General features: G+C 50.8%; 57 protein-coding genes and 1 tRNA gene. 37 read left to right on the top strand and 21 right to left on the bottom strand.

Going from position 1 to position 43,602, the window contains the following annotated elements; genetic code table 11:
* The first annotated feature begins 175 nt into the window (after positions 1 to 175).
* Positions 176 to 688, top strand: coding sequence for a hypothetical protein (locus F7B33_RS08845; protein ID WP_297074187.1), 513 nt, complete (start codon positions 176 to 178; stop codon positions 686 to 688).
* A 10-nt stretch (positions 689 to 698) separates the two neighbouring features.
* On the opposite strand, the gene F7B33_RS08840 is transcribed toward F7B33_RS08845, so the two are convergent.
* Positions 699 to 1,094: a hypothetical protein gene (locus F7B33_RS08840; protein WP_297074185.1), complete on the bottom strand. Its 396-nt coding sequence runs from the start codon at positions 1,092 to 1,094 to the stop codon at positions 699 to 701.
* 152 nt (positions 1,095 to 1,246) lie between these two features.
* Here F7B33_RS08840 and F7B33_RS08835 point away from each other — a divergent pair, with 152 nt between their 5' ends.
* Positions 1,247 to 1,435: a hypothetical protein gene (locus F7B33_RS08835; protein ID WP_297074184.1), complete on the top strand. Its 189-nt coding sequence runs from the start codon at positions 1,247 to 1,249 to the stop codon at positions 1,433 to 1,435.
* A gap of 38 nt (positions 1,436 to 1,473) precedes the next feature.
* Positions 1,474 to 4,131, top strand: a complete 2,658-nt coding sequence (locus F7B33_RS08830) for a hypothetical protein (protein ID WP_297074182.1) — start codon at positions 1,474 to 1,476, stop codon at positions 4,129 to 4,131.
* A gap of 12 nt (positions 4,132 to 4,143) precedes the next feature.
* Here F7B33_RS08830 and F7B33_RS08825 read toward each other — a convergent pair whose 3' ends face one another.
* From F7B33_RS08825 to F7B33_RS08815, 3 genes are read right to left on the bottom strand one after another with little or no spacing between them, the layout of a single operon-like run.
* Positions 4,144 to 4,533 (bottom strand): PIN domain-containing protein, encoded by a 390-nt coding sequence (locus tag F7B33_RS08825; RefSeq protein ID WP_297074181.1) that lies wholly within the window; start codon positions 4,531 to 4,533, stop codon positions 4,144 to 4,146.
* Complete coding sequence (locus tag F7B33_RS08820; protein ID WP_297074180.1) at positions 4,502 to 4,687, bottom strand: hypothetical protein; 186 nt, start codon at positions 4,685 to 4,687, stop codon at positions 4,502 to 4,504. Before F7B33_RS08820 ends, F7B33_RS08825 begins: the two co-directional genes overlap by 32 nt.
* Positions 4,684 to 4,830 (bottom strand): hypothetical protein, encoded by a 147-nt coding sequence (locus F7B33_RS08815; protein ID WP_297074179.1) that lies wholly within the window; start codon positions 4,828 to 4,830, stop codon positions 4,684 to 4,686. Before F7B33_RS08815 ends, F7B33_RS08820 begins: the two co-directional genes overlap by 4 nt.
* A gap of 166 nt (positions 4,831 to 4,996) precedes the next feature.
* On the opposite strand from F7B33_RS08815, the gene F7B33_RS08810 reads away from it, so the two are divergent.
* From F7B33_RS08810 to F7B33_RS08715, 20 genes are all read left to right on the top strand, one after another.
* On the top strand, positions 4,997 to 5,602 hold the full coding sequence (locus F7B33_RS08810; RefSeq protein ID WP_297074178.1) for a hypothetical protein: 606 nt from the start codon (positions 4,997 to 4,999) through the stop codon (positions 5,600 to 5,602).
* A 2-nt stretch (positions 5,603 to 5,604) separates the two neighbouring features.
* On the top strand, positions 5,605 to 5,880 hold the full coding sequence (locus F7B33_RS08805) for a hypothetical protein (protein ID WP_297074189.1): 276 nt from the start codon (positions 5,605 to 5,607) through the stop codon (positions 5,878 to 5,880).
* Positions 5,873 to 6,520, top strand: a complete 648-nt coding sequence (locus F7B33_RS08800; protein ID WP_297074177.1) for a hypothetical protein — start codon at positions 5,873 to 5,875, stop codon at positions 6,518 to 6,520. The genes F7B33_RS08805 and F7B33_RS08800 overlap by 8 nt, the downstream gene beginning before the upstream one ends.
* A gap of 23 nt (positions 6,521 to 6,543) precedes the next feature.
* Entirely contained in the window at positions 6,544 to 7,245 is a 702-nt protein-coding gene (locus F7B33_RS08795; RefSeq protein ID WP_297074175.1) for an ATPase, read from the top strand.
* Positions 7,245 to 7,487, top strand: a complete 243-nt coding sequence (locus F7B33_RS08790; RefSeq protein WP_297074174.1) for a hypothetical protein — start codon at positions 7,245 to 7,247, stop codon at positions 7,485 to 7,487. Before F7B33_RS08795 ends, F7B33_RS08790 begins: the two co-directional genes overlap by 1 nt.
* A gap of 200 nt (positions 7,488 to 7,687) precedes the next feature.
* The gene (locus F7B33_RS08785; protein ID WP_297074172.1) at positions 7,688 to 7,879 is read left to right on the top strand and encodes a hypothetical protein; all 192 of its coding nucleotides are present in this window, start codon (positions 7,688 to 7,690) and stop codon (positions 7,877 to 7,879) included.
* Positions 7,872 to 8,228: a type II toxin-antitoxin system VapC family toxin gene (locus F7B33_RS08780; protein ID WP_297074171.1), complete on the top strand. Its 357-nt coding sequence runs from the start codon at positions 7,872 to 7,874 to the stop codon at positions 8,226 to 8,228. Before F7B33_RS08785 ends, F7B33_RS08780 begins: the two co-directional genes overlap by 8 nt.
* 51 nt (positions 8,229 to 8,279) lie before the next feature.
* On the top strand, positions 8,280 to 8,618 hold the full coding sequence (locus F7B33_RS08775) for a hypothetical protein (RefSeq protein ID WP_297074168.1): 339 nt from the start codon (positions 8,280 to 8,282) through the stop codon (positions 8,616 to 8,618).
* A gap of 1 nt (position 8,619) precedes the next feature.
* Positions 8,620 to 9,099, top strand: coding sequence for a putative toxin-antitoxin system toxin component, PIN family (locus F7B33_RS08770; RefSeq protein WP_297074167.1), 480 nt, complete (start codon positions 8,620 to 8,622; stop codon positions 9,097 to 9,099).
* A gap of 5 nt (positions 9,100 to 9,104) precedes the next feature.
* The gene (locus tag F7B33_RS08765) at positions 9,105 to 9,254 is read left to right on the top strand and encodes a hypothetical protein (RefSeq protein ID WP_297074165.1); all 150 of its coding nucleotides are present in this window, start codon (positions 9,105 to 9,107) and stop codon (positions 9,252 to 9,254) included.
* A 263-nt stretch (positions 9,255 to 9,517) separates the two neighbouring features.
* A complete protein-coding gene (locus tag F7B33_RS08760) occupies positions 9,518 to 10,465 on the top strand; it encodes a hypothetical protein (protein ID WP_297074164.1) in 948 nt (315 codons plus the stop codon).
* Positions 10,466 to 10,629: 164 nt separating this feature from the next.
* Positions 10,630 to 11,292, top strand: coding sequence for a hypothetical protein (locus F7B33_RS08755; RefSeq protein WP_297065644.1), 663 nt, complete (start codon positions 10,630 to 10,632; stop codon positions 11,290 to 11,292).
* 2 nt (positions 11,293 to 11,294) lie between these two features.
* On the top strand, positions 11,295 to 12,272 hold the full coding sequence (locus tag F7B33_RS08750; protein ID WP_297065647.1) for a hypothetical protein: 978 nt from the start codon (positions 11,295 to 11,297) through the stop codon (positions 12,270 to 12,272).
* 6 nt (positions 12,273 to 12,278) lie between these two features.
* Positions 12,279 to 13,031: a hypothetical protein gene (locus tag F7B33_RS08745; RefSeq protein WP_297065648.1), complete on the top strand. Its 753-nt coding sequence runs from the start codon at positions 12,279 to 12,281 to the stop codon at positions 13,029 to 13,031.
* Between the two features lie 55 nt (positions 13,032 to 13,086).
* Positions 13,087 to 13,344 (top strand): hypothetical protein, encoded by a 258-nt coding sequence (locus F7B33_RS08740; RefSeq protein WP_297074163.1) that lies wholly within the window; start codon positions 13,087 to 13,089, stop codon positions 13,342 to 13,344.
* Positions 13,341 to 13,613 carry a hypothetical protein gene (locus tag F7B33_RS08735; RefSeq protein WP_297065654.1) on the top strand — a complete coding sequence of 91 codons (273 nt, stop codon included), beginning with the start codon at positions 13,341 to 13,343 and terminating at the stop codon, positions 13,611 to 13,613. The genes F7B33_RS08740 and F7B33_RS08735 overlap by 4 nt, the downstream gene beginning before the upstream one ends.
* Positions 13,610 to 13,831, top strand: coding sequence for a hypothetical protein (locus F7B33_RS08730; protein WP_297065657.1), 222 nt, complete (start codon positions 13,610 to 13,612; stop codon positions 13,829 to 13,831). Before F7B33_RS08735 ends, F7B33_RS08730 begins: the two co-directional genes overlap by 4 nt.
* A gap of 4 nt (positions 13,832 to 13,835) precedes the next feature.
* Entirely contained in the window at positions 13,836 to 14,186 is a 351-nt protein-coding gene (locus F7B33_RS08725) for a hypothetical protein (RefSeq protein WP_297074162.1), read from the top strand.
* A 4-nt stretch (positions 14,187 to 14,190) separates the two neighbouring features.
* Entirely contained in the window at positions 14,191 to 14,433 is a 243-nt protein-coding gene (locus tag F7B33_RS08720; RefSeq protein WP_297074161.1) for a hypothetical protein, read from the top strand.
* Position 14,434: 1 nt separating this feature from the next.
* Positions 14,435 to 15,307 (top strand): hypothetical protein, encoded by an 873-nt coding sequence (locus F7B33_RS08715; RefSeq protein ID WP_297074160.1) that lies wholly within the window; start codon positions 14,435 to 14,437, stop codon positions 15,305 to 15,307.
* Between the two features lie 53 nt (positions 15,308 to 15,360).
* Here the strand turns inward: F7B33_RS08715 and F7B33_RS08710 are convergent, their stop codons facing one another.
* The 6 genes from F7B33_RS08710 to psmB all read right to left on the bottom strand — a co-directional run bounded on the left by F7B33_RS08710 (position 15,361) and on the right by psmB (position 20,199).
* Positions 15,361 to 16,239, bottom strand: a complete 879-nt coding sequence (locus F7B33_RS08710) for an integrase (protein WP_297065669.1) — start codon at positions 16,237 to 16,239, stop codon at positions 15,361 to 15,363.
* Positions 16,214 to 16,449, bottom strand: a tRNA-Leu gene (locus F7B33_RS08705). Before F7B33_RS08705 ends, F7B33_RS08710 begins: the two co-directional genes overlap by 26 nt.
* Positions 16,450 to 16,496: 47 nt before the next feature.
* Positions 16,497 to 17,186, bottom strand: a complete 690-nt coding sequence (gene rpiA / locus F7B33_RS08700; protein ID WP_297065672.1) for a ribose-5-phosphate isomerase RpiA — start codon at positions 17,184 to 17,186, stop codon at positions 16,497 to 16,499.
* A gap of 4 nt (positions 17,187 to 17,190) precedes the next feature.
* Complete coding sequence (locus F7B33_RS08695) at positions 17,191 to 17,559, bottom strand: hypothetical protein (RefSeq protein WP_297074159.1); 369 nt, start codon at positions 17,557 to 17,559, stop codon at positions 17,191 to 17,193.
* Positions 17,560 to 17,633: 74 nt separating this feature from the next.
* Positions 17,634 to 19,580 carry a beta-CASP ribonuclease aCPSF1 gene (locus F7B33_RS08690; protein WP_297065681.1) on the bottom strand — a complete coding sequence of 649 codons (1,947 nt, stop codon included), beginning with the start codon at positions 19,578 to 19,580 and terminating at the stop codon, positions 17,634 to 17,636.
* A gap of 10 nt (positions 19,581 to 19,590) precedes the next feature.
* Positions 19,591 to 20,199 (bottom strand): archaeal proteasome endopeptidase complex subunit beta, encoded by a 609-nt coding sequence (psmB, locus tag F7B33_RS08685; protein ID WP_297074157.1) that lies wholly within the window; start codon positions 20,197 to 20,199, stop codon positions 19,591 to 19,593.
* A gap of 102 nt (positions 20,200 to 20,301) precedes the next feature.
* Here psmB and F7B33_RS08680 point away from each other — a divergent pair, with 102 nt between their 5' ends.
* Positions 20,302 to 21,468 carry a hypothetical protein gene (locus tag F7B33_RS08680; protein ID WP_297065733.1) on the top strand — a complete coding sequence of 389 codons (1,167 nt, stop codon included), beginning with the start codon at positions 20,302 to 20,304 and terminating at the stop codon, positions 21,466 to 21,468.
* A gap of 56 nt (positions 21,469 to 21,524) precedes the next feature.
* Here F7B33_RS08680 and gdhA read toward each other — a convergent pair whose 3' ends face one another.
* Positions 21,525 to 22,790 carry a glutamate dehydrogenase gene (gene gdhA / locus F7B33_RS08675; RefSeq protein ID WP_297074156.1) on the bottom strand — a complete coding sequence of 422 codons (1,266 nt, stop codon included), beginning with the start codon at positions 22,788 to 22,790 and terminating at the stop codon, positions 21,525 to 21,527.
* A gap of 594 nt (positions 22,791 to 23,384) precedes the next feature.
* Between gdhA and F7B33_RS08670 the strand changes: the two genes are divergently transcribed.
* Together F7B33_RS08670 and F7B33_RS08665 are read left to right on the top strand one after the other, a co-directional pair.
* Positions 23,385 to 24,950, top strand: coding sequence for a sodium-dependent transporter (locus F7B33_RS08670; protein ID WP_297065690.1), 1,566 nt, complete (start codon positions 23,385 to 23,387; stop codon positions 24,948 to 24,950).
* A 155-nt stretch (positions 24,951 to 25,105) separates the two neighbouring features.
* A complete protein-coding gene (locus tag F7B33_RS08665) occupies positions 25,106 to 25,840 on the top strand; it encodes an alpha-glucosidase (protein ID WP_297065693.1) in 735 nt (244 codons plus the stop codon).
* Here the strand turns inward: F7B33_RS08665 and F7B33_RS08660 are convergent.
* The gene (locus tag F7B33_RS08660) at positions 25,837 to 27,882 is read right to left on the bottom strand and encodes a 1,4-alpha-glucan branching protein (RefSeq protein ID WP_297065696.1); all 2,046 of its coding nucleotides are present in this window, start codon (positions 27,880 to 27,882) and stop codon (positions 25,837 to 25,839) included. The genes F7B33_RS08665 and F7B33_RS08660 overlap by 4 nt on opposite strands.
* A gap of 125 nt (positions 27,883 to 28,007) precedes the next feature.
* Between F7B33_RS08660 and F7B33_RS08655 the strand changes: the two genes are divergently transcribed.
* Both F7B33_RS08655 and rqcH read left to right on the top strand, forming a co-directional pair.
* Positions 28,008 to 28,262, top strand: a complete 255-nt coding sequence (locus tag F7B33_RS08655; protein WP_297065699.1) for a hypothetical protein — start codon at positions 28,008 to 28,010, stop codon at positions 28,260 to 28,262.
* Positions 28,263 to 28,301: 39 nt separating this feature from the next.
* Entirely contained in the window at positions 28,302 to 30,254 is a 1,953-nt protein-coding gene (gene rqcH / locus F7B33_RS08650; RefSeq protein ID WP_297074155.1) for a ribosome rescue protein RqcH, read from the top strand.
* Here rqcH and nikR read toward each other — a convergent pair.
* Positions 30,251 to 30,667 (bottom strand): nickel-responsive transcriptional regulator NikR, encoded by a 417-nt coding sequence (nikR, locus tag F7B33_RS08645; RefSeq protein WP_297065704.1) that lies wholly within the window; start codon positions 30,665 to 30,667, stop codon positions 30,251 to 30,253. The genes rqcH and nikR overlap by 4 nt on opposite strands.
* Before the next feature lie 81 nt (positions 30,668 to 30,748).
* On the opposite strand from nikR, the gene F7B33_RS08640 reads away from it, so the two are divergent.
* From F7B33_RS08640 to F7B33_RS08620, 5 genes are all read left to right on the top strand, one after another.
* Positions 30,749 to 31,192, top strand: coding sequence for a hypothetical protein (locus F7B33_RS08640; RefSeq protein WP_297074154.1), 444 nt, complete (start codon positions 30,749 to 30,751; stop codon positions 31,190 to 31,192).
* 9 nt (positions 31,193 to 31,201) lie between these two features.
* Positions 31,202 to 31,981 (top strand): hypothetical protein, encoded by a 780-nt coding sequence (locus tag F7B33_RS08635; protein WP_297074153.1) that lies wholly within the window; start codon positions 31,202 to 31,204, stop codon positions 31,979 to 31,981.
* Entirely contained in the window at positions 31,981 to 32,757 is a 777-nt protein-coding gene (locus F7B33_RS08630; RefSeq protein WP_297065712.1) for a hypothetical protein, read from the top strand. Before F7B33_RS08635 ends, F7B33_RS08630 begins: the two co-directional genes overlap by 1 nt.
* A gap of 86 nt (positions 32,758 to 32,843) precedes the next feature.
* A complete protein-coding gene (locus tag F7B33_RS08625) occupies positions 32,844 to 34,163 on the top strand; it encodes a hypothetical protein (RefSeq protein WP_297074152.1) in 1,320 nt (439 codons plus the stop codon).
* 278 nt (positions 34,164 to 34,441) lie between these two features.
* Positions 34,442 to 35,767: a TrpB-like pyridoxal phosphate-dependent enzyme gene (locus tag F7B33_RS08620; RefSeq protein ID WP_297074151.1), complete on the top strand. Its 1,326-nt coding sequence runs from the start codon at positions 34,442 to 34,444 to the stop codon at positions 35,765 to 35,767.
* Positions 35,768 to 35,773: 6 nt separating this feature from the next.
* Here F7B33_RS08620 and F7B33_RS08615 read toward each other — a convergent pair whose 3' ends face one another.
* A complete protein-coding gene (locus F7B33_RS08615; protein ID WP_297074188.1) occupies positions 35,774 to 36,448 on the bottom strand; it encodes a Ribonuclease P protein component 3 in 675 nt (224 codons plus the stop codon).
* The gene (locus tag F7B33_RS08610) at positions 36,445 to 36,900 is read right to left on the bottom strand and encodes an RNA-binding protein (protein ID WP_297074149.1); all 456 of its coding nucleotides are present in this window, start codon (positions 36,898 to 36,900) and stop codon (positions 36,445 to 36,447) included. The genes F7B33_RS08615 and F7B33_RS08610 overlap by 4 nt, the downstream gene beginning before the upstream one ends.
* A 103-nt stretch (positions 36,901 to 37,003) precedes the next feature.
* Between F7B33_RS08610 and F7B33_RS08605 the strand changes: the two genes are divergently transcribed.
* Together F7B33_RS08605 and F7B33_RS08600 are read left to right on the top strand one after the other, a co-directional pair.
* The gene (locus F7B33_RS08605; protein WP_297065740.1) at positions 37,004 to 37,240 is read left to right on the top strand and encodes an AbrB family transcriptional regulator; all 237 of its coding nucleotides are present in this window, start codon (positions 37,004 to 37,006) and stop codon (positions 37,238 to 37,240) included.
* Complete coding sequence (locus F7B33_RS08600) at positions 37,237 to 37,611, top strand: PIN domain-containing protein (RefSeq protein WP_297065723.1); 375 nt, start codon at positions 37,237 to 37,239, stop codon at positions 37,609 to 37,611. The genes F7B33_RS08605 and F7B33_RS08600 overlap by 4 nt, the downstream gene beginning before the upstream one ends.
* A gap of 13 nt (positions 37,612 to 37,624) precedes the next feature.
* On the opposite strand, the gene F7B33_RS08595 is transcribed toward F7B33_RS08600, so the two are convergent.
* Entirely contained in the window at positions 37,625 to 38,209 is a 585-nt protein-coding gene (locus F7B33_RS08595) for a 50S ribosomal protein L15e (protein WP_297065726.1), read from the bottom strand.
* Positions 38,210 to 38,324: 115 nt separating this feature from the next.
* On the opposite strand from F7B33_RS08595, the gene F7B33_RS08590 reads away from it, so the two are divergent.
* Positions 38,325 to 38,954: a phosphatase PAP2 family protein gene (locus F7B33_RS08590; RefSeq protein WP_297074147.1), complete on the top strand. Its 630-nt coding sequence runs from the start codon at positions 38,325 to 38,327 to the stop codon at positions 38,952 to 38,954.
* 31 nt (positions 38,955 to 38,985) lie between these two features.
* Entirely contained in the window at positions 38,986 to 40,053 is a 1,068-nt protein-coding gene (locus F7B33_RS08585) for an aminopeptidase P family protein (RefSeq protein WP_297074146.1), read from the top strand.
* Here F7B33_RS08585 and F7B33_RS08580 read toward each other — a convergent pair.
* The 5 genes from F7B33_RS08580 to F7B33_RS08560 are packed head-to-tail and all read right to left on the bottom strand — an operon-like array spanning position 40,039 to position 43,291.
* Complete coding sequence (locus F7B33_RS08580; protein WP_297074144.1) at positions 40,039 to 40,719, bottom strand: ABC transporter ATP-binding protein; 681 nt, start codon at positions 40,717 to 40,719, stop codon at positions 40,039 to 40,041. The genes F7B33_RS08585 and F7B33_RS08580 overlap by 15 nt on opposite strands.
* Positions 40,716 to 41,165 carry a hypothetical protein gene (locus F7B33_RS08575; protein ID WP_297074143.1) on the bottom strand — a complete coding sequence of 150 codons (450 nt, stop codon included), beginning with the start codon at positions 41,163 to 41,165 and terminating at the stop codon, positions 40,716 to 40,718. Before F7B33_RS08575 ends, F7B33_RS08580 begins: the two co-directional genes overlap by 4 nt.
* On the bottom strand, positions 41,162 to 41,911 hold the full coding sequence (locus F7B33_RS08570) for a hypothetical protein (RefSeq protein ID WP_297074142.1): 750 nt from the start codon (positions 41,909 to 41,911) through the stop codon (positions 41,162 to 41,164). Before F7B33_RS08570 ends, F7B33_RS08575 begins: the two co-directional genes overlap by 4 nt.
* Positions 41,912 to 41,915: 4 nt before the next feature.
* A complete protein-coding gene (locus tag F7B33_RS08565; RefSeq protein ID WP_297074140.1) occupies positions 41,916 to 42,878 on the bottom strand; it encodes a hypothetical protein in 963 nt (320 codons plus the stop codon).
* A complete protein-coding gene (locus F7B33_RS08560; protein WP_297074139.1) occupies positions 42,875 to 43,291 on the bottom strand; it encodes a hypothetical protein in 417 nt (138 codons plus the stop codon). The genes F7B33_RS08565 and F7B33_RS08560 overlap by 4 nt, the downstream gene beginning before the upstream one ends.
* Between the last annotated feature and the right edge of the window lie 311 nt (positions 43,292 to 43,602).

Raw genomic sequence — 43,602 nt, 5'->3', positions numbered from 1 at the left:
ATTCTTTCGACTGGGAGGATTTTGGGGAAGTTGACGAGTACTTCGCCGACCCTCAGGAACTCAGGGAATTCCTTGGGGATCTGCCTGAAGACGAAGATTCTTTCGCCGAGGACCTGAGCGAAGAAATCTTCGACTCTCAAGGAGAAAATTCCTTCGACAGTGAGGAGGGAGACGCATGAGCGACGGCGACAGGCGGAACCTCATCACCACCAGCCACGAAATACGGAGGCTCAGGCGCAGGACGGTTTCGGCAATAATCAACCAGCTCCACGGCTTCGACGCTCACGAAGAATTCTCAGACCTCCTCGAGGAGGCCAAGGAAGAATACGGCCTCACAAGGCTCGGCCTCTTCGACGTTGACCTCATTCTTTGGGACTTCAAGGCCGGCCTGCCATCGGCCATCCTCGAGGTAAAGAGCAGGTACCAGCTCCAGGAGAGCGACGGCTACGCAATGTTTGACGAGCCTCAATACACATTCCTTGAGGACCTTAGCAACTTCATCGGTGTTCCCGCTTACTACATTGTGAAGACCAGGACAAAATGGCTCGTCTGGAAGGTTGAGAAAGGCCTCGCCATAAGGCGCGAGCTCTCGGATGGAAGAAAAGTGGTTCTCCTTCCACTGGAGAAGGCGAAACGCTACTCTCCGAGGGGAATGGTGAAGTTCATCCGCGAGCTGGTGGGAAGGTGAGGTTCATGAATCATCCCTCTTGCTTATCAGGCTTCAGCAGGCCGTTTATCACCATCGTGAGCGTGCTGAAGAGGTATCCCACAATCGTACCAAGGAGAAATGACACCCCCTCACTGCTCATAATCCGCTTGGTAGAGAGAAAAAATATCATTATCAAGACCACGGTAACAAGTGCAGTTACCCCCAGTGTAACCACCATCCAGTACCGGTACTTCATCCGCTCAAGGTCCTTCTCCTGCGGAAACATAGACTTCTTGTACTCCAAATACTTGTCCAACAGCCTCTCAACACCATCAAAGAAGACCTGGATCTGCCTAAGCTCGTACTCGGGGTTCGTCTTGGACTCCTCCTCCATCAGTTTGTCGATCTCCTCCAGGTCCTTCTTCAGCTCCTCGGCCTCCGACATCACACCACCAGCCGAGCTTTCGATTTTTGACAACTTAACCCTTTCGGAGGTGATAGCATGGACCCAATCTTCTTCCTGATCGGCTTCCTCTTTGGTATCTTCCTCGGCCTGCCGATCGGAATACTCCTCAGGGAGGCAGGGAGGGGGAAGAAGTGACGGAATGGCTTGTGGTGAGGTACAGGTTCAACGAGAACACTCTCCTTTGGGAATACGACAGCACAATGGTGTTCGGGAGCGACGAGCTGTTGTTGAAGTACCTGCGCGAGCAGTCCCATACCGCGAACAGGTACCGCCACGAGATCACCCGTCTGCTCAGATCTACACAGGTTGAGGACTCGTGAATCTTTCTTTTCTTCCCCGCGAGACGGAGGTGGTTGAGATGAGCGAGATTAACGTCCAGTTCGCTTTGGGAATAATCCACATGCTGAAGGAGAAGGGGAAGACCGAGGTAGAAGTGAAGACCCTGCCGAACTCACTCATCAATGTTGCTAAAGCACTCGGGTATGATGAAGACGACACAGTCCCCATCGCAGAGCTAGAGGAGTATATACACACATTGGGAACGGGAACGGAAAATTCCCAAGTTCCCAAGAGTTCCCAAAATGGGTTGGGAACTCTAACATCCGAAATTCCCACGTTCCCAAACGCTGGGAATCATGAAAACTCGGATGAAAACGCTGGAAAAGAAAACATTTCATTGCTTCTTAAGGCAATCAGAGAAACTATAGACACGATAGACAGGCCGTATAAGGTCGTTCCATTCTACGTCCTTCTGACTCATGATGAGTTATCAGCACAGGAACTGAAAGAGCTGACACTCCAGTGGTCGGAGAAACTGCTCGGCCAGCAACTCTCTCACAGTTCACTAAAGAAAGCAATGGTCGCGGTGAACAACTCTTCTATGGTCTATAAGAGGAAGGATTCGATTACTGGAGTCAGGTACTACCGCTTGATGGAGAAGACGAAGGAGCTGATTTGGAACAAATACTTAGTTCTGGCTAAGGAGCGTGAGGTCCTCCAAAAACAGGAGGAGCTTAGGGAGGCTGATAAGGAGAGGCTGGTTGAGGCTGTCATTGATTTCTACTCGAACGTTTACAAGCAGAAGGTCATTGACTTGGCTACGTTTACACACAAGGATTATCTCCTGATTGACTGGCAGGAACTGCGTTCTTACAACCCTGAGCTGGCGGAGGTCGTTGTGGATGACCCCGAGATGGCGGTGGAGGTTTTTGAGACTGCGCTGAGGGTTTTCCGTAGGGATTATCTCATGCTTGAGCCGGGGGATTATGGTGTTCGCTTCACGAATGTTGGTGAGGCTGTTCGGGTGAAGGACCTCCGTGATAGGGAGCTGGGGAAGATGGTTACTGTCAGGGCTATGGTCTCGGGGGTCACGAGCAGGAAGAAGTTGTTCTATGAGAAGATGGTTTTCGTGTGCAGGGATTGCGGGCATGAGATGGTTCGTGTGCAGGACCCTGTGGCGAAGGTGGAGTGGCCGGCGAAGTGTGAGGCGTGTGGTTCGAGGAATTTGTTCGTGGACCCGCGGAAGAGTGTGGTTAAGGACATCATCTTCTTCTCGCTTCAGGACATGGTTGAGGACCTTGGGAATAAGGAGCAACCGTCGAAGGTCTCGGCCTACATGCTTCGGCCTGATGTTTCTCTTTCGCCGGGTGACCGTGTCCTGGTCACGGGGGTGTTGAGGGATACGGTGCATAAGAACAGGAGGCAGAATAATGATATGGTTCTGGAGGTCCTGCATGTGGAGTTCCTTGATGCTGAACCTGTTGAGCTGTCGGAGGAGGACATTGCCGAGGTCAGGAAGCTGAGGGAGAGGTACGGGGATGGTCTTCCTGATGCGGTGGCTCGGTCTCTGGCTCCGCAGATTTTTGCGGATAAGGACCTTTTGCTGGAGCTGTGGTTTTTCAAGAAGGCTGTGGTTTACGCGATTGCGAGTCCGAAGGAGTTGGGTCCCGGTGATGAGAGGCTGTGGATTAACGTCTTGGCGGTTGGCGATAAGGGGACGGGGAAGAGCAGGATTATCAGGGATATTCAGAACATCACGGTGGCGGTTTATGGGGATGGAGCTAATTTGAGTGGTGCTGGCCTTATTGGCATGCCTGAGCGGGAGGAACTCACGGGTGAGTGGGTCTTCCGCGGTGGCCTGATGGTTCGCGCCAATGGCTTTGTCCTTGCGCTCGATGAGTTCGAGAAGGCGAAGGCTGAGGATTATGCTAGGATGCACAGTGGCATGAGTTATGGCTTGGTGCCGTTTTCTAAGGCCTCAATCTCGACAACGCTCAAGACTATGGAGAGCGTTGTTGCTGTGGCGAACCCGATTGGTGGTTACTTCAATGACTACAAGGGGGTGTTTGAGCAGATTACTTTACCTTCTTCGCTCTTGGATAGGTTTGATGTGATTTTTGTCCTGCGTCAGCCGAGGGATGAGCGGGTTATTGAGGCCATCTATGAGCACCAGGACAGGTTTGAGGCTGGTGAGGTTCAGAGGGAGATTCCGGAGGAGCTGTTGAGGAAGCTGTTTCTCTACGTTCGCGAGCTTAGGCCTGTGTTTACGGATGAGGCTCGGCAGGAGATTAAGCGGTTTGGTATGGCGGTGAACAGGGCGTTGGCGAATGCTGGGTTCAAGTATTCGATGAGACTTCGTGGGATTCTTAAGAGGCTGGCGTTGGCGAACGCTCTGCTGAGGCTTTCCGATAGGGTGGAGTTGAAGGATGTTTTAGCTGCTGAGGAGGTGTTCACGGCGGCCATTAGGTCGTGGGGTGATGGTGATGTGGACTGGTCAGTGTTTGGGGAGATTGAGGCGCAGGCGAGTAAAGAAGAGCTTGAGCTTTTGAGGAAGGTTGAGGAGGTTATGGAGAAGCTTCATAGGTATTATTCAAAGGTCCCTCTCGGCGAGGTGCTGGATTTCTTGGAGAGCCTTGGCGTCGAGAAGGAGAAGGCGAGGTATGCTGTTGAGCTGGCGCGTGAGAGGGGGTTGGTTGTTGAGCGTGAGGATGGGTTAATTCTTTCGTCGAAGGCGTGAGGTGGCTTTAGTTTATTCTTTCCATGTTTTGATTTTGAGGCCGAGGCTTTGGAGGGGTTTGAAGTGTTTTTCGTTTGCGGTCCAGAGGGTGTAGTTCCTTGCTATGGCCGTTGCTCCGATGAGGAGGTCGTTGTCCTCTATGGACCTCCTTACTTTTCTAAAGGCTTCCCAGTAAACGAGGGTTATGTGGTCGTCTATGGGTTCTATGTGGTATAACTCCTGAAGGAGTTTGAGGAATTGGACGGCTTCTTTTTGGGTTCTTGCTCCCCTAACGAATTCGAGGACGGTGATTATGGAGATGTTGAAGTAGTGCTTGTGAAGTTGTCGTTTTCTCGCGAGTTTTATGAGGACGCTCGTGTCGGCGAGGATTTTACTTTTTGGCCTTCTTGTCTTCGATGGCATCCCAATCAAACCTCTCCAGGAGCTTGTAGAGTTTCTCGGCGGTCTTTTTCCTTTGGAGGTATTCTTTGAGAGCCTCGGTTATCATGTCTTTTGGGACTTTCTCGGGGGTTTCTATGAGCAGGGTTACCTCTGTCGTGTTCTTTTTGCTGGTCATTTCGTCGTCACCTTTCTTACTTTCAGGCCTTTCGTTGAGTAGCCTGCGGCTTCGAGGTATTCTTTGAGGAAGGTCTTGAAGTCCCGGGTGAAGTCTTTGCTCCATTCGGAGGGGATTTTGACTTTGACCTTTACAGTCGTCATGTTTTCTCACCATATATGAGTGTGAGCTGGTGATAGATTAACTTTTCCGTTGTAGAAGGTGTGGAGAAATCTCCCGGTTTCTCCAGTTTTTTGCTACACTGCTTAAATGGTGGAGGGTGAAAATTGGTGATTGAGGGAGTTCTCTCGCGAGACTGGTTGAAGGGTGGTGAGACTGGTGGAGGATGCGAACGGGAGGAAGCTTTACGTGTGTTTGAGATGTGGGAACAAGTTCTGGAGCAAGGCCAAGAAGCCTCAGTGTTCTGTGTGCAAGTCTAAGAGAGTCGTTCCCTACGAGGAGTTTCTGAAGCTTCCTGAGGAGGAGCGCGAGAAGATTCTGGGGAAGCGTGAGGCGAAGAAGGAGAGCGAGGCAAAGGGTGAGGAAGGTGAGGCCGAAAAGAAGGCCGAGGAGACGGCCAAGGTGGTGAACCTCGAGGTTGAAGAGGGAAAACAGGAGGTGAAGCGCGAGGATAAACCGGTGAAATCTGGTGATTCACCCAAAACCACCCGGGTGAAGAAAGGTGAAAAGCCGGAGGAGAAGGTGAAGGGTGAAAAGGTGAAACGGTTCAAAATCCCCAAGCTGAGCTGGAAGGCCGGTGCCGTCCTGGTCGGCCTGGCGTTTGCTTACTACCTGTACAAGGTTGGCTGGTTCGATGAAATGTTCAGGCATTTGAAAAGGCTTGGTTCTGTGAAGGACCTTCCGGATGATGGGGAGAAACCGGTCGTGAGGAGTCCTGTTCTCGGGAAGATTGAGAGAAACCTCGGGAGGAGTTGAGGATGTTTGACAAGGCGAAGTTAGCCATGGCGATGGCGAACCCTGTTACGGCTGTGAAGGTGAAGAGGCTCAGCGAGTGGGTTGATTCCCTGCTGGAGGCTTTGAACGAGACGGATGTTGAGCCTCCTGAGAGCGGAGACTTTCAGGATGCCATCATGACTCTCCTCGGCAAGGCGAAGGTGAAGCACGTGGCGGAGAGGAATTCGCTGGTCATCGAGCTGGGGAAGGAGAGGAAGCTTAGGCTTATCGCGAGCTTTAGGGTGGTTGGCGATGAGTGAGGAGGTTGTAACTCAGGAGGTCGTCCTGGACGAGAAGGACATTACTTCCCTGGTCGAGGACGTGGATAAGGACCTCGAGGAGGTCGAGGAGCTACTCAATGAGGAGGAGGCCGAGGTCGAGGAGGTTGCCGAGCGTCCTGGCCTGATGAGCGAGGAGGAGTTTAACGCGAGGTTGGATGAGTTCGCCGAGAAGGACCACCAGCTTACGGTTTTAGCCAACTACTACGTGAGGACGCTGGAGAGGAAGGCGAAAGAAGCAGGGGTTGATGTGGACTTCTCCATCTGGTGGGAGATTGGAAGGCCGAGCCTTAACTCCGGTCTCTGGTACATGGAGAAGGTTGAGGGTCAGGTTCTGCAGGTAAGCGGGAAGTTCGGCCTGCTGGTCGGTGCTGGGTCCCTGCTGTTCCTGACGTGGATGTATAAGAGTGCGGTGAAGAAGGCCAAGGCTGGCGGGAAAGGCCAGGAGTCGAAGGTTTCCTCGTCTAGGACCTCGGCGAAGGAAGTTTCGAGCGAGACCAGGAAAGAAGAAAGGCCGGTGAAGACTGAGATGGAGGTTTTGCGTGAGAGCGCCAAACCGAAGGAGCCTGAGGAACCTGAGAGTGAGCTTCTGGCGAAGATTCGGAAGAACCTCGGCTCTTAATCTCTTTTTCTGGAGGTGATACCTTGGCGATTCTGGACGTTGATATTCCGCCGTGGAGCATTGATTTAATCTACGGGAATACTGGGAGCGGGAAGAGTTACTTTGCGGGATGGCTGGTGGAGCAGGCGTGGGAACGGAACCGGAGGTTTATCGTTCTGGACACGAAGGTGAAGAATCACCTCGGCCTGGTGCAGTTGAAGGGTGTTAAGCTGCTCAAGATAATGGTGGGGAAGCGGTATAATTGGCGTAAGCTCCTCGACTTTGACCAGGTGCTGGTGGTTCCGACGAGGGGGACTATCAACAGGATTGGTGTGGAAGGCCTGGTCGAGCAGTACTACAAGCCTCTGCTGGACGAGATCTTCAGGAGGGACAGGGACAGGGTTATCGTGGTGGAGGAGGCGCATCGTTATAATCCTTCTTCGAGGAGGCCGGGGAAGGAGTTGGAACAGCTCTTCCGAGAAGGCCGTGACGGGAGGCTTTACACTGTGGCCATAACTCAGTCCATCGCGGACTTTCCGAAGTTGCTTTTTAGGCAGGCGCAGAGGCATTTTATTTTCCAGCACTACGTGCCGAATGACATTGTCTACCTGAACCGTATGGTTCCCGGGTTCTCGGAGTTGAATGATAGGTTGAGGGAGCATGATTTGATTGAGTTTATCCCGCCGAACAAGACGCGGATTATTAAGAGGGAGCTGGTGATCAGGCGGACGAGGCATTTTGGGTGATGCTTATGGCGAGAGTTTACCTTTTTGACGATCGGAATTCCCTTTTCCATGCGGTTCTCGGTTTTTTCAGTGCGTTCCTGTTGGGTTGGAGCCTGCTGGTCCTGGTAATCTTCACGGCCTATGAGGTTCGCGAGCCTGAGGACCCGACGGCCACGGTGGGGGATGTTGTGGAGTTCCTGCTCGGTTACATTTACGGCCTAGCCGTCCTGGTCTGGCTGGCGTTAGGGTTTTATACGGGATAAGACAAACCTACTCCGGGGTGGGGGAGATTTGGCCACTACAAAGAGAGAAGTGAGCGAGGTTGTCGTTACTGTTCCGCGAGACATGGATATTAAGGAGTTTCGAAAGTTGGTGAGACTGGCCGTTTTGAGGTACTTGCGGGAGAAAGGGGTCAGTGAGGAAGAATTAAAGAATATTCGGGTGAGAGTGGAGGTGGCTTCGGGTGAGAGTTAAGGTTAAGATTTATGGAGCTTCAATACCCGAGAAGGAGCTTAAAAGCGAGATTAAGCGTGTTCTTGAGGTTAGGAAAGTCGCGAGAGAGTTGTATGAGCTCCTTTCGGAGGAGGAGTTAAATGAAATCGAGAAGGAGTCAAAAAAGAGGGTCTCATTCAGGGACTTCGGGGATATTGATTGACACGAGCGTTCTAATTGACCTTTACAAGAAGAGAAAGTTGGAGGAATACGCAGGCTCAGGGATTTCAGTTATAACTCTCTTCGAGTTCACCAGGGGAATTAGGGGAGAGAAGAAGCGAGTGGCAGTTCTTAAGCGTCTGGAAAAGATTTTCAAGGTTGAAGGCCTTGATAATCTCACTCTTCTCATGGCTTCAAAGATGTACAGGAAATTGAAAGAGAAAGGGGAGCTTTTGGAAGATGCAGACCTTCTGATTGGTGCGACGGCAGTTGTTAAAGGTTACGTTGTGTGGACGAAGAACGTTAAGCACTTTAAGAGGCTTGAGAAGTTTGGTGTGAAACTAAAGACTTAGTTTTAGGTTAATGTTTTATATTTCGCCGTAGAGTTTAATTTGGGATGCACTATGGCGTCCGATGTAGAGAGGGTGATAAAGCTTTTTCAGAGGCGGGAGACGCAGGAGGCGTTTAGTGAGTGGATTGTCCAGCTCGCGAGGAAGATTCACGAGAGGCCAGAAGACATAGTGTGGTTTTTTGAGATGCATCAGCGTATGCGGGAAATAGAGAAAAAGGCTAAGAGGATAAGTGATGATGAGCTGGAGCGCTGGGAGCGAGAGATAGAAAAGGAGCTGGAGGATTCTGAACCTGTTAGGCAGAGCCTTGAAACGCTAATGAAGGTTGGAGAAAGGAGTTTTAGGAAGTTTAAACGCATTGAGGTGAAGCTGAGAGAGTTAGGGGTTGTCTAAGATGGCCGGTAAAATCAGGGTTGTTTTGGACACTTCTGTTTTGATTAGTGCGCTGAAGACTAAAAATCCCAGACGTTCTCCGGCGTGGCAGGTTTTAAAGGCATTGCGAAGAGGGGAGATTATTAATTTTATTTCAAAAGAAATCGCCGAAGAAATGCAGGCAAAGGTGCTTGGAATCAGTGGTGAGATTGGAAGGCCAAACGTTGCTGAGTACATTCTCACTCTTGTATTAAGCAAGAGCATCATGGTTCGTCCCCGGCGGAAGTTTTCCAATGACCCTGAGTTCCTCGGGAAGTTGAAGGACCCTAGCGATGCCAAGTTCTTTGACGTTGCTTATGCCAAGAAGGTGGATTACATCATCTCAGAAAACACGAAGCACATTGTCCAAATGAGGGATGAAGCAACTAAAACTTATCGTTTTGACGGGAGAAAGGTTAAAATTCTGAGAGCTAGAGAGTTTGTGAGAGAGGTCTTGAGGTGAGTGGGATGGGTGTTTACCTCGACCGCGAGGCGAGGGAGATTGTTGAGAGAGTTAGGAGCGAGCTGGTGAGGAAGCTCGGCGTGAGCGAGAAGGACGTTTCGGTGAGCATGGTTATCAAGCATCTGTATCATCAGGCCAGGAAAAACGCGAGTTAGGCCTTTTTCTCCAGTTTCTCCACTTTTCTTCAGTTTTTAGTTACATCGCTTAAATATCCTGGGAGCTTATTCTATGGCGAGGCCTTACGGCCTCAGCGAGAAAAAACTGCGAGGTGAGCGAGATGGACTGGAAGGAAATCTTTACGGGAGACTTTCTGGTAAACATGCTGAGTGTTCTGGCAGCACTCTTCGTCTGGGAGAAGTGGCTTAAGAAGATGCTGAAGGCCTGAACGCGCGGGAGCGAGTAACAGGGGGTGAAAAAAGTGTATAAGGTGAAGGAAACTCTGGATGACGTTCTCACCATGCAGGTGAAGAGCGTTGACATCCCGCGCAACGGGGTTATTGATAGCATTGCGCTTCTCGCGAACCTGACCCTCAGCAACTCGGACACGGCTAATGCCGCCACCGTTAGCATGGAGGACGTTCTTAAGGCCATCAATGAGATAAGGGTCGTTAGCAACGGTAATGTCGTCCACTACGCGCTGAGAGGTTCGGACATCGCTTACCTGAATGTTTATGACACTCACGGGAAGGCGCTTAACCTCGACGACACGGTTTCCGTTCCTGCGGGTGGGACGACTAACGTTCAGTTTCTCATAATGCTAGACGCTGGGAAGATTCATGCACTCATAAAGGACCAGCTTCAACTGAAAGTCGAGTGGAACACTAACGTGGCCGATAAAGTAACCCTCAGCGACGCGAGCATAAAGATAACTCTGGATAAAGAGGTTTATGAGAGCGGGGAAGAGTACGTTATGGCCTACGCGGGTCCTGAATATGGTGAGATTTTCATCGAGGAGCCGAAGGTTTACGCTATCGAGAAGAGCTTCAATGCGCTCGGAGAACTTACTGAGATATTTGAGCTTCCGGTCGGTTCAGTTCTTAAGCGCGCGCTTCTCGTCTTCTACGACGAGAACGGTAACCGTGCCGACATAGTTGACAAGTACGCGCTTGTCAGGACGAGGCCGGCGAGGATTGAGCTTTACAAGATTGACTACGCCACCAGCCGCGAGCTGGACAAGATTCAGTATAAGCTTTCGAGTGTTCCGACAGGAATGACGATGTTTGACTACGACCAGGAGGTTATACCTGGAGGCCTCGACCTTAGAGAGGAGGCCAGCGGAACGTTCAAGATTGCGCTTAAGACCAGTGCCGCGGGTAAGATTCGCTACATAAGCCACGAGATGAACCCGCAGGTTATCAGTCTCTGAGGTGGTGGGTATGGCGAGGAAGAAAAGAACCCACCGCAGGAGTCGCTGTTCCAGAAGGACTCGCAGAAAAAGGACTCGCAGGAGAAGGTGAACTTCTCTTTCTTTTTTAATCAGCTGGCTTGAATCAGAGGCTTAAATCAGTTCTCGGGGTGATTAAATTGGTCGTGACTCGAATTTATAAGCAGAGTGATTTAGAAGCCTTGAAGAAAAAAGAGGAGATTAAGAGAAAGCTTGGCGTTCCCGCAGACCCTAAACAGTGGAGTCATGAAGACCTTATGAAAGTTGACCGCTATTTTAGGAGCATTGGCTGGGACATGGCTATGTCCGGGTGTAATCCTGAGAGCTTCTTCTGGAAGAAGGATCCAGTGACAAACAAGGCGCTTTGTATGCTGTACAATGAGCTAATGATTGCAAGAGCAGGCGAGTCACTTCGCTCGGCAAGGAGGGATTTGGCGTATTTCGGGAGCATTTATCAGAAGCATTATGAAGAAGTCGAAAAAAGAGTTCAGAGCAGAGTATCCCACCTATCCGAGTACAACCAAATCATCAAAGTTAGAGTTGAAAAAAACACTGGGAAGAAGACATCAACCACGCCACCCACTCCTAAACCTGTCCTTGAAAAGCTTGAGCGGAATACTGGAATTAAGAGCGTTCCAAAGCCTGAACCAAAGCCGACCATTGTGGCGACGAGAGTTCCAACCAACGCTGAGCCTCACACCGTCCACGTTACCAGCGTCCGAGAGCAGAAACCGAAGAAGATTGACCTCAAGAAGGTCGGCCTCGCTATCGCGGCCTTGGCGGTTCTTTACTTCGTAAGGAGGCGGTGAGAATGAATGCTATTTCCAAGGACTATACGGGACTACTGGAGCTCCTGATGTATCTGGCAGGATTTCTCGCGATAATTTACGTGCTCTACAAACTCTTCGGTCTCTTCAAGGACCTAGGGGGTGACCTTGAGAAGAAGCTAAGCGAGGCAAAAGAGGACCTTCAAAATATGCTCAATGACCTCAACCCTTCTGATGCTCCAGAGAAGTTCAAGAAAACTGCTAAGGACATTGAAACGATAGTGGAAGGAACCCTGACCGGCAAGCAGAACACTCCAGAGTACAACAAGGCCATGACTGACCTCCACTACGGTGGAGCTCAGTGGGGTCCCGGAACCGGTGTGGACACCTCAAAAATCAAACAGGGGATTTTGAGAAAGCATGGCCAGGACATCATGCCGGGAGAGACTAAAGTCTTCCACGGCGGGACCTACACCGAGACGGTAGTGAACAACATGGTCAAATGTCAGTACGCTAGTGGAGAGGTCCTTACGAGGGAGGACTGTCTTGCGAGAAAGTATGGTTTCTCGACTTACGCGCAGTTCAACGCCTGGCTTGAGGGGGTTAAAGCGGCTTTGAAAGCAGAAGGTAAGGACCCGAGCCAGATGAGTCTCGACCAGATTGTCAAGTATGGTATGGAGCTCGAAAGGAAGAAAGAAGAATGGAAAAAGCAGAATCCCGACAAGGCAACGCCTGTTTTTGATGCCTACAATTCAGGACCTTCTTGGTTAAAGTCTTACCAGCTACCCCTCAAGAAATCTGAGGAGTTAATAAAGAAGGTTTATCCGAAGACTCCAGGAGGAATCAGCATCGAATACACTCCCGTAATTGGAGGTTCCTCAGCTGCAAGGGGATTATTACCAGTAGAGAATGGAGAGTATTTTGATATTAAAACTAGAAGAGTTTTGCCGATGCCTAAACCTATCTGGAATAGAGATATCTCTATTCAACCTATCTGGAAGAGAGATATCTTTGTGAGGTGATTACATATGGCTAGAGACCCCAAACTTGAGTTATTGCTACTAGAGGCAATAAAGAAAAAACTGAAAAAGAACGTTGTGAAAGTTCCACGCAGGTTTGATAGGGTAAAGTGTAAGTGGGAATACTTCGACCCCGATTCATTTGACTGGAGTTTAGACGTTACAAAGTTCCTTACAATAAACGTAGGTATGGACGTAGGCAAAGCGTATTTAATTGGTTGGTACAAAATACTTGATAAAAAGGTAGTCATCAGCAGGATACCAATTCATGGTTGGGTGAGATTTAACACTCAACCACCTTCTCTGCTTCCAGTTGTGATACTTGAAGCGTGGCAAAAAGGAGTTCACATTGAGACAGTTCACTTAACCTACCCAGGATACGAAGGATGGTATCTTGTGGCTATTCCCTGTAAGCTAATAAGATTCCAGGATGACATCCTTAGTTTATACGAAGCATGGGAAAAGAACCACTGTGGGAGAGCTAACAAAGAAATATCTCCTCCTCAAAAGCAACAGCATCAACTTAAAAGCCAGCCGAGTAAACCAGCAGAACATGAATCTATAGAAACCAATAAATCCATCGTCCTTAGAAGATATAATCCCACTCATATCATTCCCCACCCTCAGTTTATCTCACAACAGGGTTCAGTAATTGCTAATGGGATTTTACCTCAAGAAAACAAAACTCACGAAACAAACTTGAAAAAAGGTATCTTGGCAGTTTTGGGAATTGCAATCCTCTACTCACTTTTAAGGAAGTGAAAAACATGAAGCTAGATACAGAGGCCATCATTGATGCTTTCATTCTCTTCATTTTATGGATAGCCTTCATGATTTACCAGGAGAAGTTCAGGAGGAGGCTGAGGGTATGACTCCAGAGGACATCAACCTACTGTTCATGATAATAACCCCCATTGTCACGGCGGTCACCACGGCGTCAATAACTGCCAAGGCAAATGAGAGAGTCTTGAAAGATATCATCGCGCGCATTGACGACCTGGAAGAGCGTCTCTTCAACCATGAGAAGCGCCTGAGCCGGATTGAAGGGAGTCTCTCAAAGGAGGCGAGAGCATGAGCAGAAAGAACAGAAACATTTACCTCGGAAAGCGCGTTAAGGACACAGGAAAGAAGGGTCTTGACAACCTTAGGGAAGTCCGGGACATCTGCAAGGCCATTCTCGCGGATTTCAAACGGGGAAGAATTCCCTACAGTACTGCGATGAGGCGCTTAGTCTTCCTCAGAACAACTGTCATCAAGAGGAGCGAGAAGCTGGCCGGAAAGAAGAGGAAGGCGTACGCGATAGTGAGAGAGTATGAGAAGAGACTGAGGAGGATGAAGAAATGAATGGCGTGAACCTCATTGACTTCACCATGCCGACAGCCGTGCCTGCATCGGCCGGCGGAAAGGCTGGAATCACACTTCCGAAAAAGGAGCGGGAACAAACCGAGAAGGGGAAGAGGGAACAGACAAAGAAGGCCGACTGGTGGAAAGCACTCCTTCCCCTTCTCGGCATCGTCTTCGTGATTAAGCTCGCAACCTGGTTGGGGAGACGAAAGAGGTGATAGTATGAGCGAGATGAACGTGAATGCCTACTTCGAGCCGGCTGATAATGCCGTCGTCGAGCTGGCCGACGGCGAGAGGAGTCATGAAGTGGATTTTGGAACGCTGAGCTACATAACCGCAATAAGTGTCAGCCACGGAAACGACGATTACGTGATCGTCAAGGTAAGGAGGAAAGAAGACCCTAAACCGTTCTGGAGCGCGAAGTTCTACAAGGGACTGAACGGCCAAATCTTCATCCAGCCAATCCCAGCGAACCCGTTGAGAGAGGTTATCATCGAGGTCGAGCCTGGAGGCTCGTTGACTTCAATCAGCGACAGCGTCATCGTGAACGTGAGCTACATTCCGGGGAGGTGAGAGTATGCTGTTGATTAAAGGCGTTGGTGGTGGAGTAGTTCTTCCCAAAGTCGCTGAAATTGGGGGAATAAGTTCAGGAAGCATAATGGGTAAAGCAGTGATGTCTTACCCTCATACGCTCGCATTCAAAACAGATGGTAAAACTGTTCGGAGTTTCCCACATGCAGTCGCCTTTAGTGTTAATGGAAACGCCATTAGGAGTTTCCCGCATGTTAACACTTTTGGATTGGCTTTGGAGGTGAGCTAACATGGTCACGTATAATGTGATTACTGGGACGGCTAAGTTCAACGCTGAAAACAACTTAACTCAGCTTTCAGCCGGGGTGAAACTGAACATAGCGAGCATATGGAACGCAACACTTTATTACAAGATTACGATTGCCAATCAGGGGAGTCTTGGATGGACTTTTGATGATGGGACGACGGAAAAGAGCGGAACACTGAACGCTGGAGCTAACGTCTTAGAAACCCTCACTTTGGTAACCTCAAATATTCCAACTGAAACTACCAAAGACTCGCTACAGCTGAAGATAACTTATTATAAAAACTCTGATTTTACTGGACAGGTATCAGAGGATACAGTGAACGTCACGGCCTATGTGTTCATACAACAAAGCGATGGAACGTGGGGAAGTGCTGATTACCCGGAAGATGTCGTGCTTTTTGATAAGTTAGACAGGGATAAGACTACAATATCAAACTTGTGGGGTTTTGACTTTGATCTAGGAAGAGTGAACCTATCAACATCTCGTAGTGGCTATGTATATGTATCCTTAGACGAAGGCGTTCTACACCAAAACTCGATTGAATACTATAAGTCATCTACATGCAGTGGAAGCGGTAATATTTCAATGTACTTTAAGGACAAGTCTGATAACTCTAACATCACGGATAAGATCCTTTTAGTAGTAACCAAATCGTCTGGCGATGGTTCTCACAGATTCGAAGTGTGGGAGAACTCTCAACACTTACCCAATGCGGATTACACCCCACCCAGCAGTTGGAACAAAGCAATAATTAGTCTAAATTCGGCAGACTGGGTTAAGATATACATCTCCAATGGTGCATGTCATGCATCGTATTTATGGATTGATGCAGTTTACATTTTTAACAAGTTCTAAACCTCTTCTTTTTTCCTTGGGGAGGTGGTTCTCATGCTGGACGAACATGCCTTTCAGAGCTCTAAAATTCCAAGCTCTTCTTTCAGCTTGTCTACCATGTAATAATAGATCCTCACCGCATTCTTCACGTTCCAGCGGTAGTTCCTGCCACCAACGTTCTTCGGAGCGCGTCCCTGGAGGAACTCGATCAGGTGGAACGCATCGGCCGGCGGGTTTGGAACAGTCGTCATCACGTTATCGTTCATAAAGTTCTGCCAGAACTTCCTCAGCAAGGCAAGATCCTTCACCTTCTTGTAATCCCTGAAAAGCTTGTGTTTATCGGAGTTATCAGCCGTCAGCTTATACCCCGTGGTTCTAAACCACTCCAGCTCCGGAAGCAACTCCACCGGAAACATAGCCACGTATCCCCTCTTTGTCCCATGCTTCCTGGTCGGCAGTTTGACTCTTTCCATATCGTAAACCGCTATCTTCTCCCGCCACTCCTCTGGCAGGCCAAAGGCCTTGAAGGTTTCATCTACAACCCTCGGATCAAACTGGTTCAGCAGTTCTCTAACTTCATCGCCACGGAGACCGGTGAAGGCGAGAAGCTTGAGGTAGAGCCTGCGAGCTCTTAGAATCGTCTCGTTCTTACCCTTTAACTGCTTGAACATCTCCCTAATGTCCTCGGGGGTTATCACCTTGGCTGACTCGGCTCTCGCGTTGGTCTTGATGTTCGGGATGACAGCCTTGAAGTCAATGGCCTCGCTCTTTCTGATTCTTCCAGTATCAACCAAGAAGTTGATGTAACTCCGTATCGCGAGGTAGGCGTGGCGGTTGGGGTTGCCTCTCTTTGTCGGCGGGATTGACTCAACAATCCTCCTTAGCTCCTCGGGAGTGTTGGCCTTCTTTCCCCAGAGGTACTTGTCCAGCAGGGGGATGTATTTCTTGGCCATGCTCGGCGTGCGCCTCTTCACCCATTCTGCGTATTTCTGCCTGTCACGACCATAATGGATTTTGGCCGTTGAGTCTATCAAAGCCTTTCCTGTAAAAACGTTATCGGTGCTCGGCTCTTCTTTGTTGTCATCCTGACTGGAGAGGCCTTTATTGGGGGAAAGAAGAGTATCTTGAGTCCACCGCCTTTGACCAGGCTCGGCAACCCCCGCACCCTCGAAGGATTGGAGAGGATTTAATGTTTATAAACCTTGCTTCCTCAGCGCTCCATTCTCCTAACCCCTTCCTTTGTGCCGACCAGAACGAGGTCCGCTATGTCAGCGAAGATACCGTTCTCCACGACTCCTGGAATGTTGTTGAGCTCTATCTCAAGGTCGAGGGGGTCATCAATGCGGTGGAACCTCGCGTCAAGTATGAAGTTGCCGTTGTCCGTAACTACCGGCCCGTCCTTCTTCTCCGCCATTCTAAGCTCAGCAGTAGCATTAAAGACCTCTATCTCCTCCGCTATGGCCCTCCAGGCGGAAGGAATGACCTCAATTGGAACCGGCATTTTTTGCCCGAGCCACTCAACGAGCTTGCTCTCGTCAACAAGGACAACGAACATTCCCGCCCGGTATTCGATGATTTTCTCCATTGTCAGGGCACCACCGCGCCCCTTGATGAGGTTCATGTGGGGGTCAACTTCATCGGCACCGTCAACGGCTATGTCTATCGCGTCAACTTCGTCGAGGCCTACCACCGGGACACCGGATTCAAGGGCAAGAAGCCTTGCCTGATACGATGTGGGAACGCCGTAAACATCCTCAAGTTCCCCTTCCATTATGAGCTTTCCCAGGTATCTGATGAAGTATGCGGTAGTCGAACCAGTTCCGAGGCCAACGACCATCTCGTCCTCAATAAGCCTAAGGGCTTCCTTGGCGACTGCCTTTTTCATCTCCTCAACGTTCATGCAATCACCCCGAGAGAGTGGCATTGAATACACATTTTATCTTGGCGGTTCCGTTATGAACGAGCTTGTAGAGGAGGCTCTGGTTTGAGTAACAGACCGGCTGGAAGTTTATTGCCACCGAATAGCTGAGCATTGTGAAGTACAGCCAGAACAACAGCCAGCCCCAAAAGGCCTTTCTGAGTATCGCCCTTTCGTCTGGAACGTCTGGGGGAAGTTCTTTGATTAGTGCCATGACGAACTTGTCTATGATGAGGTAAAGCAGGAAACCGATTATCCATGCGCTTCTGTTGTAATACGCCAGCACTCCGCTGATTATGCCAGTGATAATGCCCCATAAATAAACCGCGAAAGAGAACTTGTACTCTATCTTCACGTTCTCCCACCTAAGAGGCTGTTGTGGAGGATATTTAAAACGTTATCGAAAAGAGAAAGGGCTCAGCAAGGCCCTCACTTGAGCCTTATGGCATCGAGGTTGTTAGGGGCGCGCGTTGATATGCCGAACTTCCTGTGGATGCTCGAGCTCAAATCAAGGCACTTGTGGGCCTCGCCGTGGACTGTGATAATTCTCTCAGGCCTCGGCCTGACCCTTGCGACGTAGCTTATGAGCTCCCTCCTGTCGGCGTGACCGGAGAAGCCGTCTATCGTGTGAACCTCCATGTTGACCTGGACCACTTCCGTCCTTCCGTCCTCGCCGATGAGCGGAATTTCCCTCAGGCCCCTCTGAACTTGCCTTCCGAGCGTTCCCTCCGCCTGATAGCTGACAAAGATTATGCTGTTCTTCGGGTCGGGGGCAAGCTGTTTGAAGTACTCAACGCTCGGCCCGCCGACGAGCATACCCGATGTTGCTATGATTATCGCGGGCTCGCCACTGTCTATGATGTCCTGCCTCTCCCTGCTGTTGGCCACGCTCTTGAATATTGGATTGAGAAACGGGTTGTAGCCCTCGTGGAATATCTGCTCGCGGAGGCTCTTGCTGAGGTATTCCGGATAGGCGGTGTGAATAGCGGTTGCCTCCCAAATCATTCCGTCGAGGTAAATCGGAACATCTATTCCCCCGACTCTAGCGTACTCCTCAAGAACCATCATTATCTCCTGAGCCCTTCCAACGGCCATCGCTGGAATGAGAACCTTTCCACCGCGTTTAATCGTCTCCCTTATGACCTCTATGAGCTTCTTCTCGGCCTCTTCACGGGGCATCTGGTAGTCGTTGCTCCCACCGTAGGTTGACTCCATGACGAGGGTCTCAAGCCTCGGGAACCTGCTCACAGCGGGCTCGAAGAGCCTAGTCGGGATGAACTTGAAGTCGCCGGTGATTGCTATGTTGTGCAGGCCGTTGCCTATGTGGAGGTGGACTATCGCCGAGCCAAGTATGTGGCCGGCGTTGTGGAGGGTCAGCCTTATGTCCGGGGCTATGTCCCTGACCTCGCCGTAGTCCAGGGTTATGGTGTGTTTTATGACCTCCTTGATGTCCCTTGGCCTGTACAGGGGCTCGACACCGTTCATGTGCTGAATTTCTATGAAGTCCTGCTGGAGGAGGGTCATTAGGTCCCTTGTCGGCGGGGTTGTGTAGATAGGCCCGTCGAAGAGTTTGTAGCGGAAGAGGTAGGGGAGCATTCCGCTGTGGTCAAGGTGGGCGTGGGTTATAATTATCGCATCAAGCAAACCCTCATCAAGAACGTAGCGGAATTCGGGAGCGTCGAAATGAGGAAACGCCCTAAGCGGGTCTTTCATCGCGGCTATGTTCACTCCAAAGTCAACCAAAACGTAGCTCTCGTCGGTCTGAACCAGAAGGGCACTCCTTCCGACCTCGCGGAAACCTCCAAGGCCGGTAATCCTAATCCACCGGCTCTTGTATTCAGACTTGCGGTAGATGTTCCTGCCGACATGCCTAAGGAACTTCCTCCTGTCCTTGCTCTCGTTCTGGAGAATCTGTCTTATAGAATAAATCGTCTGGCTTTGGAGCGGTGGGGTCCTGACGACCCTCGGCGCCCAGTGAACCTTCTGCGTGATTAACCGGAGGGTCTCACCGTTCTTGCCTATCACTAGTCCTGGCTTCTTGGCCTCTATCAGAACCTCGCCAACGGAGGGGTCGAAGCTGATATTGGTTATCTCGGCCTCCTCTGGAACGAGCTCTTTTATCATCTCCTCGGCCTTTTCTGGGGGAATCAAAATGTCCGGGTCCGGGCGAACGCTTATCCTCTTCTTGAGGACCTTCGCGAGGTTCCGTATGAGCTCGCCATCCTTCATTATAGCTTCGGGGTTCTTTGTGTAGATGACCAGCTCTGGCCCCTCGAACTCAACGTCCGTTATTCTGGCATTCGGCGGAACCATCTGGCTTATTACTTCTCGGATATCCTTGAGTATCTCGTCAACGTATGTCTCCCTCCGAATCAACGTCCTCACCTCAGAACAGCGCTTTTAGCTCCTCCTCAGTCCACTCGCGGTAGCCGTCCTTCGTCACGGTAACCAGCGTAACCCCACCTCCGGTGAAAACGTCCCTTCTGGTGGATGCCTTTATCGCCTTGAGGGCGAGCCTTATTCCATCTTCAAGTGAGAGGTCATCGCGGTAGTTCTCCTCGAGTATCGAGAAGGCGAACTCCATTCCGGAACCGGCGGCGGTGAACTTGTCCTCCGTGACGCCACCGGCCATGTCGATAGAGAAGAGCGCTGGCTTCTCGTCGTAACCGGCTATGAGAAACCAGCCGAAGTAGGGCATGAACCTGCTTCCGTGAAGTATGTTTGCCGTTAAAGTTGCTAAGGCTCTAACGCTCATCTCTCTACCGACCCTCGCACGGTAGAGCTTTGCCTCAGCGCGAAGGAGCCTTACGAGGCTGAGTATGTCACCGACGCTTCCAGCCCCTGCCAGGGCCAGGTGCTCGTCTATCTGGAAGACCTTTGTGACGCCCTCAGAAAGCACCATGTTGCCCAGCGACGCCCTCCTGTCGGCGGCTAAAACTACACCGTCCCTGCAAACTACACCGACGGTAGTGGTTCCCTTTAGGTTCTCAGTCAACTACAACACCCCTGGAGTTGGTTTTTAGAATAGAAGAACCTCTGAACCCCGCTTATAGAAAGAGTATTTAAAGGTTTCGCCCAACTCCCTCAGGTGGCTGCCATGGAGAAAGAGATAATACTACTAACCGGCCCACCTTTGAACGGGCGCGACGAGTACCTAAGTGAAGCCCTTGAAAGGGCCAGCGGGGAGAGCTACGTCTACTACCACGTCTTTGAATACCTCCGCGAGGTTGGAAAGGAGAGGGGGGTTAAGATAACTAGGAAAAACGTCCTCGACTTTGCGATAAGCCATCAGGACTTGATGAACGAAATCCGTGATGAAGCCTTCGAGAGGATAAGGAACGAGATAGACGGGAGCGACAAGGTGTTTCACCTCGTATCAACGCCAAGCCTCTTCCGCTGGGGTAGCGGAAGCGTTATAGGTTTCACCCTCAGTAATTTAAAGCTCCTGAAACCTAACAGGGTGATAATAGTCCTGGATGACGTACTCTCGGTAAGGAGGAGAATAATAAACGACCCAGAGTGGTTCGAGCGCTTCGGAAACAACCCGGATAATATAAAGCTCACCACCCTCGTCATGTGGCGTGAAGATGCCATAAACCACGTCAAAACGCTCGTCCACGAGCTCAAGAAGGAGGGCATAAACGTCCGCTACATCCTCCAGTTCGGCATAAGACATCCCTATGAGGTCTTCCTCGACCTGATATTCCGGGAAAAGGAAAAGCCACTCGTCTATCTCAGTTACCCGATGACGGGACACGAAGAAGAGTACTACCACCGCGTTAGGGACTTCTACAACAAACTGAGCGAGCACTTTACCGTTCTCGACCCCGGAGCTCTGGACGACTGGTGGGTTGTGGCAGAGTACGACAACCAGGTCATGAAAAACCCGAACGTAAAGAAAATCAGGATAAAGCACCTTCTCGACGGCAACGAAGTTGATGAACTTGAGAGGGAGGACATAGAGCAGGCCACCGAGATACTCAGGAGACAGCTCGTCGAGCGCGATTTCAATCTCGTTGATGTCAGCAGGGCGATAGCGGTCTACCACTACGCCGAAGGGGTTTCCGCTGGAGTTGTTAGCGAGATGGCAGAGGCATATAGAACGCTTGCGGCCATATACCTCTATTATCCCTTCAAGAGGAGGCCCAGTCCCTTCATGGAGTTCTACGGCATGCAGAATCCCTCAAGGAGGACGATGTTTCGGAACGAGGATGAGATGATACGGGCTATGGTCGAGGAAAAAGACTACTGGACAAAGGGCTGATTTTTTCTTTTATTCTCAAAAACCTGGGGAGAATTGAGAAGAAAAGGGGAGAAAAATCACTTCTTGACCCATCCGCGGTGCTTCATGGCCTCGTAGACCCTCTGGACAGCTACGACGTAAGCTGCATCCCTCATGTGGATGTTCTTCTCCTTATGGGTGTTGAAGACGTCCCAAAAGGCCTTGGTCATCTTGTCGTCGAGCCTCTTCCTGGTCTCTTCGACCGTCCAGTAGAAGCCGTTGATGTTCTGGACCCACTCGAAGTAGCTGACGGTGACACCACCGGCGTTACAGAGGAAGTCCGGAATCTGGAGGATGCCCTTCTCGTGGAGTATCTCATCGGCCTCCGGAGTAACGGGTCCGTTGGCAACCTCGGCGACAATCTTGGCCTTAACCTTGTCGGCGTTTTCCTTGGTTATAACGCCCTCAATGGCCGCGGGGGCGAGAATGTCAACCTCAAGCTCGAGGAGCTCCTCATTGGTTATGTTCTGAGTTCCGGGCATGTCCTTAACTGAGCCGTGCTCCTTCTTCCACTTGAGAACCTCGTCAGCCGGCGGGAGCCCGTCGGGGTTGTAGATACCGCCCTTGCTGTCACTTACGGCGACTACCTTCATGCCGAACTCCTCGCTCATTATCTTGTGGAGGTAGTAACCGGCGTTACCGTAGCCTTGTATGGCTATGGTCTTGCCCTTCAGCTCGTCCCAGCCGAGGGCCTTGGCGGCTTCTCTAATGGTGAAGGCGGCGCCTCTGGCAGTTGCGTCCATCCTAGCGATGATACCACCAACTCCGGGCGGCTTTCCAGTTATGACACCAAAGGCCGGGCCCTTGCGCCTCATTATGGTCTCATACTCGTCCATCATCCAGGCCATTATCTTGGGGTTGGTGTAAACGTCAGGGGCCGGAATGTCGGTCCACGGGCCGATGACGTCGTAAACGGCCCTTATATATGAGCGGGCGAGCCTCTCCTGTTCCCTCTCGCTGAGCTTCTTCGGGTCAACGATGATACCACCCTTACCGCCACCGTAGGGGAGGTCAACGACTGCAACCTTCCAGGTCATCCATGTTGCCAGGGCCTTAACGGTGCTGAGTGTCTCGGCCGGGTGCCAGCGAATGCCACCCTTTGTTGGCCCTCTCGCCCAGTTGTGCTGAACGCGGAAACCTGTGAAGACCTTAACAGAACCGTCGTCCATCTCAACGGGGACACTAACCTCAACAATCCTCATAGGCCTCTTGAGCCACTCAAGGGCCTCCTCACTTATGTCCATGAACTGGGCGGCCCTTTCAAGCTGCTTAACGGCCATCTCAAAGGGGTCAATCTCGACCATTTCTATCACCTCAGTTTCGGTAATCTGCGAGGTTACTTTAGGCGTTTGCATATATAAACCTTTCGGGAAAGAAGGAAGGAAAACGCCCTGTTTTCAACAAAAAGTTAGCATCTTAAATTTTCGGGGAAATAAAAAGCGCTCCCGAAATTTTTAGCCAAAAAGAGGGATGTACATCCAAGATTTTATGGACATTAGTGAACACTAAAATCCAATGATGGAAAACAATGAAAAACCCTCAGCGAGAAGTCGGTCATCACCCCGTCAGCTCACTCTCGTTCCAATCATCGGGCGCCTTGTGTTGAACAGAACAGTTTAAAACCCTTTCTTGAACTATACCTCATGTTTTATTTTGTCATATTAGCAGGTTGATTCTAAAGCTATTTGTCATTATGTAACAGATAAAAGCGCGGGAGGGGGAATTTATGAAAGAATGACAATCAGGGCGTTTCATAATATTTTACGGCAGAGTAAAACGTTTTTTGTAGAAAAAGAGATGCAAAAAGCTTTTTAAACGATGATAACCTTTATACATAGTGCCCCTCTTTGGAGGGGTACCCACCGATATAATTCACTCCTGAATGGAGGTGATTAAAAATGGAGCAACAGAGAGACCAATGGGCAACCAAGATTGGTTTAATTCTTGCTATGGCTGGAAACGCAGTCGGACTGGGTAACTTCGTCAGATTCCCAACGCAGGTTGCCCAGAACGGTGGCGGCGCATTCATGGTGCCGTACTTCCTAGCACTGTTCTTCCTAGGAATACCCATCATGTGGGTTGAATGGGTTGCCGGAAGGTACGGAGGTAAATACGGTCACGGAACACTCGGTCCCAGTTATTACCTCATGGCAAGGGAGAGCCTTAAGCCAAGGAGCGCCCTCATAATGGGAATAATCAGCGGTATGGTAGCTTTTGCCGGGGTTACACTGCTCAACAGCTACTACCTGCACCTTATAGGCTGGTCTGCCGCGTACACGTGGTTCAGCATTACCGGAGCATACTTCGGCAAGAACACAGGACAGTTTTTCACCAACTACCTCAACAACCACGCTGAAGTTTTCCTGTTCTGGGGTATCACAATAGTTACCATAGCCATAGCGGTTGGAAGAGGTGTCAGCAAGGGTATTGAGAAGTGGGTCAAGATAATGATGCCATTACTGTATGTCTTTGCCATCATAATGGTCGGATATGTCTTCGTTCTTGGTTCCCCGATTGACCCTAACTGGAGCACCCTCGACGGTTTTGCCTTCATCTGGACTCCAAACTGGGCTTACCTCAAGGAGCACTTCGCGGCGGTTATGCTCGCGGCATCGGGACAGATATTCTTCACGCTTTCCCTCGGTATGGGTATAATACAGAACTACGCAAGTTATCTCGGGCCAAACGATGACGTCGCCCTCTCAGGCATTGCAACGGTTTCGCTCAACGAGTTTGCAGAGGTTGTTCTCGGTGGTTCACTTGCAATACCCCTCGCAACCGCCTACGCTCCAAAGATAGTGCCACCTGATGTGCTTGCCCAGGGCAAGAGCGCCGCCCTATCATGGATAGGCCACAAGTTTGGCCTTGGCTTTGCTTACACCAGCCTGCCAAACGCATTCGTCAGCATGGGACAGATTGGAAGGTTCTTCGGCGCACTGTGGTTCCTGCTCCTGTGGTTCGCAGGATGGACGTCGGCAATAGCGATGTACAACTACCTCGTGGCCCTCTTTGAAGAGGACCTTGGAATCAAGAGGAACGTTGGGACGTGGTTAGTTCTGATAATGTACTTCATTCTTGGACTGCCGGTCATATACATTGGCCTTGACAAATATGTTACACCGCTTGACAACTGGATAAGCTTCCAGCTGACCCTGTTGGCACTCATTGACATCATAGTTGCAGTGTATCTGTTCAAGCCAGACAACTTCTGGGAGGAACTCCACAAGGGGGCTTATGTTAAGATACCAACGTTCTACAAGTGGATAACCCTCATCGTGGCACCAATATTCCTGCTTATCCCGTTGGTTGGAACGTTCAAGGGCTTCGTCAGCGGAGGAATACCTCCAACCGTCGGTGCAGTGATTATAATAATGTTCATCATTGGAGCTATCGAAACGTACTTTGCCATTAAGAAGAAGTACGGCGAGGAAATCAAGAGAAACGAGGTGCTGATAAAGGTCTGAGGTGGTAGAAATGGGGAGCTGGGTTATCTACATGCTCTTCGCATGGTTTGTAATTTTTGCAATGATGTTCTGGAGCATAGGAAGGCTCCTTGAAGCCGAGAAACAGGGGCAAGGGTCTTAAACCCCCTTCTTTTTTTAGTTTTGGAGGGATAGTGGTGAAAAGCCCGGGAATTCTTGAGGATACGGCAGAGGTTCTGGAAACGACGATACCAAGGGTAGAAAGGCTAACCGTCCTGAACGAGAAGGAAAAGAAAAAGGTCATCTCACTCCTCAAGGAAGCCACTGAAAACTTCAGACGGCTAGCTAAAAACGTTAAAAAAGACAATGTCGAACTGGCAGAGTTTTTCTTTAAAAAGGCCAAAGAGCTGAAAAATATGAGCACCGATAAGGGCATTGAAAGGGAAGGAAAGAAGAAATATCTTGAGAGAGCCAAAAAAATGAATCTATACTCCAAATCAGCAGTCTATGACTTCGACCCTGAAATGCTCAAGGCCTTGAAGAAGGCCTACAGGACATATATTTTCGGGATGACTGCGTTCTTCCTTCTTGTCGGGGTATACATGAGCCAGATAATGGCAGTGACGGCCCTTATTCTTGCGATTCCAATAATACTGTCCATGCTGTCCCTTCAGAGGAGGGGATACTTAGGCCTTCTGCTTGCGTACTCTGCGGCACCAATACCGATAATTCAGGGAGTAATGGGCCTGACCTACGGAATAAGGCAACTAACAACACCGGGGGCAATAGAAAAAATAGCCGGGACTATAAACAAAAGCCCCCAGTTCGTTGAGGGATGGCTGATATTCATGGTCGTCCTGAGTGCCGTTGAACTGTACCTGATACTATCCGGGCTTTACCTCCTCTACAAGCACCGCCACGCGTTCCTCTAAAGCTGTTCCACGAACCTTCTCAACCTTTTTATTGATATCCCTGTTCTTCTCGTGAGCTCCTCAAGGTCAGCATGAAGTAAATCCTCCGGTGTTTTTACACCGGCTTTGTTGAGCCTCGTGAGGGTTTTGGGACCTATGCCCTTAACGTCCATAAGGCGCTTTAACCTCGGCGCGCGTTTCTTTTCTTCTTTCAGCCTTCCGGCCGTTGAAACCCTTTCAACCCTTTTGACGAGCCTCGTGTCAAGCCTTCTTGCAAGGGGAATCTTTGGCTTTCTCCTCTTAACAAAAGCCAGCGGTGTGACGTAGAACCTCTCACCGGAACCCTTGAAAACACCTTCCCCAAGCTCAACCCCAGCCTCCACGAAGGTTTCCCCGGCTTCCTCCTCTTTCGCCTCCGGCGGAACCTCTGGTGGTTCAACGAACTCCTTCAGCTCCGGCGGGTTAGTGCTTATGTAGTGGACTACCAAGACGGGCCTGAATGGGTTGTCACGCTCCTCAAGTCCTTCGAGGAGGGAGACATCCATCTCGCCCGTCTTGAAGTATCTTACAATTTCGTTAGCCAGCCTGTGGAAGTCCCTGCTGTGGGCTAGTATTCTTCTCTTCGCGTACTCCCTGGCCTGCCCAGTGGTTATTAAAAATTCCCAGTCGCTTGCCTCAAGGATTAGAAGTTCTCTCGCCAACTGCCCTATGGCCCTGTCTCCAAGTCTGTCTTTTCCGTAAAAGCGACTCGCTATAGCTACCATTCTCTCCTCTGCCCTGTAGACTTCCTCCCAGGCCCATTCGGTTTCCTTGTTCCACCACGTTGAGTGGTCCGCGTTGGCACCCCAAGACCCCTCTGGGAGTTCAATCTCAAGTTTCTCGCCCGGGTAGTTGTCGAGGAAAGCCGACAGCGTCGTCGTCCTGATTCCACTTTCAGCCAGAAGCTCAAGAACGCGTCCGAGCCATTTAACCCCTTCATACCACCAGTGGCCGAAGAGTTCCGTATCGTAGGGCGAAACGACTATTCCCTTATCACCGGTTTTTTCCTCGAATTTCTTCAAGAGAGTTCCAACGAGCCGAACGAAGTGTCTTGCATGCTCTTCAACCCGTCCCATGGCTTTAGAGGGGTCGTAGAAGTCCTTATCACCGAGGTCAATATCTTTTCCAGTCACGCGCCAGTACTGATTTCCGCTCCTTTCGGCCTTCCTATGGAACTCCCTGTACCAGAAATCACCAGGATAGCCAAAATTGGCGCTCCAGACCTGATGACCAGTGTCCCTGTTCCTCCCGAAGACGGCAACCTTCGAACCCTTAACCCAGTACGGCCTCAGCGTCGCGAGAGAACCGGCGGGAACGGGCTCACCGTAGGAGCCACTAACCGGACCGCCGTCAACGAGATTGCTCTCAACGAAGAAGTATTTTATACCGAACTCCTCTAGGAACTTCTCGATACCCTTTCTCCTAACTTTCCTTCCACCCGGGAGTTCCCATTCCCCTTCGGGCCTGTAGGCGCACTCGGAAATCCACATTCCTCTAGGTTTTTTCCCAAAGTGCTTCTCGTAGGTCGCTATACCGTTCGCTATCTGGGCCCTTATTGCTTCCTCCCTGAGGAGAAGGGGCAAGTAAGCGTGCGTTGCCGGGGAGGTTATAATCTCAAGGTAGCCCTGCTCCTGCAACTCCCGGAACTTACCAACGATGTTACTGTTTATGGCCTTCCAGTAAGAGTAGACACGCTCAAAGTGGTTAAGGACAGCTTTGACTGGTTTTTCAGGGTATCTGCCCGATTCAAGGTCTTCTCGGGTTCTCTTGATTTTTCTGAGGAGGTATTTCTCGAACTCTGCCTTAATGTATTCGTCGGCGAGCTGTTCCATGAGAACCGGTGTTATGTTGACGACCAGCTGAAAGCGAACGCCGGAATCGCGGAGCCTTTCGAACTCCATCAGAAGGGGCAGATAACTCTCGCTCATCGCCTCGTAGAGCCACTCCTCCCCAAAGGGCCACTTCCCGTGCTTTCTAACGTATGGCAGATGAGTGTGAAGGACAAAGGTAACGTAGCCTCTCATAGTATCACCGGTGGTGTTTAAGTTTCATCGTATTTAACCTTATTCGGAACAGGCCTGTCATCATGTCCAGAGATGTGCAATAGAAAACGTTTTATCCAGAGGCTATAATTGAAGATGGTGATGACATGAGCATTACAAAAGGTACGGAGAGCGGGTTCGTAGCAGGTGCTCTGGCGGTTGTTCTCCTTGGGGCCGTTCTAGGAGTCCTGGTATCGCCAATAGGGGTCTTCACAAAGCTGGCATACACACTCTACGACATCGGACTCGTCGGAATTTCCTTCGGACTGCTGAGTGAGGCGATTGAAAGCGAAAAAAGCGACATTCTGAGGGCAGCATTCGCCATTGCCGGTGCGCTTGTTCTTCTCGCGCTGAGGCTTTAACCTTTTAACCTCCCCTTAGGATTCTTTTTGGGTGGGAGAATGAAGGAGGAAATGAGTTCAGTTGATATACGCTATGTCGTTAGGGAACTTCAATGGCTCGTCGGTTCTCGCATTGACAAGGTATACCACGATGGGGACGAGATAAGGATTAAGCTCCGCACGAAGGAGGGAAGGGCCGATTTAATACTTCAAGCCGGAAAGAGGTTTCACCTAACGAGCTACGTCAAGGAGGCCCCCAAACAGCCGTCGGGCTTCACGATGCTCCTCAGGAAGCACCTGGGTGGAGGCTTTATCGATGCAATAGAGCAACACCAGTTCGACAGGATTGTGAAAATCAGGGTTGGCGATTACATCCTCATTGGGGAGCTGTTCAGGAAGGGCAACATCGTCCTCGTTGACTCGCAGAACAGAATTGTCGCCGCCCTAAGATACGAGGAGTACAAGGACAGGGCCATAAAACCCAAAGCCGAGTACAGGTTTCCCCCAGCCCGAGAAAACCCCCTCGAAGTGAGCTTCGAGCGCTTTCTTGAACTTATGAGGGAAAACGAGAAGCTTGAGCTCGTTCGCGCTTTGGCGAGAAAGCTCAATATGGGTGGCCTCTACGCAGAGGAGATTTCGATAAGGGCAGGCTTCGAGAAGACGACTCCAGTTAGGGAGCTCAGAGACGAGGACCTGAGAAAGGTCTACGAGGCGATGATGAAGACCTTCAACGACGAGCCAAGGCCTAACATAGTTTTCAAGGACGGCAACATGCACGATGTAGTGCCTATAGAGCTGAGGGTCTATGATGGACTTGAGAAGAAGTACTTTAAAACCTTCAGCGAGGCCCTCGATGAATACTTCGGCAGGCTCACAATCGAGAAGGCCAAAATTGAGAGGACGAAGAAACTCGAAAGCAAGAAGAGGCAGTTGTTGGCCACGCTGAAAAAGCAGGAAGAGATGCTGAAGGGCTTTGAAAGGGCAATGAACGAGAACCAGGAGATAGGCGACCTCATCTACGCGAACTACGCCCTCATTGAGCGCCTTCTTGAGGAGTTTAGGAGAGCAACTGAAAAGCTCGGGTGGGAGGAGTTCAAAAAGAGAATCGAGGAGGGCAAGAAAGCCGGAAACAGGGTTGCCCAGAGGGTTAAAGGAATTGACGCAAAGGAGAAAGCAGTGACAATAGAGCTCGAGGGGAAGAAGGTAAAGCTCTACCTCAACAAAAGCCTCGGCGAGAACGCCGAACTCTACTACGAGAAGGCCAAGAAGTTCAGGCACAAGTACGAGGGAGCCTTGAAAGCCTACGAGGACACGAAGAGGAAGCTAAACGAAGTAGAAAAGCTAATCGAAGAGGAAATGAAGAAAGAACTCAACGTAAGGAAAATCGAGAGGAGAAGGAAGAAGTGGTTTGAGAAGTTCCGCTGGTTTATCTCAAGCGAAGGTTTTCTGGTTTTAGCGGGCAAAGACGCGAGCACAAACGAAACGCTGGTTAAAAAGCACATGACTGAGAACGACCTCTACTGCCACGCCGATGTGTACGGCGCTCCTCACGTCGTCATTAAGGAGGGCCAAAAAGCTGGAGAAAAGACGATATTCGAAGCCTGTCAGTTCGCAGTCTCGATGAGCAGAGCGTGGAGCCAGGGGCTTTACTCGGCCGATGCCTATTGGGCATATCCAGAGCAAGTGACGAAGCAGGCTCCCAGCGGAGAATACCTAGGCAAAGGAGCCTTTATGGTCTACGGAAAAAGGAACTGGCTGAGGGGGCTCCCTCTGAAGCTGGCAGTGGGGGTCATAAACTACGAGGGCGAGGACTACGTTGTCTGCGCGCCGGTTGAAGCCATCAAGGCCCACACGAAGCACTATATCATCATAAGGCCGGGGAGGCTCAAGAAAGGCGAGCTCGTAAAAAAGATATGGGCAATCCTTGAGAAGTGGGGTTATAAGGTCAAGGAAGAGGACCTGAACGCAGTCCTCCCCCCGGGAGGGGGAGAAATAGTAGAGGTAGTAGACTAGACCAGCTCCTTGCCCGTTCCAGTCATGACGAGCTTGCCGTGCTTCACTCCCTTGAGGCTCAAAAGCCTGTCCGCTATCTCCTTTATCCTGCTCGCCTTGCCCTTTACAAGGACGACTTCCAGACAGTTGTGTTCGTCCATGTGGACGTGAATGCTTGAAATTATCTCCTCAAGGTACTCGTGCTGTAAATCAAGGAGCTCTTTAACGACATCCGCCTCGTCATGGTTGTAGAGCATCGTTATCGTCCCCGCAACTTCTGAATCGCCAGTCTCCCATTCGTGCCTGATTATGAAGTCCCTCATCAGGTCCCTTATCGCTTCGCTCCTGTTAACGTAGCCCTTCCTCTCAATTATCCGGTCGAACTTTTCGAGGAGCTCCTCAGGTACGGAGACACCGAAACGAACAACTTTCATAGCACCACCAACTGAAGTGATGACACGATAGTTATAAATCTGTTCCAAAAGTCTTTTATCCGAACCGGAGTAGGTTCGAGCATGAGGAATGAGCTTTACTCGATAGCGCGGAGGGAGTTCGCTGAAGATTTAATCTTTGAGGTTGGAGAAACCCCCGTTACGCTCTCGATAAAGGGTCTCATCCTAGCGAGGGTCGAGAATGAGGGGTACAACTTCTCGTTCTTCGAGATTACCGAAACCGAGACGGTCCTGGCAGTTCAGATGAAGGGTTTCATAGTCTACATTGCCATCGAGAGCGATGAGGAACTGGATGAAGAAGAGTACGCCGAGGTTGGGAAGACCCTACTCGAACACCTGACTCCGAAGATTGCCCTGCTCATGACGAGGGCCGAGAAACTCTATGACGGAAAGGCCGATATTCTACTCGACGACGGAATGTCGCCAGAACTCAAGGAGTTCTTCTACTCCCTTCTCCTCAGGCACAGGCAGGGGAGGAGTCCCTACGAGCAGACTGAAGTGGCGTGAGGTGTTGGAATGAAGGGAACGCACAGGATTCTGGCAATTGTCATTATCGCGCTCATATCTGTTGGCATTGCAAACTACTCGCCTAAAGGCTGGGAGAGCCGGATGGGAGAAAACGTTGAGCCGGCCAAAAAACCCGCCCTCTGGGGCCTCACCGAACCACCGGTTCTTCAAAACATAAACTGGGAAAGGGAAGGAAACGTCGAGGTAGCGACGCTTCCCAGAAATGCTGGAGGAAAACTCGAAACCCAGCTGAAGGCCCTTGGCTACTACCCCGTTTACGCTAACTGGAGCACCTGCAGGTGGACAATCTGGACAGGAAAGAGAACATACTACGTTGGAGAAACGGGCAGTGAGATTCTAATCGTTAGGGGAAGCCTAGAAGATGTCATTGAGTGGGCCGATGAAAATTCCCATTGCGGAAAGCCTGGCCCGATGACAAAGGTTATCGGCCCCAGTCCGAAAAAGGCGCTCTCCTACACAGTTTCACTCATAGGAGAGGGACTGGAAAAAGACAGCAAAATTGCTGTCCCTTATAAATGGGACGGAAAAATCCCATGGAGCCTGGCAAACTACAGCTTAAGAACAGGCAACGTCAGCATGCTCGTTTTAATCTACGCAACTGAGGAACAGCTCGACTACGCGAGGTCTCTCGTTGAGGGAAAAACACTCTGCACTCATGCCCTCGGTTATTATGCCCTCCTCGTGCTGAATGGACCAGAAGGGGGAGTATCACGGGCTTACAACTCAATTGAGGACACTTTCGAAGTAGGAGGGGCCCCCTGCGGGTGATGGGTATGAAGAAGGTGCTGGCACTCGTTTCAATACTGATTCTGGCGGGATTAATTTACTGGCAGTACTACTACATAAAACCTGTGCCAAAACCTGAAATCTGGGGCTACACTGACCCCCCGAGCCTTGTAAACACAAGCTGGGAAAAGTCAGGTTCTGTTGAAATCCTGAACGAGACTCTAAAGAATGCCGGCGAGTTCTACGGGACGATTCTCAGTCAGCTTTCTCAGATTGGCTACTCAATGGTCTCAGGCAACTGGAGCAAAAAGGACTGCCAGTGGAGCTACTGGACGAGGCTCGATAAGGCTTACTACATAGCCTACAAAGAGAACTCATTCCTGGCAATCCGCGGGAAACCTGAGGACGTTTTGAACGCCACCGATGAGCACTGGCTCTGCGGACGGCCGGGTGATTCAAACCCACTGTCTTCACCAAGTCCATGGAAGGTGGCTGAAGCTATGGCACTTTCGCTCGCGGAGAAGTTCATGAAGAACAACGTGAGCACCTCTCTTACAAACTGGACAGGGCCAACACCGGACTGGTATTTGGCAAAGTTTTCATTCAGTGTAAACATTGGCGACGGCGTTGAAGTTCTCATCCTCGTGTACTCAAGCGAGGACCAAGTCAAGTACGCCGAATACCTCATGAAGAAAAAGGACAGGAGCATCAGGTTCTTGAGGAGTGACGGAGGTGACTATTATACCCTAATAGCCCTCAAGGGCAGGAAGGTCGACGTTAACAGAGCAATTGAAATAATTCAGGAGCCGGGAGAGTGATGTTTTCACTTTTCCTTTTTCAGAACGTTTCAAAACCATCTAAAGCTATAGCATTAGGTTTATAGTTCTTCAAGGCGCAACAACCAATGAGGGCGATGGTTCTCAGGTTACTAGGCTCAATATTACTCTCAGCCCTCCTCTCGTTCACAGCGTGGATAGTCCTTCAGCTCAGCTCAATCTTAGGGCTCGTTCTCTTCGTATCAGCGGTCTTCCTTCCATTGTACATATCCCGGGAATACTACCGTAAAAAACCCCGAACGGTCATTTATCTGACGGCCTCTCTTCTCCTTATACTCCTTATGAGACCTCCACCCGTTACAGGTCCAAACGTCGCTTTCGGCCTTTACTTTGCCACTGGTTGCGGAAACGTTGACACTCCAGAGGGGGATGAAGGATTCACCTGCTCCTGCAACGAGACAATCGCCTACTCAACGGTTCACGTCAGCGGTGTTGCATGGAAATCGAAAATAATTGAACTCCCCATAACAGGTCGTTTCGTAACCGTTTACGAACCCCTAGAAAAGGCCGAAAAATCTTATCGGGAGGCAGTCGAAAGCGTCGAGGGAGAGGGGTATCTTAAGCTTGTGGAGGACTACGGGACGTACTCCCACGTCATAAAAGACGTCCTGTTGTCCAAAGGAAACCAGTGCGTTTACATCGCCGAGACACGGGTTCTCGGTGGGGGTCTCGCCGTTATCTCGGCTAGAGGCCCATGCAGGGGCGTTAAGGAGTTCGCACTCAGATGGCACGACGATTACCTCTGGAACGCTAGCGAGCCCCCGATTTTTATGAGATACCGCTTCAACTGGAGCTCATCAAACGGAGTTAGGGTTGGAAAGTTTACTCCGAAGGACTGGCCGAGCGAGTGGGTCAGGAACACCTACAGGGACATAGCAATAGAGCTCAAGGGAACCGGATACGTGAAAAAGCTCGAAGGAGAAGACGGGGAATGCAAATGGTCCCTCTGGGTAAGAAAAGGGACGTCGCACTACGTTGCAATAGACGGTAAAGAAATCCTTATCCTAAGCGGGAAAACGGAAAACGTTGAGCAAACGGCGGAAAGAATGTCTCCCTGCGGGCTGAAAAACGGCTGGAAAGCCGAAGAATACACACCTGAGAAAGCTCTCAGTCTTGTGTTATCTGAGCTCAACGGGAGCTTTGCCCCCAAACCCGCCGAGCCACCGGTCATGTGGTCCCTTGCCGGGGAGAAATTCACACTGGGCGAAAACACCATCGTGACTCTTCTCGTCTACGGAACGGAGGAACAGTGCAACTACGCCCGCTACCTGCTCGACACCAAGAAAAACACGACGTCAATCTGCCTCAAAAGAGCGGGATACATTGTCACAATGGCAGTCAAAGGGGATGCTAAGGACGTAAGCGTTGTCTTATCATCAATAAAGTGACCAAAAAGAACTTAAGGGGCTTCATCTTCCAAAGGACGATGCACCATGATTGGCAGGAGTGATTGTTTTTGGCTTTGAAAGTTCCCTTCTGAGCTCCAGCGTTAGTTCAGAGTTCATAGGGCGGGATTGCTTTTGGCGCTGAACTAAGGGGGGAGTATTTTTGGCCGGCCCCTTCTAAGATATGAGCGCTTTGGTTTAGCCCACACGCTCATTATTCCCTCAATTTTGGGACTTGTTGAGACGGTTAGTGCTTACTCTCAAGAAAAGGAGGTGGTAGAATGAAAGCCGTTCTGCCGGATTCGAAGATACCAAAGAAGTGGTACAACATACTGCCCGACCTTCCGGAGCCGTTGGCACCGCCCCTCGACCCAGAAACAAATGAGCCTATGAAGCCGGAGAAGCTCCTCAGGATTTTCGCGGCCGAGCTTGTGAAACAGGAGATGAGCAACGAGCGCTACATCGAGATTCCGAAGAAAGTCCGCGAGCTTTACGCCAAGATTGGAAGGCCAACGCCACTCTTCAGGGCCACGAACCTTGAGAAGGCTTTGGACACACCGGCAAGGATATACTTCAAGTACGAAGGGGCGACCGTGACGGGAAGCCACAAGATAAACACGGCATTGGCCCAAGCCTACTACTCCAAGAAGCAGGGGATTGAGAGGCTCGTCACTGAGACCGGAGCAGGCCAGTGGGGCACCGCTTTAAGCTTAGCGGGAGCGCTCCTCGGTTTAAAGGTCAGGGTTTACATGGCCCGCGCCAGCTACCAGCAAAAACCGTATAGGAAGACGATAATGCGCCTCTACGGGGCGGAAATATACCCGAGCCCGAGCGACAGAACCGAAATCGGGCGGAAGTTTTTAGCTCAAGACCCGAACCACCCCGGCGGTCTGGGCATAGCGATAAGCGAGGCCATAGAGGACGTTCTGAAGGATGAAAAGGCCCGCTACGCCCTTGGAAGCGTTCTCAACCACGTGCTCATGCACCAGACTGTTATAGGGCTAGAAGCCAAAGAGCAGATGAAGGAGTTTGAGGAACCTGACGTTATAATCGGTTGCGTAGGCGGTGGAAGCAACTTCGCTGGATTAGCTTATCCCTTCGTGAAAGACGTTTTAGAGAACAAAGCGGACTATGAGTTCATAGCAGTTGAACCGAAAGCTGCTCCCTCGATGACGAGGGGAGTTTACAAGTATGATTTCGGCGATTCAGGGGGCTACACACCGAAGATGAAGATGCACACCCTGGGCCACACCTACTACGTCCCGCCGATTCACGCTGGAGGACTTCGCTATCACGGATTAGCGCCAACGCTGAGCGTTCTCATCAATCACGGGATAGTTAAACCAATAGCGTATCACCAGAATGAGGTCTTCCAGGCGGCCGAGCTGTTCGCGAAGACCGAGGGGATAATCCCCGCTCCGGAGAGTGCCCACGCGATAAAGGGAGCGATAGACAGGGCGCTGAAGGCCAAGGAGGAAGGAAAAGAGGAGGTCATACTCTTCAACCTCAGCGGACACGGACTGCTCGACCTTCAGGGCTACGAGGACTACCTCGACGGAAAGCTTGAGGACTACGAGCCTGACTACTTCCCGGCCCTTGAGGGCTGATTTTCTTCAGTTTTTCAACTTTTGAAGAATCCTCCTTGGATAGAAGTTCAGGCTCGCCCTCGCCTCCGGGATTTCCATGCCAATGTTTATCCCGAGGCTCATCAAGTCCCTCGGCGAGCGGACCTCCCACTTATTTTCAGCCGAGCTGGTGAGAAACCTCGGCACGCGGTACTTTTTAGTTAGCTCCCAGACCTTCATCATGAAGCGCAATGTTAGGGCCCTCTCGTAAGGGTTTGCCCTAAGGAGCGGAGCCAGAGAGAAGCCGATGGCAACACCCCTTCGCGATGCCATTCCGGCCAGAGTGTGATCGAAACCATAGTCCTTTCTTCCGAGCCAGGGGCTTATCAGAGCATCAACCCTCGCCTCGATTGCCGTCCTGTTAATCCTCATGTCACCTCCCTGAACGTAGATTAAAGCCCTGAGGTTTCTGCCCCTTACCTCCCGTATGAGGCTCGGCTTTTTGGTTATGAGAAGGAGCGCGACTTTACCGTAGGTTTTCCTCAGAGCTTTAACCTCCTCCTTGAGGGAAGCCCAGTCAGGCTCCTTTTTGAGAACGAGCTTTTTTGTAAAGACTACCTCATCAAACCACTCGTTGGCCAATTCGTAGGCATCTTCGCTCCTCACGTCCATCTCGACGAAGTAGTCCCTTGAGAAAGAAACCTCCTCCGGCCCTTCGCTCATTCCTCCAGCCACTCCTTCACGGCTTTAACAACCGACTCCTTCCTCATCGGGAAGGCCTTGACCTTTATCCTGACCTGAACAACGTCAGCCCCTTCGTCAACTTTCGCTTCGCCCAGATAGGCCTTCTGCTTGTTAAAGCGAATGTAGAGCATTCCCTCATCATCGACTTTCTCATCAAGGTTTCCAAGAATGTATTTCTTGTCCTCCTCGCTCAGCAATTCCTTGAAGTTTTTGAGGAAGGTTCTTACTGCCTTGCTCCTCTTTATCTCAACGTTGACGACCTTTATCGGGTTGCCAAAGAAACCAGTCGTTTCCTCAACGTCGAAGAGAACGTCGTCCTCGTCAATCTCCTCGGGAATGAAGGTCGCTATCGCCTCAAGGACCTTGTCCTCGTCTTCAGTTGCATGGATGAACGTGGTAAGCCTGACATGGTGCGCCTGAAGCTTCGCCATCTCGCTTCACCGGGATGAATTGGAAAGGAGATTTTAAAAGGTAATCCCATGCCTGTGGGAAATCTTAAATAGTTCTCCCACTAATGTCCTATCGGTGGAAAGTATGCTAACCCAGATTGATTCCAAAGGAAGACTTTACATCCCAAAGGCCATGAGGAAGAACCTTCCAAAGGAGGTATATCTCATTAGGCTCGATGAGGGAATACTGATAGTCCCAAAGCCTGAAAACCCTCTCAAGGAACTCGAGGAGCTCGGGAAGAAACTTCCCGATAAACCCATCAGCGAAATCAGAGAAGAGATACTGAAAGAGGCCACGAAGGAAGTGGAGGGCACAAAATGATATACGCAGACACCGATTTTTTCCTCGCCCTTATGAAGCCGAACGACTGGCTCAAGAAGAACGCAGAGAAAATTCTCAAAAGATATGGCAACCAGATAACGACATCCGAAACAACTTTTCTCGAACTTCTGATAGTGGCCAAAAAGTACAATCTAGACCCAATAAAATTGACCTCTGCGGTTATGGCGCTGACAGGGATAGAGGAGGGCGTCTACCTACAGGTGGCATATTACATGAAAGAACATGGGCTAAACGCTTTCGACGCTTTCCATGCGGCAAAATGCGGAGGCGTTATAATAAGCTCAGACAAAGTCTACGAAAAGATTGGAGTCAAGAGGATAAAGCTAGAAAACCCAGAGGAAACGGAATAAGAAGGGGAAAGGCTCACTTGGTCTTGCCCTTGTTGGCCCTAACGCTGGGCCTGACTTTCTCGGCACCCTTACCCTTGTTCCTCAGACCGCGACCCTTCTTACCGGCGCTGGTGAGGCCTCTAAAGACCCTACCCTTGTGGGGCTTGAGGGCTATCCAGGCTATCTTCGGGTCGCTCTTTATGACCGGGTGGTGCGGGTCAACAAGAATTACCTCAAACCACTTGTACATACCGTCCTCGCCGACCCAGTAGGAGTTGAGGACCTCAAGGTTCGGGAACTTTCTGGCTGCCTTCTCCTCGGCTATCCACTGGAGGCTCTTCTTCGGGCTGTATTTCACCATACCCATCTTGCTCGGCTTCCTTCCGCCCTTCCACCTGGGCCTCTTCCTTCCCCCGCGCCTCACGCGAACGCGAACAAGGACGTAGCCCTGCTTGGCCTGATAACCGAGGGAGCGGGCCCTGTCGAGTCTCGTCGGCCTCTCGATTCTCTTAACTACCGGGTCCCTCCTCCACTGAACCATCCTCTTCTTGAGGAGCTCCCCAACGTAGCTCTTCTTGGGGCTCTTCCATGCTTCCCTAATGTACTTGTACATCCCCATCTTGCTCACCTTCCTCGTTTGTGGTTCCCCCTTCCGGGGACATCCCACGGGCGAACCCGCCTAGTCGGTCGAGTTTCGAAGGTTGGTTTTTAAGGGTTGCGGAGAAGTTGGAACGATGAGGGGAAAAAGGCTGAAACTCCTGCTGGCGTTCCTCGTGGTTTACCTCTCCTGGGATGCCTACGCGCTGATTTACCCCCTTATTGGAAGGTGGAGCGTGAACGTTCTCTCATATTTCCTCAAGCTCCCGCTGACGTCTTATCGCTTTGAGTACTCCGTAGTTAGCTGGACAGTCTCCAATGAGCCGGTTCACAGGGTTATGAGGGCCGTTTACAAAGCCGGCTTCGTCGGGAGCTTCTGGCTTCCGGCAATCTACTTCACACTAACAGACGAGAAGCGGGCGAAAAGACTTTTCAGGAGGTTTGCACTGGGCTTTGGTCTGCTCGCCCTTTCGTTTGCCCTCTTCCACGTTTATGCCCCCCACGTGGTTTACACACTTCCGGAGCACTACGCGCCCAACGACTGGACGGCGAGACCCGAGTTCGTCTTTCCGTCACCCCACTGCACACTGGCCTTCATCAGTCTGCTCTCAGTTCTAGAGGAAAGGAAAAGGGAAACCCTTTTGTTGGCCCTCTTCCTTGCCCTTGTTCCTGTTTCAACAGTTCTCCTAGGAGAGCACTGGGTCTGGGACGTTCTGGCGGGTTTTATGGTAGCACTCCTCGCGGTAAGGCTTGAGAAAAGGGTTTAAGCCATGCCGGAAAACTGTTCCCGGTGGTGGCATGAGGGTCGAAAAACTCGCGGAGCTGATGAAAAAGAGGGGCTTCGATGGGGCATTGATAAGCCCAGGCTCGAACTTCTACTACCTCACGGGCATAAGGATACACGAAGCGGGCGAGAGGCCCACTCTTCTGGCCGTAAACCCTGAAGGGGACTTCCGGATTCTCGCGCCGAGCCTCTACGAGAACGTTATCCAGAATGCTCCTGTTATGTTCTGGCGGGACGGCGAGAACCCCTACGCGAAGCTCGCAACGATTGCCCACGAGCTGGGTATAAGCGATGGGAAAGTACTAATAGAGAACACCATGAGAGCGGATTGGCTGATAGAGCTCAGCAGGACGATTAGGATGAACCCCTACCCTTTAAGCCTTGTCATGAGGGAGCTCAGGATAAGGAAAGATAGGGACGAGATAAGGCTAATGGAAAAAGCTGCAAAGGTTGTTGATGACGTTTTCGAGGAAATTCTGAGCTGGGATTTGGTCGGAATGAAGGAAAGGGAACTCGCCCTGAGGATAGAAATCGAGATTAGGGAGCGCTCCGACGGGATTTCCTTCGAGCCGATAGTGGCGAGCGGTGAAAACGGGGCCAATCCCCACCACGAACCCAGCGAGAGGAAGTTGGGGAAGGGGGACATGGTGATACTCGACTACGGGGCGAAGTGGAAGGGCTACTGCTCCGACATAACGAGGACGATAGCCCTGGGAGAGCCCGATGAGAGACTCGTCAGGATTTACGAAGTTGTCTGGGAGGCACAGGAGAGGGCATTTCAGGCCGTAAGGGAAGGCATTCAAGCTGGAGAGATAGACGCGATGGCGAGAAAAACGATAGAGGAAGCCGGCTATGGGAAATACTTTACCCACAGAACAGGCCATGGACTAGGCTTGGATGTCCACGAGGAGCCCTACATAGGTCCCGGAGAAGAGACCGTTCTCGAAAACGGCATGACCTTCACGATAGAGCCTGGAATTTACGTTCCCGGCCTTGGCGGTGTGAGGATAGAGGACGACGTTGTCGTGGAGAGAAGGGGGAGAAAGCTAACGAAGGCCGAGAGAGAGCTAATCATCCTCTAAACGGAAGGAGAATAGTCTTTCCACGTCCTCTCTTAGTTCCCTAGCTTTTCCATTCATGACAACTTTTCCGCCCCCAATGACTAGAACCTCATCCGCCAAATCGTAGAGGGGCTCCCAGATGTGGCTCACTATTACAAAGTTTTTGCTCTCTCTGAGGCCCCTTAGGATTTTGACGACCTTCCGAATCTGGTCGAAATCGAGGTTGGCCAGAGGCTCGTCAAGGATTACCAGTCTAGGGTTTCCGACGAAGGCCTGTGCTATGGCCAGCCTTTTGCGCATTCCGGACGAGTAGTTTCTGATTGTCTCGTCCAGGTAATCTATGCCGAAAAGTTTGGCAACGTGCTCGGCCTCGTCTTTTTCGTAACCCTTCGCCCTAGCTAGAAATTCAAGCCACTCCCTCCCCGTGATTAGGGATGGCATCGAGGGTGGGTCAAAGGAGATCCCCATAGTCCTCTTTATCCCCTCGTCGCTCCATGGGTCCTTACCAAAGACCCTGACAATCCCAGAGGTGGGCCTATAAACACCCGCAACAATTTTGAGAAAAGTGCTTTTGCCACCACCGTTGGGACCCAAAATTAGAATTACACCCTCCTTTATCTCAACGTTAATGCCATCGAGGGCAACTATGCTACCAAAGCGCTTAACGAGGTCCTTTGTCTCTATCATCTCCTCCCCCTCCGGAGAACGGCAAAGAGAATTGAACCGAAGATTCCGGTTAAGAGATACGCATCCTGGACTCTCCTAGTTGGATAGGGTCTTTTGAACCGTATGAGGCACTGGGTTTCGCCACTTCCATTATAAACCACCGCATAGTTCCCCTCGTGGGGAACCACGAACTCGGCTGAAAACATGCCAACAAAGGAGAAGTTAGCCAGGGGTTCTTTTTTGAGGGAATCAACGATGTAAACTTCTCCAGAGCCAGATGTGCACGTTATCTCGGCCAGAGCCTTCGAGGGAAAGTAGAAGTCAACGTAACTCAATCTCGTTGGGGTGGAGGGTGTTAACGAGTGGGGACCAATGAAGTGCTCCGTCCCCGAAAACTCCCGATAGTCAAGATAAGCCAGACCCGGGAGGAGAAGTAGAAAGAGGAATACCACCAGTGCGAGCCTCACAGGACATCCCTCCTTTCGGAAACGATTGCACCGAGTAGAGCAAGTATTAGTGGGAGAAGGACTCCGTGAAGGACGACCGACGAATTTGAGAGGGCAGGGTTGAGCTCAGTGGCCCGAATGAAGAGGCTGAAGGGGGGCAATTTACCCCCGCCGATGGCTGTGGATAGGTGGACGATTAGGTAGCTTCCGATGAGAGTCGGAAACATTCCAGCCAAGACTGTGGAGAGAAAAGCCGTTAGCGTGGCCACGTAAACCAGCGCAAGGGTTATCAAGAGGAGAGTTTTGAAGAAGGCCCCATCGAGCATAAGGGGAACGTAACCGGCAACGGTGGCGCTTGAAAGGAACACAGAAAGGAACAGGAGGAGGTAGAGCATCAGGACAGTAAGAAGGAGGAGAGAAACCAGCTTTGCAAGGAAGATTTTGGACTTCCTATGGGGGAGGGTATAGAGCGTGAGCGCGTAGCCAGTGTCCCTATCGTGTCTAAAAATCAGTGTTCCCAGGAGAATTACTAGAAATGAATAAACCGAAAAGCCAGCTCGCGGGAGGGATTTAAGCACGTGCCAGAAGGCGTTACCTTCAGGGGAAAACGAAAATGACCCGATTGGCGTCGTTGAGGAGATGACGTGCACCTTAGAGTACGGGATTAGATAAGCCGAATGAACCGAGATGAACCCCATCACGAGCCCGGCAAAAAACGTCATCACAACGAGTGGCCGGTTGAGCTCCCACGAAATCAAAGCCCTCATAGACTCACCTCCAGACTGAAACCACAATCGTACCCGTAACCGCGAGCAGATAAACGTAGAGGAGGGGTGAGGTGGAAGTCTCATAGGGGACTTTCCTCCCAAAGGTTTCGGCGTTGGTGTCCGTGAGGAGAAGCCCGCCAAGCTTTAAGCCATCCCCCTCCGGGAAAACCATGGTTGAACCCATGAAGGCCGCAAAACCGCAGGCCTGAAAGTCCGCCCATCCAACGCCCAGGAAGGACAGCAGAAAACCAGTTGATGGGTCGTAAAACGCTATCGCCTTCCCACCGACGTGGAGGGCATCGCCCATTTCAACGTTGAAGGGGCTGGTCATAAGGATAACCGTTGGGGGCTTGAATGGGCGGTAGAAAGTGAGAAGGGTCTCGTTCAAAGTTTCGATTCTTGAAAGTGTAACGTTCAACCCAGCAGGGCTCGTGAAGAGATAGTCCCCCGGTTTGAGTCGCGGATTGTACCAGAGAAGAGTCTTACCGTACCGATTTCCCGCCATATCATAGACGTAACCCGTTGTAAGGTTCACGCGGTAAATGCCCCGTAGTTGAAGGCGTTTCAGGTAAACCAGAGATTGGTTCTCGAAGGTATCAACGCTGACAACATCCCCCTCGTTCCAGAAGGGAGTAACGTTTCCAAGGGTCCTAACAACGGCTTTTTCTCCCGAAACTCTCAGCTCAATCGTGGCCAGGTCCTTGGAAACGTTGAGAATCAGAAACGTCACAACAACGTTGCCCCTGTAGTAGATTCCAGCGGGCTCACCGCTCACGTTGTACACAACCACAAGGACAGCTGGCGCATGGGGAGCGGTCCAGTTAAAGGTGGCGTTTGAAATTGCCGAATATGTGAAATAAACTCCCGGCTTGACCCACTGGGGAACGTAGTGGCCAGCGTCCGCAAATCCCAGTGAGTAGGGAAGGAATAAAGGGAACAGGAGAAGGAGAAGAACTCCCCGCCTCACCCAAGGGACACCTCCGCAAAGGCGTGCCAGGTTCTGCCCAATCCGGTTCCCCAGGCTTCCGCTGAGGCTCCGTGCCAGTCCTTGGAATAGTACCTACAGCAGAAGACTGGAACGAGGGCACCTGAAACGTCTCCGGAGTCAAAGCCGGCCCAGGTCAAGTGGGGGTCTGTGGTACAGGGGTACGTTATGAAGGACGCCCTCACCTCAGCATAGATACCTGCGAGTGTCACGACCTTACCATCCTTCTCGACGCTGACGCTGTCCTGGTCCCAATCCATCTTGCGGATGTAGCAGGAGGGATTTATTGAGTCAACGCTGACATCCCCGGCCTTTGGCTGTCCCGCTAGAACTACCGAGGTGCTTACAAACACCAACAGAAAGACAAGTATTGTCGAAACCACTTTCCTTCCCATCGTCCCCCCCCAACATGGGAGTCATTTATTACAACTTATAATTAAGTATAAAAAGATTTCGCTGGAAACTTGAATTTAATTTAACAGGATTGAATGGCCACGAGTCGTCCAGATTGTCCACGCCCAAAAATTCGCTCGTTGGTTCCACAAAACCCAGAACGCCCAAAAACCTTAAATACTTAAAGCCGTTACTCGCTCCGATGCCGATGAGGGGGGAGTGTCTTCTCCGCTGGCACTCAAATGCCTAATTTCACCGATAACCCCCCTATTCGTGACTCTCTTCTGGGAAAATTAAAGACAATAAGGAGGTT

Source organism: Thermococcus sp. (genome assembly GCF_015523185.1).
In the GTDB taxonomy this organism is placed as follows: domain Archaea; phylum Methanobacteriota_B; class Thermococci; order Thermococcales; family Thermococcaceae; genus Thermococcus.
The sequence above is the reverse complement of the archived record's forward strand: the minus strand, read 5'-3'. Positions and strand labels throughout refer to the sequence as shown.

Excerpts from the sequence above, each read along its gene's own strand:
- F7B33_RS08845 (WP_297074187.1), top strand. The coding sequence starts at position 176 with ATGAGCGACGGCGACAGGCGGAACCTCATCACCACCAGCCACGAAATA.
- F7B33_RS08840 (WP_297074185.1), bottom strand. The coding sequence starts at position 1,094 with ATGTCGGAGGCCGAGGAGCTGAAGAAGGACCTGGAGGAGATCGACAAA.
- F7B33_RS08830 (WP_297074182.1), top strand. The coding sequence starts at position 1,474 with ATGAGCGAGATTAACGTCCAGTTCGCTTTGGGAATAATCCACATGCTG.
- F7B33_RS08825 (WP_297074181.1), bottom strand. The coding sequence starts at position 4,533 with ATGCCATCGAAGACAAGAAGGCCAAAAAGTAAAATCCTCGCCGACACG.
- F7B33_RS08820 (WP_297074180.1), bottom strand. The coding sequence starts at position 4,687 with ATGACCAGCAAAAAGAACACGACAGAGGTAACCCTGCTCATAGAAACC.
- F7B33_RS08815 (WP_297074179.1), bottom strand. The coding sequence starts at position 4,830 with ATGACGACTGTAAAGGTCAAAGTCAAAATCCCCTCCGAATGGAGCAAA.
- F7B33_RS08805 (WP_297074189.1), top strand. The coding sequence starts at position 5,605 with ATGTTTGACAAGGCGAAGTTAGCCATGGCGATGGCGAACCCTGTTACG.
- F7B33_RS08800 (WP_297074177.1), top strand. The coding sequence starts at position 5,873 with ATGAGTGAGGAGGTTGTAACTCAGGAGGTCGTCCTGGACGAGAAGGAC.
- F7B33_RS08790 (WP_297074174.1), top strand. The coding sequence starts at position 7,245 with ATGCTTATGGCGAGAGTTTACCTTTTTGACGATCGGAATTCCCTTTTC.
- F7B33_RS08775 (WP_297074168.1), top strand. The coding sequence starts at position 8,280 with ATGGCGTCCGATGTAGAGAGGGTGATAAAGCTTTTTCAGAGGCGGGAG.
- F7B33_RS08770 (WP_297074167.1), top strand. The coding sequence starts at position 8,620 with ATGGCCGGTAAAATCAGGGTTGTTTTGGACACTTCTGTTTTGATTAGT.
- F7B33_RS08765 (WP_297074165.1), top strand. The coding sequence starts at position 9,105 with ATGGGTGTTTACCTCGACCGCGAGGCGAGGGAGATTGTTGAGAGAGTT.
- F7B33_RS08750 (WP_297065647.1), top strand. The coding sequence starts at position 11,295 with ATGAATGCTATTTCCAAGGACTATACGGGACTACTGGAGCTCCTGATG.
- F7B33_RS08745 (WP_297065648.1), top strand. The coding sequence starts at position 12,279 with ATGGCTAGAGACCCCAAACTTGAGTTATTGCTACTAGAGGCAATAAAG.
- F7B33_RS08740 (WP_297074163.1), top strand. The coding sequence starts at position 13,087 with ATGGATAGCCTTCATGATTTACCAGGAGAAGTTCAGGAGGAGGCTGAG.
- F7B33_RS08735 (WP_297065654.1), top strand. The coding sequence starts at position 13,341 with ATGAGCAGAAAGAACAGAAACATTTACCTCGGAAAGCGCGTTAAGGAC.
- F7B33_RS08730 (WP_297065657.1), top strand. The coding sequence starts at position 13,610 with ATGAATGGCGTGAACCTCATTGACTTCACCATGCCGACAGCCGTGCCT.
- F7B33_RS08725 (WP_297074162.1), top strand. The coding sequence starts at position 13,836 with ATGAGCGAGATGAACGTGAATGCCTACTTCGAGCCGGCTGATAATGCC.
- F7B33_RS08720 (WP_297074161.1), top strand. The coding sequence starts at position 14,191 with ATGCTGTTGATTAAAGGCGTTGGTGGTGGAGTAGTTCTTCCCAAAGTC.
- F7B33_RS08715 (WP_297074160.1), top strand. The coding sequence starts at position 14,435 with ATGGTCACGTATAATGTGATTACTGGGACGGCTAAGTTCAACGCTGAA.
- F7B33_RS08710 (WP_297065669.1), bottom strand. The coding sequence starts at position 16,239 with ATGGCCAAGAAATACATCCCCCTGCTGGACAAGTACCTCTGGGGAAAG.
- rpiA (WP_297065672.1), bottom strand. The coding sequence starts at position 17,186 with ATGAACGTTGAGGAGATGAAAAAGGCAGTCGCCAAGGAAGCCCTTAGG.
- F7B33_RS08680 (WP_297065733.1), top strand. The coding sequence starts at position 20,302 with ATGGAGAAAGAGATAATACTACTAACCGGCCCACCTTTGAACGGGCGC.
- gdhA (WP_297074156.1), bottom strand. The coding sequence starts at position 22,790 with ATGGTCGAGATTGACCCCTTTGAGATGGCCGTTAAGCAGCTTGAAAGG.
- F7B33_RS08670 (WP_297065690.1), top strand. The coding sequence starts at position 23,385 with ATGGAGCAACAGAGAGACCAATGGGCAACCAAGATTGGTTTAATTCTT.
- F7B33_RS08660 (WP_297065696.1), bottom strand. The coding sequence starts at position 27,882 with ATGAGAGGCTACGTTACCTTTGTCCTTCACACTCATCTGCCATACGTT.
- F7B33_RS08655 (WP_297065699.1), top strand. The coding sequence starts at position 28,008 with ATGAGCATTACAAAAGGTACGGAGAGCGGGTTCGTAGCAGGTGCTCTG.
- rqcH (WP_297074155.1), top strand. The coding sequence starts at position 28,302 with ATGAAGGAGGAAATGAGTTCAGTTGATATACGCTATGTCGTTAGGGAA.
- nikR (WP_297065704.1), bottom strand. The coding sequence starts at position 30,667 with ATGAAAGTTGTTCGTTTCGGTGTCTCCGTACCTGAGGAGCTCCTCGAA.
- F7B33_RS08640 (WP_297074154.1), top strand. The coding sequence starts at position 30,749 with ATGAGGAATGAGCTTTACTCGATAGCGCGGAGGGAGTTCGCTGAAGAT.
- F7B33_RS08635 (WP_297074153.1), top strand. The coding sequence starts at position 31,202 with ATGAAGGGAACGCACAGGATTCTGGCAATTGTCATTATCGCGCTCATA.
- F7B33_RS08630 (WP_297065712.1), top strand. The coding sequence starts at position 31,981 with ATGGGTATGAAGAAGGTGCTGGCACTCGTTTCAATACTGATTCTGGCG.
- F7B33_RS08625 (WP_297074152.1), top strand. The coding sequence starts at position 32,844 with ATGAGGGCGATGGTTCTCAGGTTACTAGGCTCAATATTACTCTCAGCC.
- F7B33_RS08620 (WP_297074151.1), top strand. The coding sequence starts at position 34,442 with ATGAAAGCCGTTCTGCCGGATTCGAAGATACCAAAGAAGTGGTACAAC.
- F7B33_RS08615 (WP_297074188.1), bottom strand. The coding sequence starts at position 36,448 with ATGAGCGAAGGGCCGGAGGAGGTTTCTTTCTCAAGGGACTACTTCGTC.
- F7B33_RS08610 (WP_297074149.1), bottom strand. The coding sequence starts at position 36,900 with ATGGCGAAGCTTCAGGCGCACCATGTCAGGCTTACCACGTTCATCCAT.
- F7B33_RS08605 (WP_297065740.1), top strand. The coding sequence starts at position 37,004 with ATGCTAACCCAGATTGATTCCAAAGGAAGACTTTACATCCCAAAGGCC.
- F7B33_RS08600 (WP_297065723.1), top strand. The coding sequence starts at position 37,237 with ATGATATACGCAGACACCGATTTTTTCCTCGCCCTTATGAAGCCGAAC.
- F7B33_RS08595 (WP_297065726.1), bottom strand. The coding sequence starts at position 38,209 with ATGGGGATGTACAAGTACATTAGGGAAGCATGGAAGAGCCCCAAGAAG.
- F7B33_RS08590 (WP_297074147.1), top strand. The coding sequence starts at position 38,325 with ATGAGGGGAAAAAGGCTGAAACTCCTGCTGGCGTTCCTCGTGGTTTAC.
- F7B33_RS08585 (WP_297074146.1), top strand. The coding sequence starts at position 38,986 with ATGAGGGTCGAAAAACTCGCGGAGCTGATGAAAAAGAGGGGCTTCGAT.
- F7B33_RS08580 (WP_297074144.1), bottom strand. The coding sequence starts at position 40,719 with ATGATAGAGACAAAGGACCTCGTTAAGCGCTTTGGTAGCATAGTTGCC.
- F7B33_RS08570 (WP_297074142.1), bottom strand. The coding sequence starts at position 41,911 with ATGAGGGCTTTGATTTCGTGGGAGCTCAACCGGCCACTCGTTGTGATG.
- F7B33_RS08560 (WP_297074139.1), bottom strand. The coding sequence starts at position 43,291 with ATGGGAAGGAAAGTGGTTTCGACAATACTTGTCTTTCTGTTGGTGTTT.